Origin of the sequence: Ancylobacter sonchi, from assembly GCF_018390695.1 — a bacterium.
Lineage (GTDB): Bacteria > Pseudomonadota > Alphaproteobacteria > Rhizobiales > Xanthobacteraceae > Ancylobacter > Ancylobacter sonchi.
This window is the reverse complement of sequence record NZ_JAHBGF010000026.1, coordinates 55718-113388: the sequence shown is the minus strand read 5'-3', so window position 1 is coordinate 113388 and position 57671 is coordinate 55718. Positions and strand designations below refer to the sequence as shown.

Annotated in this window: 48 protein-coding genes and 2 tRNA genes (2 of these 50 running past the window's edge); 34 read left to right on the top strand and 16 right to left on the bottom strand. The window is 68.9% G+C overall.

All coding sequences use genetic code 11. From position 1 onward, the window contains the following. Together KHC28_RS15000 and KHC28_RS14995 are read left to right on the top strand one after the other, a co-directional pair. Positions 1–666, top strand: partial view of an HAD family hydrolase gene (locus KHC28_RS15000; RefSeq protein ID WP_214009171.1) — the 3' portion only. It extends 42 nt beyond the left edge of the window; 666 of the gene's 708 nt are visible here — the last part of the coding sequence; the start codon falls outside the window, past its left edge; it ends in the stop codon at positions 664–666. A gap of 7 nt (positions 667–673) precedes the next feature. Next, positions 674–1459 (top strand): DUF1499 domain-containing protein, encoded by a 786-nt coding sequence (locus KHC28_RS14995; RefSeq protein ID WP_214009170.1) that lies wholly within the window; start codon positions 674–676, stop codon positions 1457–1459. 3 nt (positions 1460–1462) lie between these two features. Here KHC28_RS14995 and KHC28_RS14990 read toward each other — a convergent pair whose 3' ends face one another. Continuing rightward, positions 1463–2377: an MBL fold metallo-hydrolase gene (locus tag KHC28_RS14990; protein ID WP_214009169.1), complete on the bottom strand. Its 915-nt coding sequence runs from the start codon at positions 2375–2377 to the stop codon at positions 1463–1465. 217 nt (positions 2378–2594) lie between these two features. Between KHC28_RS14990 and KHC28_RS14985 the strand changes: the two genes are divergently transcribed. After that, positions 2595–3209, top strand: coding sequence for a carbonic anhydrase (locus KHC28_RS14985; protein WP_214009168.1), 615 nt, complete (start codon positions 2595–2597; stop codon positions 3207–3209). A 23-nt stretch (positions 3210–3232) separates the two neighbouring features. Continuing rightward, positions 3233–3859, top strand: coding sequence for an FkbM family methyltransferase (locus tag KHC28_RS14980; protein WP_214009167.1), 627 nt, complete (start codon positions 3233–3235; stop codon positions 3857–3859). Between the two features lie 82 nt (positions 3860–3941). Here KHC28_RS14980 and KHC28_RS14975 read toward each other — a convergent pair whose 3' ends face one another. The 3 genes from KHC28_RS14975 to KHC28_RS14965 all read right to left on the bottom strand — a co-directional run bounded on the left by KHC28_RS14975 (position 3942) and on the right by KHC28_RS14965 (position 10262). Continuing rightward, on the bottom strand, positions 3942–7118 hold the full coding sequence (locus tag KHC28_RS14975; RefSeq protein ID WP_214009166.1) for an efflux RND transporter permease subunit: 3177 nt from the start codon (positions 7116–7118) through the stop codon (positions 3942–3944). A gap of 5 nt (positions 7119–7123) precedes the next feature. Next, on the bottom strand, positions 7124–8395 hold the full coding sequence (locus KHC28_RS14970; protein WP_214009165.1) for an efflux RND transporter periplasmic adaptor subunit: 1272 nt from the start codon (positions 8393–8395) through the stop codon (positions 7124–7126). Between the two features lie 679 nt (positions 8396–9074). Next, entirely contained in the window at positions 9075–10262 is a 1188-nt protein-coding gene (locus KHC28_RS14965) for an SGNH/GDSL hydrolase family protein (protein WP_214009164.1), read from the bottom strand. Positions 10263–11025: 763 nt separating this feature from the next. Between KHC28_RS14965 and KHC28_RS14960 the strand changes: the two genes are divergently transcribed. After that, a complete protein-coding gene (locus tag KHC28_RS14960; protein ID WP_214009163.1) occupies positions 11026–12525 on the top strand; it encodes a hypothetical protein in 1500 nt (499 codons plus the stop codon). 81 nt (positions 12526–12606) lie between these two features. On the opposite strand, the gene KHC28_RS14955 is transcribed toward KHC28_RS14960, so the two are convergent. Together KHC28_RS14955 and KHC28_RS14950 are read right to left on the bottom strand one after the other, a co-directional pair. After that, entirely contained in the window at positions 12607–12921 is a 315-nt protein-coding gene (locus KHC28_RS14955) for a hypothetical protein (RefSeq protein WP_214009162.1), read from the bottom strand. A 388-nt stretch (positions 12922–13309) separates the two neighbouring features. Next, positions 13310–13386: transfer RNA gene (locus KHC28_RS14950), tRNA-Pro, on the bottom strand. A 187-nt stretch (positions 13387–13573) separates the two neighbouring features. Here KHC28_RS14950 and KHC28_RS14945 point away from each other — a divergent pair. Beyond that, positions 13574–13648, top strand: a tRNA-Gln gene (locus KHC28_RS14945). A gap of 113 nt (positions 13649–13761) precedes the next feature. Here the strand turns inward: KHC28_RS14945 and KHC28_RS14940 are convergent. Further along, positions 13762–14442 (bottom strand): GntR family transcriptional regulator, encoded by a 681-nt coding sequence (locus KHC28_RS14940; RefSeq protein WP_214009161.1) that lies wholly within the window; start codon positions 14440–14442, stop codon positions 13762–13764. An 87-nt stretch (positions 14443–14529) separates the two neighbouring features. Between KHC28_RS14940 and KHC28_RS14935 the strand changes: the two genes are divergently transcribed. The 16 genes from KHC28_RS14935 to KHC28_RS14860 all read left to right on the top strand — a co-directional run bounded on the left by KHC28_RS14935 (position 14530) and on the right by KHC28_RS14860 (position 31840). After that, positions 14530–15861, top strand: a complete 1332-nt coding sequence (locus tag KHC28_RS14935) for a glutamine synthetase family protein (RefSeq protein WP_214009160.1) — start codon at positions 14530–14532, stop codon at positions 15859–15861. A gap of 8 nt (positions 15862–15869) precedes the next feature. Further along, positions 15870–17159: an NAD(P)/FAD-dependent oxidoreductase gene (locus KHC28_RS14930; RefSeq protein WP_214009159.1), complete on the top strand. Its 1290-nt coding sequence runs from the start codon at positions 15870–15872 to the stop codon at positions 17157–17159. Between the two features lie 153 nt (positions 17160–17312). Beyond that, positions 17313–18923 (top strand): ABC transporter substrate-binding protein, encoded by a 1611-nt coding sequence (locus KHC28_RS14925; protein WP_214009158.1) that lies wholly within the window; start codon positions 17313–17315, stop codon positions 18921–18923. Next, positions 18923–19870, top strand: a complete 948-nt coding sequence (locus KHC28_RS14920; RefSeq protein ID WP_214009157.1) for an ABC transporter permease — start codon at positions 18923–18925, stop codon at positions 19868–19870. Before KHC28_RS14925 ends, KHC28_RS14920 begins: the two co-directional genes overlap by 1 nt. Next, positions 19867–20709, top strand: coding sequence for an ABC transporter permease (locus KHC28_RS14915; RefSeq protein ID WP_214009156.1), 843 nt, complete (start codon positions 19867–19869; stop codon positions 20707–20709). The genes KHC28_RS14920 and KHC28_RS14915 overlap by 4 nt, the downstream gene beginning before the upstream one ends. Continuing rightward, the gene (locus tag KHC28_RS14910) at positions 20706–22337 is read left to right on the top strand and encodes an ABC transporter ATP-binding protein (protein WP_214009155.1); all 1632 of its coding nucleotides are present in this window, start codon (positions 20706–20708) and stop codon (positions 22335–22337) included. The genes KHC28_RS14915 and KHC28_RS14910 overlap by 4 nt, the downstream gene beginning before the upstream one ends. After that, entirely contained in the window at positions 22334–23278 is a 945-nt protein-coding gene (locus tag KHC28_RS14905; RefSeq protein WP_214009154.1) for a 2-hydroxyacid dehydrogenase, read from the top strand. The genes KHC28_RS14910 and KHC28_RS14905 overlap by 4 nt, the downstream gene beginning before the upstream one ends. Before the next feature lie 21 nt (positions 23279–23299). Next, on the top strand, positions 23300–23653 hold the full coding sequence (locus KHC28_RS14900; RefSeq protein WP_214009153.1) for a cupin domain-containing protein: 354 nt from the start codon (positions 23300–23302) through the stop codon (positions 23651–23653). Positions 23654–23938: 285 nt separating this feature from the next. Beyond that, entirely contained in the window at positions 23939–24229 is a 291-nt protein-coding gene (locus tag KHC28_RS14895; RefSeq protein ID WP_214009152.1) for a hypothetical protein, read from the top strand. Next, positions 24226–25977, top strand: coding sequence for a fatty acyl-AMP ligase (locus KHC28_RS14890; protein WP_214009151.1), 1752 nt, complete (start codon positions 24226–24228; stop codon positions 25975–25977). Before KHC28_RS14895 ends, KHC28_RS14890 begins: the two co-directional genes overlap by 4 nt. A 28-nt stretch (positions 25978–26005) precedes the next feature. After that, positions 26006–26650 carry a class I SAM-dependent methyltransferase gene (locus KHC28_RS14885; RefSeq protein ID WP_214009150.1) on the top strand — a complete coding sequence of 215 codons (645 nt, stop codon included), beginning with the start codon at positions 26006–26008 and terminating at the stop codon, positions 26648–26650. Then, complete coding sequence (locus tag KHC28_RS14880) at positions 26647–27888, top strand: polysaccharide pyruvyl transferase family protein (RefSeq protein WP_214009149.1); 1242 nt, start codon at positions 26647–26649, stop codon at positions 27886–27888. Before KHC28_RS14885 ends, KHC28_RS14880 begins: the two co-directional genes overlap by 4 nt. Then, positions 27885–29510, top strand: coding sequence for a tetratricopeptide repeat protein (locus tag KHC28_RS14875; RefSeq protein WP_214009148.1), 1626 nt, complete (start codon positions 27885–27887; stop codon positions 29508–29510). Before KHC28_RS14880 ends, KHC28_RS14875 begins: the two co-directional genes overlap by 4 nt. Next, on the top strand, positions 29507–29785 hold the full coding sequence (locus KHC28_RS14870) for an acyl carrier protein (protein WP_214009147.1): 279 nt from the start codon (positions 29507–29509) through the stop codon (positions 29783–29785). Before KHC28_RS14875 ends, KHC28_RS14870 begins: the two co-directional genes overlap by 4 nt. A 13-nt stretch (positions 29786–29798) precedes the next feature. Next, positions 29799–30659 (top strand): glycosyltransferase family 2 protein, encoded by an 861-nt coding sequence (locus KHC28_RS14865; RefSeq protein ID WP_214009146.1) that lies wholly within the window; start codon positions 29799–29801, stop codon positions 30657–30659. After that, positions 30656–31840: a cytochrome P450 gene (locus KHC28_RS14860; RefSeq protein ID WP_214009145.1), complete on the top strand. Its 1185-nt coding sequence runs from the start codon at positions 30656–30658 to the stop codon at positions 31838–31840. Before KHC28_RS14865 ends, KHC28_RS14860 begins: the two co-directional genes overlap by 4 nt. Positions 31841–31923: 83 nt before the next feature. Here the strand turns inward: KHC28_RS14860 and KHC28_RS14855 are convergent, their stop codons facing one another. Then, positions 31924–34776 (bottom strand): glycosyltransferase, encoded by a 2853-nt coding sequence (locus KHC28_RS14855; RefSeq protein ID WP_214009144.1) that lies wholly within the window; start codon positions 34774–34776, stop codon positions 31924–31926. A gap of 682 nt (positions 34777–35458) precedes the next feature. Here KHC28_RS14855 and KHC28_RS14850 point away from each other — a divergent pair. Beyond that, positions 35459–36121 carry a class I SAM-dependent methyltransferase gene (locus tag KHC28_RS14850; RefSeq protein ID WP_214009143.1) on the top strand — a complete coding sequence of 221 codons (663 nt, stop codon included), beginning with the start codon at positions 35459–35461 and terminating at the stop codon, positions 36119–36121. A 28-nt stretch (positions 36122–36149) separates the two neighbouring features. On the opposite strand, the gene KHC28_RS14845 is transcribed toward KHC28_RS14850, so the two are convergent. Continuing rightward, positions 36150–37436 carry a BNR-4 repeat-containing protein gene (locus tag KHC28_RS14845; RefSeq protein ID WP_214009142.1) on the bottom strand — a complete coding sequence of 429 codons (1287 nt, stop codon included), beginning with the start codon at positions 37434–37436 and terminating at the stop codon, positions 36150–36152. 70 nt (positions 37437–37506) lie between these two features. After that, on the bottom strand, positions 37507–38844 hold the full coding sequence (locus KHC28_RS14840) for an HdeD family acid-resistance protein (RefSeq protein WP_214009141.1): 1338 nt from the start codon (positions 38842–38844) through the stop codon (positions 37507–37509). Between the two features lie 207 nt (positions 38845–39051). On the opposite strand from KHC28_RS14840, the gene KHC28_RS14835 reads away from it, so the two are divergent. Beyond that, a complete protein-coding gene (locus KHC28_RS14835) occupies positions 39052–39789 on the top strand; it encodes an aspartate/glutamate racemase family protein (protein ID WP_214009140.1) in 738 nt (245 codons plus the stop codon). A 24-nt stretch (positions 39790–39813) separates the two neighbouring features. Here the strand turns inward: KHC28_RS14835 and KHC28_RS14830 are convergent, their stop codons facing one another. The 6 genes from KHC28_RS14830 to KHC28_RS14805 all read right to left on the bottom strand — a co-directional run bounded on the left by KHC28_RS14830 (position 39814) and on the right by KHC28_RS14805 (position 46173). Beyond that, complete coding sequence (locus KHC28_RS14830; RefSeq protein ID WP_214009139.1) at positions 39814–40503, bottom strand: ABC transporter ATP-binding protein; 690 nt, start codon at positions 40501–40503, stop codon at positions 39814–39816. Next, on the bottom strand, positions 40500–41282 hold the full coding sequence (locus tag KHC28_RS14825; RefSeq protein WP_214009138.1) for an ABC transporter ATP-binding protein: 783 nt from the start codon (positions 41280–41282) through the stop codon (positions 40500–40502). Before KHC28_RS14825 ends, KHC28_RS14830 begins: the two co-directional genes overlap by 4 nt. Further along, the gene (locus KHC28_RS14820; RefSeq protein WP_214009137.1) at positions 41279–43141 is read right to left on the bottom strand and encodes an ABC transporter permease; all 1863 of its coding nucleotides are present in this window, start codon (positions 43139–43141) and stop codon (positions 41279–41281) included. Before KHC28_RS14820 ends, KHC28_RS14825 begins: the two co-directional genes overlap by 4 nt. Positions 43142–43181: 40 nt before the next feature. Further along, a complete protein-coding gene (locus KHC28_RS14815) occupies positions 43182–44414 on the bottom strand; it encodes an ABC transporter substrate-binding protein (RefSeq protein ID WP_214009136.1) in 1233 nt (410 codons plus the stop codon). 118 nt (positions 44415–44532) lie between these two features. Continuing rightward, entirely contained in the window at positions 44533–45471 is a 939-nt protein-coding gene (locus KHC28_RS14810; RefSeq protein ID WP_214009135.1) for a DMT family transporter, read from the bottom strand. Between the two features lie 198 nt (positions 45472–45669). Further along, positions 45670–46173, bottom strand: coding sequence for a GNAT family N-acetyltransferase (locus tag KHC28_RS14805; RefSeq protein ID WP_214009134.1), 504 nt, complete (start codon positions 46171–46173; stop codon positions 45670–45672). A gap of 176 nt (positions 46174–46349) precedes the next feature. Here KHC28_RS14805 and KHC28_RS14800 point away from each other — a divergent pair, with 176 nt between their 5' ends. From KHC28_RS14800 to tsaE, 10 genes are all read left to right on the top strand, one after another. Next, complete coding sequence (locus tag KHC28_RS14800; protein ID WP_214009133.1) at positions 46350–46829, top strand: hypothetical protein; 480 nt, start codon at positions 46350–46352, stop codon at positions 46827–46829. Positions 46830–46979: 150 nt separating this feature from the next. Beyond that, complete coding sequence (locus KHC28_RS14795) at positions 46980–47675, top strand: L,D-transpeptidase (RefSeq protein ID WP_312893205.1); 696 nt, start codon at positions 46980–46982, stop codon at positions 47673–47675. A 139-nt stretch (positions 47676–47814) separates the two neighbouring features. Continuing rightward, a complete protein-coding gene (ubiE, locus tag KHC28_RS14790; RefSeq protein ID WP_214009131.1) occupies positions 47815–48645 on the top strand; it encodes a bifunctional demethylmenaquinone methyltransferase/2-methoxy-6-polyprenyl-1,4-benzoquinol methylase UbiE in 831 nt (276 codons plus the stop codon). Between the two features lie 28 nt (positions 48646–48673). Next, positions 48674–50221 (top strand): 2-polyprenylphenol 6-hydroxylase, encoded by a 1548-nt coding sequence (gene ubiB, locus KHC28_RS14785; RefSeq protein WP_214009221.1) that lies wholly within the window; start codon positions 48674–48676, stop codon positions 50219–50221. Between the two features lie 45 nt (positions 50222–50266). Next, the gene (coaBC, locus tag KHC28_RS14780; RefSeq protein WP_214009130.1) at positions 50267–51490 is read left to right on the top strand and encodes a bifunctional phosphopantothenoylcysteine decarboxylase/phosphopantothenate--cysteine ligase CoaBC; all 1224 of its coding nucleotides are present in this window, start codon (positions 50267–50269) and stop codon (positions 51488–51490) included. A 2-nt stretch (positions 51491–51492) separates the two neighbouring features. After that, the gene (gene dut, locus KHC28_RS14775) at positions 51493–51966 is read left to right on the top strand and encodes a dUTP diphosphatase (protein WP_376772701.1); all 474 of its coding nucleotides are present in this window, start codon (positions 51493–51495) and stop codon (positions 51964–51966) included. 10 nt (positions 51967–51976) lie between these two features. Continuing rightward, positions 51977–52420, top strand: coding sequence for an RrF2 family transcriptional regulator (locus KHC28_RS14770; RefSeq protein ID WP_214009129.1), 444 nt, complete (start codon positions 51977–51979; stop codon positions 52418–52420). Between the two features lie 121 nt (positions 52421–52541). Beyond that, entirely contained in the window at positions 52542–53546 is a 1005-nt protein-coding gene (gene cysK, locus KHC28_RS14765; protein ID WP_214009128.1) for a cysteine synthase A, read from the top strand. Between the two features lie 133 nt (positions 53547–53679). Next, complete coding sequence (locus tag KHC28_RS14760; RefSeq protein ID WP_214009127.1) at positions 53680–56220, top strand: sensor histidine kinase; 2541 nt, start codon at positions 53680–53682, stop codon at positions 56218–56220. A 13-nt stretch (positions 56221–56233) separates the two neighbouring features. Beyond that, positions 56234–57671: the 5' portion of a tRNA (adenosine(37)-N6)-threonylcarbamoyltransferase complex ATPase subunit type 1 TsaE gene (gene tsaE / locus KHC28_RS14755; protein WP_214009126.1), read on the top strand. 185 nt of this gene lie beyond the right edge of the window; the window shows 1438 of its 1623 coding nt (coding positions 1–1438); the start codon lies at positions 56234–56236; its stop codon lies off the right edge, out of view.

The window sequence follows — 57671 nt, the reverse complement described above, 5'->3', positions numbered from 1 at the left end:
CTCATCGATTTCGATCGGACCTGGGGACCGGCGGCTGGCGGGGTGATGGCCCGGCTGGCCGGCACGAACGCGGCGGCGCTGTCGCGGCTTCACGAGGTGAGCCACTACATCGCCGAGCGCCGGCAGTTTCTGCAGACCTCGCCCCTGATCGCCGGCTCCTCGCGCCAGTTCGGTCCGCTCTGGGCGCAGGTGCTGGACCGCCCGGCCAGCGAGGCGTTCTTCGCCGAGATTGACGAGCTGTTCATCGACGAGGGCCAGGCGAATCTGGCGCCGCTCGGCCGGCCGCGCGAGGCGCTGGGCCGGCTGGCCCGGCTCGGCCTGCCGCTCGGCATCGCCACCAATGACAGCGAGCGCAATGCCCGCATCCAGGCCGATCTGCTCGGCCTGACCGATCTCCTGGCCGCGATCTACGGCCATGATTCCGGCTATGGCTCCAAGCCGCTGCCGGGCATGGTGCAGGCCTTCGCCGAGCTGACCGGCGTGCCGGCGGCGTCGGTGGCACTGGTGGGCGACACCCATCACGACCTGATGACGGCGCGGGCGGCTGGGGCGCTGTCGATCCTGGTGCGCAGCGGACCGGGACCGATCGACGATTTCGCCGATGAGGCGGATCTCGTCGTCGACGATGTCGAGGCGCTCACCGAACTGTTCCTCGAGCCGGCGTGAGGCGGCGATGATCCGGCGGCGGCTCTATGTCGAGGAGCGCATGTCGCGGCTAGCGGTATGGAGCCTGCGCGTCGCTGTCTTCGCCCTGCCGGTGACGATCATCGGCGTGGCCTGCTACTTCACCGAGATCCTCGACCTGGAAAGCGCGCTCTATACCGTGCTCGCCGGCGTGGTGCTGGCCGGGCTGGCACTCTTGCTGGCGCTCGCCGCCTTCGTGGTGATCTGGAACGAGGGGCTGCGCGGGCTCGGCCGGGTAATCGGGGCGGGCGCGCTGGCGCTGGCGCTCATCGCGCCCACCGCCGGCCTCGCCGCCTTCGGCGCCCGGCTGCCGGTGCTGCACGAGGTGAGCACCGATATCGAGGACCCGCCTTCCTTCGTGACGCTGGCCATGGCGCGCTCGCGCGCCGCCAACCCGCTCGACGGGCCGGACGAGGCGGCGGCGACCGCGCAGGAGGACGCCTATCCCGCCATCCACCCGATCGATTTCGATTCGGCACCGGACGATGTGTTCAACGACCTGATGGTGCTGGTGGCGCGGCGCAAATGGACCATCGTCGACGCGGTGCCGCCGCGCGGCGGCCAGCGCGACGGTCGCATCGAGGCAGTGGCGCGGGGGCTGCCGCTGGGGTTGCGCGACGACATCGTCATAAGGGTGCGGCGGACCGCCGAGGGCACGCGGGTCGACATGCGCTCGGTGACGCGGAATGCCGTGCGCGACTTCGGCTCCAATGCACGGCGGGTCGACGACCTGTTCGCCGAGCTGGCGGAGCGGCAGGGCAAGCGGCGGCGCTGAGCCTCAGGCGCGCCGGCCATAGACGCCGGCCAGCGTCGGCGGGCCGTCGGTCTCGACCTCGCCGCGGGCGACGAGATCCTCCAGATGCGCCAGCGTCGACAGGCCGGCGGCGCCGAACAGCCGCGGGTCGAGGCCGATATAGATCATCCGCACGATATCGGGGATGCCGGCGGCACCGCGCGACAGGGCCCGCAGGATCGCCGTCTCGCGCGCCTCACGATGGCGCAGGTAGCGGGCGACGAAGGCGGGGCCCTGGCGCACCGGGCCGCCATGGCCGGGCAGATAGAGCTCCTCCGGCCGCTGGCCGAGCCGGCGCAGCGATTCCATGTAGTCGCCCATCGCCCCGTCCGGCGGGGCCACCACCGAGGTCGCCCAGGCCATCACATGGTCGCCGACGAAGATCAGGCCGGCCTCGTCCAGCACGAAGGCCATGTGGTTGGCGGTGTGCCCGGGGGTGGCGAGCGCGGTGAGCGAGACGCCGTCGCCGGCAAGGCGCTGCCCATCGGCAATGAGGAGGTCGGGCACGACGTCGCGGTCGCCGGCGGCGTCGAGCACGTTGGTCTCGCCCTCGTGCAGCGGGCGGGCCGGGCGGTGCGGGCCCTCGGCGACCACCGGCGCGCCGGTGGCGGCCTTCAGCGCGGCGAGCGCGCCGGTATGGTCGCGATGGGTGTGGGTGAGCAGGATGTGGCTGACCGGACGGCCGCCGACCGCGTCAAGCACGGCGGCGACATGGGCAGCGCTGTCGGGGCCGGGGTCGAGAATCATCACCTCGCCGGTGCCGATGAGATAGGTGCAGGTACCGGTGAAGGTGAACGCGCCGGGATTGGGCGCCAGCACCCGCACCACGCCGGGCGCCACTTCCTCCGCCACGCCGGGCACGGCGGCGAAGTCGCGGTCGAAGGGGATGTCGTCGGCCATGGGCGTGGGTTTCCGTCGGTTCCGTCGCGCTGTCTGCGTATCGCACCTAACCCGGCTGGCGGCGGGCGTCGAGGGCGGAGCGGCATCGGCCGTTAGGGAAGAGGTGGGGTTTTGTCGCCCATTCGTCATCCGGTGCTTGTCAGCGACGCCAAGGTGGCGGCATTTTCGCCACGCGGCGGCCCGCACCGGATGGCGGGCCGCGAGGGAAGGATCTGGCATGGACGATCTGTTGGACGGCTACCGGCGCTTTCGCGTCACCTCCTGGCCGGAGCGCAAGGCGCTGTTCGAGAAGCTGGCGCTGCGCGGCCAGAGCCCCGAAACGCTGGTGATCGCCTGTTCCGACAGCCGCGTCGACCCGACGATGATCTTCGACGTCGGGCCGGGCGAGCTGTTCGTGGTGCGCAACGTCGCCAATCTGGTGCCGGCCTATTCGACGCCCGACCATGCCCATCACGGCACCAGCGCCGCCATCGAGTTCGCGGTGAAGGTGCTGGAGGTGAAGCAGATCGTCGTGCTCGGCCACGCGCTGTGCGGCGGCGCGCGGGCGCTGCTCGACGGCGCGCCGGAAGCGGCGCAGGACTTCCTGCCGGACTGGATAAAGATCGCCGCCCCCGCCAGCGAGGTGGCGCGGCACCTGACGGACGACGAGGTCGAGCAGCGGCGCCTGGTCGAATATGGCTGCGTGCGGGTGTCGCTGAAGAACCTCGAGAGCTTCCCCTGGATCAGGGAGCGGGTAGAGGACGGCCGGCTGGCGCTGCACGGCTTCTATTTCGCCGTGGCGACCGGGGTGCTGGAGCGGCTGAAGTCCGACGGCACCTTCGGGCCGACGTGAGCGCGGCCGTGGAACGCGACGGCATGTTTGAAGAACTCGACGGTGTTAAGCTGATCACCGAGGAGGACAACGTCCTGGCGGCGCAGAAGAAGCGCGCCAAGGGCTTCGAGCCGATCTCGCGGCAGCTCTGGACGGAGCTGACGCGCCGGGGCGGTACGGTGGTCGATGCCGGCGCCTATAGCGGCTTCTATTCCATCCTCGCCGCCCGTTCCGGAGCGGCACGGGTGCACGCCTTCGAGGCGAGCCCGCTCATCGTGCCGCGCCTGCTCGCCAATCTCGAACTCAACGACATCGGCACGGTGCAGGTGTATCCGCACGCGCTCACCCGCGCCTCCGGGCAGCGCATCGCCATTCGCGGCAAGGACGGGCTGAGCTCGGCAGGCAGCATCGTCGGCGAGGGCGCGGTAATCGGCAGCGCCAGCACGCTGGCTCTCGACGATGTCGGCCTTGCCGAGCTGTCGGTGATGAAGATCGACGTCGAGCGGGCCGAATACGATGTGCTTCAGGGCGGCGCGGAGACGATCCGCCGCTTCCGGCCGCATATCCTCATCGAGCTGCTCGACGAGATCGGCCCGGTGGACGAGCTGCTGCGGGGCTGGGGCTATACGGGCGAGAAGACCGACACCAGCATGTACCACTATCACGCCTGAGCCTGGGAGCCTTGGCGCCTGAGAGCTTTGGCGGTCGGCGGCGCGGGCGAGGCCGTGACCTCGTCCGCGCCGGATTGAGGGCTCAGCCGGCCTGCCCGCCGGGGGCCGTGTCTTGCGCCGGCGTCACGGGCGCGCTGCGGCGCTTGAACACCCGGCGCACCGCGACGAACAGCAGCGGCACGAAGAAGATGCCGAGCACGGTCGCCGCGATCATGCCGCCCATCACGCCGATGCCGATGGCGTTCTGCGCCCCCGAGCCGGCACCGCTGGCGATGGCGAGCGGGGTCACGCCGAGGATGAAGGCGAAGGAGGTCATCAGGATCGGCCGCAGGCGCTGGCGCGCGGCGTCGAGCGTCGCCTCGACCAGCCCCATGCCGTGCGCCTCGCGCTCGATGGCGAACTCCACGATCAGGATGGCGTTCTTCGCCGCGAGGCCGATGGTGGTGAGCAGGCCTACCTTGAAGTAGACGTCGTTGGTCTGGCCGAACAGATGCGCCCCGAGCAGCGCGCCGAAGATGCCGATCGGCACCGACAGCATCACCGCGAACGGGATCGACCAGCTCTCATACAGCGCGGCGAGGCACAGGAAGATCACCAGCACCGAGATGGCGTAGAGCGAGGCCGCCTGGTTGCCGGACAGCTCCTCCTGCTTCGACAGGCCGACCCATTCATGCCCATAGCCGGCGGGCAGCTGGGCGACGAACTCGTTGATCGCCGTCATCGCGTCGCCCGAGCTGACCCCCGCTGCCGCCTCGCCCTGAATCTCGACGGCGGAGGAGCCGTTGAAGCGCTCCAGGCGCGGCGAGCCGAAGGTCCAGCGGGTGGAGGTGAAGGAGGAGAACGGCACCATGTTGCCGTCCGAGTTGCGCACATGCCAGCGGGCGAGATCCTCCGGCTGCATGCGGAAATCGGCCGCCGACTGCACATAGACCTTTTTCACCCGGCCGCGGTCGATGAAGTCGTTGACGTAGTCGCTGCCCCAGGCGGTGGAGAGCGTGTCGTTGATGTCCGACAGGGAGACGCCGAGCGCGCTCGCCTTCTCCTCATCGATGTCGACCACCAGCTGCGGCTCGTCCTCCTGCCCGTTCGGGCGGGTATTGGCGAGGCGCGAATCTCCCGCCGCCTTGGCCAGCAGCTGGTTGCGGGCGGCGACCAGCTTGTCGTGGCCGGCGCCGTTGATGTCCTGCAGGTAGAAGTCGAAGCCGTTCGAATTGCCCATGCCCTGGATCGCCGGCGGGGCGAGGGCGAAGACGCGGGCATCGTGGAACTTGGAGAACGCCGCCATGGCGCGGCCGGCCACCGCGCCGGCCGACAGGGTCGGCGACTTGCGCTCGTCGAAGGGACGCATGCGCAGGAAGGCGATGCCGACATTCTGTCCCTGGCCGCCAAAGCCGAAGCCCTGCACGGTGAATACGCCTTCCACCGCGTCCTTCTCATTGTCGAGATAGTGGCGGGTGACGTCGTCGAGCACCGCGTCGGTGCGGTTGGCGGTGGCGCCCACCGGCAGCTGCACGCTGGTGATCAGGCTGCCCTGATCTTCCTGCGGCAGGAAGGAGGAGGGCAGCCGGGCGAACATCCAGCCCATGGCGAGGGTGATGAGCGCGAAGATCATCAGGAACCGGCCGGAGCGGGAGATGATGCCGGCGGTGCCGGAGCGATAGGCGTGGCTGCCGCGGTCGAAGGCGCGGTTGAAGGCACCGAACAGGCCGCGCTTCGCGCCATGGCCGGACCCCTCGGCACCGGCGTCGCCACGGGGCTTGTGCGGCTTCAGCAGGGTGGCGCACAGCGCCGGGGTGAGGACCAGCGCCACCAGCACCGACAGCACCATGGCCGAGACGATGGTCACGGAGAACTGCCGGTAGATCACGCCCACCGAGCCGCCGAAGAAGGCCATCGGCACGAACACGGCGGAGAGCACGGTGGCGATGCCGATGAGCGCACCGGTGATCTCGTCCATCGACTTGCGGGTGGCCTCGCGCGGCGACAGGCCTTCCTCCTCCATCACCCGCTCGACATTCTCCACCACGACGATGGCATCGTCGACGAGCAGGCCGATGGCCAGCACCATGGCGAACATGGTCAGCGTGTTGATGGAGTAGCCGAACAGCGCCAGCACGCCGAAGGTGCCGAGCAGCACCACCGGCACCGCGATGGTCGGGATGAGGGTGGCGCGGATGTTCTGCAGGAAGACGAACATCACCACGAAGACGAGGACGATGGCCTCGGCCAGCGTCTTCACCACCTCCTCGATGGAGAGCACCACGAAGGGGGTGGTGTCGTAGGGATAGACCACCTCCAGCCCTTCCGGGAAGGTGCCGGACAGGCGCTGGATCGCCGACTTCACGCCATTGGCGGTGCTGATGGCGTTGGCGCCGGTGGCGAGGTTGATGCCGAGGCCGGCCGCCGGCTTGCCGTTGTAGCGCGCCGTGCTGGTGTAGCTTTCGGCGCCGAGCTCGACGGTGGCGACGTCGTTCAGCCGCACCAGCGAGCCGTCGCTGGTGCTCTTGATGATGATGTTGCGGAACTGCTCCGGCGTCTGCAGGCGGCCGCGTGCGGTGACGGTGGCGTTGAGCTGCTGGCCCTTGCGCTGCGGCAGGCCGCCGAGCTGGCCGGCCGAGACCTGGGTGTTCTGCGCCTCGATGGCCGTGGTGATGTCGCTCGGCATCAGCTGGAATTTGGCCAGCTTGTCCGGGTCGAGCCAGATGCGCATCGAATAGGACGAGCCGAACACCTGGGTGGTGCCGACGCCGTCGACGCGTCGCAGCGTGTCGTTGAGGGTGGAATCCACGTAGTCGGCGATGTCGATCGACGACATCGAGTCGTTGGTCGACACGAAGCCGACCACCATCAGGAAGCTGTCGGAAGCCTTGTCGACCTCGATGCCGCTGGTCTGCACGATGGTCGGCAGCTGCGACGTGACCAGCTGCAGTTTGTTCTGCACCTGCATCTGCGCCACGTCCGGATCGGCCGAGCTGGAGAAGGTGATGGAGATCGAAGCCTGGCCGGTCGAGGTCGAGGTGGCCGACATGTAGTCGAGATTGTCGAGACCGGTCATGCCCTGCTCGATGACCTTGGTCACCGAGTTCTCGACCGTCTGCGCGTCGGCTCCCGGATAGGAGGCGGTGATGCGCACCGTGGTGGGCGCGATCTGCGGATATTGCGCGATCGAGAGCGAGTTCAGGGCGAGCAGGCCGCCCAGCATGATCAGGATGGCGATGACCCAGGCGAAGACCGGGCGGTCGATGAAGAAACGTGCCACGCGGCTCACTCCTGCGCCGCGCGCGCCGGGGCGTCGGCGGCGGCATAGTGGCGGTCGGCGGGCAGGGCGGTCTGCTTGCCGCGCTCGACCACCTCGCCGGTGGTCTCGTCGAGGGTGACCTCGACGGGCGAGGCCAGCTGGCCGACGGTGACGAACTGGCTGCCCTCGACCACGACCCGGTCGCCATCGGCGATGCCGCTCTCGACCAGCCAGTTGTTGCCGACGCTGCGGCCGACGGTGAGCACGCGCTGGCCGATCTTGCCGTCGCCATCGACCACCAGCGCCACCGGCTCGCCCTTGGTGTTGCGGGTCACCGCGCGCTGCGGCACCAGGAAGCTGTTCGGCGCCACGCCTTCCTCGACCAGGGCCCGCACATACATGCCGGGCAGCAGCAGCCGGTCCGGATTGGGAAACTGCGCGCGCACGCCGAAGGTGCCGGTGGTCTCGTCGACATAGGCCGAGGAGAATTCCAGCGTACCCTCATGCGAATAGAGGGTGCCGTTGTCGAGCTTGAGGCGCACCTTGACGTCCGAGCCGGCGATCTTGATACGGCCTTCCTTGATCGCCTGGCGCAGGTTCAGGAGATTGGTGCTCGACTGGGTGACGTCGACATTGATCGGGTCGAGGGTGCGGATGGTGGTCAGCGCGGTGTCCTGGCTCGCGGTGACCAGCGCGCCGGGCGTCAGCGAGGACTTCTCGATGCGCCCGCCGATCGGCGCGGTAATGCGGGTGAAGTCGAGATTGATCCGGGCGGTATCGACGCTGGCCTTCGCGGAGGCGACTTCCGCCTTGGCCTGGGCGAGCGAGGCGACGGCGTCGTCATAGTCCTGCTTGCTCACCGCGTTCTGCTTGATCAGTCCCTGATAGCGCTCGAGCTTGGCCTGCGCGCTCGGGACGGCGGCCTCGGCCTTCTGCTGGCTGGCCACCGCGCTGTCAAAGCTCGCCTGATAGGTCGCGGGATCGATCTGGTAGAGCGCGTCCCCGGCCTTTACCTCGCTGCCTTCCTCGAACAGCCGCTCCTTGATGATGCCGCCGACCTGCGGGCGCACCTCGGCGATCAGCGAGGCAGTGGTGCGGCCCGGCAGTTCGGCGGTGATGGCGACCGACTGCGGATGCACGGTCACCACGCCCACTTGCGGGCGCTCTTGTGGGCCGGCTCCTGCCGGAGCGCTGCCCTGGCGGCCGTCGCAGCCGGCGGCGAGGAGCAGGACGAAGAGCGATACCGGCAGCAGCGGAGACCGCCTCGCGTGAATCGACGTCACGGGAAAATCCCCCATTTGGAAACTTGATCGTATCCATATTATCGCGGGCATGTTCCTGTCAATCGCACCGGCGACCGGACGTGTGGCGGTGGATCGGAGGGACGACAGAGGAGGGCGGCCGGAGATGGTCGGCAAAGCCTTGAGGCGGCGATTGCGGGCAATGAAGGGGCTGCCGAGGCGCCGCCCGGCGTCATCGAAAGGGGTGATGAGGCCGCGTGTCGGCGCCCGTGCGCGTGCCGCAGCGATGTCTCAGACCGGGGCGGGGGGAGGGGCGGATGTCCAGTTCCCGGCCGCCGCGGCGGCGTAATGGTGATCGATGTGGGGAAGGATCGGGAGCCAGCCCGGAAAGGCGGGCGTCGGGGTGGTCGCGGTCCCGGCGTCCCGGCCCGCGCCGGATTTTCTCACCGGCGTCGCCATGTCGACGGACCCGACCAGGGCGGTATTCGATTGTCGGGCGTCGACCGGCGGCGTTCCAGGGGCGCGTTCCAGGGCGCGCCAGGGAAGCGTCCGTCCGGGCGCACGGCGCAAAAGCTTGTGCCATGCCGAGGGCATCGGCGGACGCGGAACGCACCCTGTCCGTCGGCGTGGCGGTCAGGGGGGTGGGCTCGTGCGGGACGATAGGCCCCGCGAAAGGGCCTGCGAGCCGCAGGCGACCGGCTCGAACGTGTCGTTTCGGGCGGCGGCCTGAAGCGGCCTATGCCGAAATGGCGGACTGACGGCTGTTCCAGTCGTCGGACCAGGCATTGTCCGTCCCGTCCGATTCCAATCCATCCGCCTCCCGACCATCGGCGTTCTCGCCGCCAGCCACGGCCGTGTAACACAGCACGTTGGACAGATAGACCGTCGTCTCGGCTTCGGGGCTTGCCACCATGCTGTATTCCGGCGTGAACCGCTCGCCCATCGCGACGGCCTCGTCGCAGCCGATGGACGTCAGGCGGATGCGCCGGGGCGTCTCCTTCCAATCATTGGAGATGCGCACGAAATTCTTGATGAGGAAGCGGCCGGGTTCCTTGTTGATGACGTAGCCATGGCAGGTGAAGATGGAGAACGGCTCCATGCCCTCCTCCTCGATCAGCAGCGCTCCGCCGTCGCGGGTCGCCAGATAGGACAGCGAAATCATCGGCCCCGGCAGGTCGAGCGTCACGCTCTCGCCACGCGCCAGCGGGACGCAGAGCCGCTGATAGCGCGAATTGCTGAGCTCACGGACCGGAACGTTGGGGATGTCGGGCAACCGCACCATCGTCGCGGTATCGAAGGGAGTCGGCGACAACGGCTCGGGAAGCGACCGGCTGCCCCGGCGTTCGGCGGGCTGCGCCATGTAGCGGGCAAGGTAGGCGCCGACTCTCTCGGTAGCCTTGGGCCGACCATAGTGGCCGGGGTCGCTGTAGTATGCCAGGAACATGTTCGGGTTGGCTCCGTGCCGCCCCCGCAGATGCGCGTCGAAATCCACCATGGCGATGTTGAAGTCCTGGCCATAGTGCTCGACCAGATCGGTGACGCCCTTGCGCAGCCGCTCCAGACGACCGAGCGTATGGTTTTCGCTCTTTCCAAAAATAAGATTGTATATCTGGGCGTCCGGCGCGTGCAGGAAGAGGTGCCGGATCAAGCCTTCATAGCTGGCGAGCCAGGTTCCGATGCTTCTTTCGCGCGCTAACTTGTAGTCATTGATGATGAATTCGATGACGATCTTGTCGTAGCTGGCGATGTCTTCCTGAAAAAGATGACTGGCTTCGAGGCCGATCAGGCAGTTGTTCGCGCCGATGCTGATGTTCGAGAGCTCGGTGACGGAGATGCCGTATTTCTGCTGCAGCATGTCGATCGTAGCGCTGACATAGCCAGGCTGCATCACGGAATTCGATCCGCCAATAATCAGCACCCTCATTCAAATGTCTCCATCGCAATTTATACGCATGAACTATGCGGAGGGGGTCGTTTGCGGTCATGGTCCCGCCTTGCGCATAGCCGCGCCAAAAAACGGGCGACCATGCGCGCTTACCGAACACCCCTCGGATCTACAGGCATCATCTTCCTCTAGGTGACAGGCGTTGTCCACCATCGGCCAGGGTCGATCGCCTCGTGTCCGTGAGGCTGGGAGGTATCTAATTATACTGGGGGTGCCATGAAGAGGCCGTCGCTGCCGGACGATCGGGCCGCGCGGCCTTGCAGGAGCGGCATCTCGCCGGCAAGTCCGGGCCTGCCCCGATGTTCGCCTCACCCCCTACGGAAGTGGGGGCCATTTCCGGGAGCCCCCGCGGCGGCCGATGCCGCCGGAGGCAGGCAGGCGGCAACCGGTACCATCGGCGCCACCGCGCACGGCTCGCAGCGACGAGGGCGCGGTCTCACGACAATGATGGCGGTGCTGCGGCAAAATCCTGTCGAAAAACAGATGTATGTTCAGGGACTCTGCCGTAATCGTCTACGTATATTCGGCATATATGACGTTAGGTTAATGATATAGCTGACGTTGCGCGATCTATACTTGTTTTGTTGAAGGTGTCATATGCGGATCCGGGCATGATTTACGTCGTGTGATCCGATTTGATCGGGCGATTTATTTCGTTGCCCCGCGAGCCTGTTTGCCGGCTGGCGATCTGTTCATCGAACTGGCTGAAGCGCCAGTGGCTGGGTAATGGACCCGCAGGACCATGCATGTCGCCGGCTCGACGCTGCTGAGGCGTCTGAAGATGTTGCGTCGGCTCGACGCCTTCGATTTCTTCGGCAGCACGAAGGTGCCGACCTCCTTCATGGCGACGGACATCGCCCGACATGACGGCCGGGCCCTCGACATCGCCGCGCTAACGCCGAGCCGGATCGACGGGGCGGTGCTGCAGCAGCCCTGTGCGCACTACAATCTCGTTACGGCGGCCGGGCAGTCGTTTCACCATGGCGAGGCAGCCGGGGCGGCGCTTTCGGTGACGCAGCCCTACGACAACAAGATGGTCGGCCAGTCGATCCACAACGGCACGACCCGCTACGGCTCGGACGCCTGGAAGCCGATCGGCGACACGTTCGCCCTGCAGCCGCTGGTGGCGGCGAATGTCCGTGGTGGCGCCGTCTACAGCAACGCGCAGGTGGCGGCGAACCTCGGCACCTGGCCGGCCTATAAATATCTCGGGGAGGCCGGCGTGGTGGCGGCGGCCAATGCGTGGCGCGGGCGGTACCTCGCCCGGCGCAGCCTGGCGACCGATCCGGACCACCTTTTCGTCAGCAATGGCGTCGGGCGCGGCGGCACCTCGATCACCGCGCTTATCCCCGGCGGTGCCGTGTGGGGGCGCTTCACCAGCTACTGCGCGCAGATGAAGGCGCTCGCCGACCGCGAAGGGAAGACGGTCGGCATGTCGGCCTATCTGTGGGACCAGGGGCAGGCCGACAGTTCCGGTCACATGACGAAGGCCGCCTACAAGGAGCATCTCGCCACGCTGCGGAGCGGCGTCAACGAGGTGGTCGCCTCGACTTTCCGGCAGCCCAACCCGCCGGCGTTCCTGCTGTCGCAGATGGCGGGCGTCTACACGACCAACGACCTCGCCATCTCGCAGGCGCAGCTGGAATTCGCGCGCGAGACGCCGGGCGTCTATCTGATCGGGCCGGACTACCAGTACACGGACGCGATCTCCGGCGGGCATCTGCGCGCCAATGGCTACCGCAACCAGGGCCTTCAATACGGCAAGGTGCTCTATCGGCTGTTCGAGCTCGGGCAGAACTGGCGTCCGCTCGAGCCGCTGGCGATCTATGGGCGCGGCAAGGAAGTGCTGGTGACGCTGCATGTGCCGGCGCCGCCCATCGTCTTCGACCTGCCATATCGGGGGGCGGCGCAGGTGGCGGATCAGGCGGACAAGGGCTTCCTCGTCACCGATGCGGCGGGAGCGAATCCGGTGCTGTCCGTCGCGATCGTCGGGCGGGCCACCCTCCGGCTGGTGCTCGCCCGCGACGTCGTCGGCGGGGCGTCCCTCTGGCATGGGCGGAACGACATCTCCGCCGGCCATGGCTTCGTGCGCGACAGCGACGCCATGCCGGCCAGCGACGCCTATGAATACATTGCCGATAGCGGCATGCCGGCCGAGGACAACATCCCGGCGCTGGTCGGCAAACCCTATTCGCTGGCCAACTGGCTCTGCGGCTTCGTCGAGCCGATCATGCTGGTTTGATCCGCTGCATCCCGCATTCCCCGCCCGCATCTCAGGGGGGGGCGCTCATCGTGTCAGCGGCGGCTATCGCCGGCCCACGTCCTACAGATTGAGCGATGGATAGAGCGTCGGGGTCACGGTCCTGGCGTTCAGCGCATCGGCCAATTGGGTCAGGACGAGATGGAGATGGGCAGAAGATAGCGGCTCGATCAGGAATTCAGACCGGCTGTCGCGGATCTCCTGGGCGATCTGCTGCACGAGGCCGAGGTCCATGTGGCAGTTGGTCGAATACAGGAAATCGACCAGGCCGGACGAATTGCAGGGTATGCGCACCTGCGACTTTGCGACCGAGAGAAAAACGAAGCCGTCCTTGACGATCCATTTGGCGCCGACCCCGATCTGCACTGAAGCGGACATTCATCGCAATCCAAGCTGGAAGTCACTCGCGGAGCGCGCCGCCGCGCACGGCATGTCGCGCGACGATATACACCTTATGCGAGCATAAATGGTAAATGCAACCAACATTCGTCGACTTTATAGGGCGCAGAACGCGGTATCCGATGCAGGAAACTATACTCCGAATTTAGCGGCGTTTCAAAAACTCTGCGCCGTGAGGCGATGTGGCGAGGGGCGGTCGAGGCGCTCAGCGGGGCCTTCCGGAACGGAAGTGCGTCCGGCGAGCGAGCGGGGTCGCGAAGGACCGAGCGCAGGTTCATCGCAATTTCGCAGCGAGATCGGCTTCTCGCAGAACGGTCATCGAATTCTGGCAGGGTTCCTATCGGGAACAGGAAATCAAGGTACCGCTTGGTCGGAGTGGCAGGATTTGAACCTGCGACCCCCTCGTCCCGAACGAGGTGCGCTACCAGGCTGCGCTACACTCCGACGCGGTGGCGAGCCTCTAGCACGGGGATGCGCCGAGCCGCAAGCGTGGCATCGCACTTCTTCGCGACGCCTGTTGATGACGTCCGGTTTTCCCGCGGGCGGAGCTGTGGATGAAGGTTGAAAGCGGCGCGTTCCTGTGGCTATGTCCGCGCCCGCACGGTCCGCGTCTGACGGACGCGTGCCGCGTTGGGGCGTCGCCAAGCGGTAAGGCAGGGGATTTTGATTCCCCCATGCGGAGGTTCGAATCCTCCCGCCCCAGCCAAACACTCCTCCCGCTCTATCTTCGTCTGACGCGACATGTGCCGATTGCGGGGACTTTCCCTCATCCCGGCAAATGCCGATAGCGCCTGGGCTTTGCTGCACGGATCGGCGATCTCAGTTCGCGGGGGCGACGAGTTCGCGTTCGGCCCGCAGGATGTATTCCATGCCCTGGGCGATGTCCGAACGGATCGCGGTCACGAAGCCCTCGCCGTCGCGCGCGGCCAATGCGTCGGTGGCGGCGCGGTGGTAGTCGATCGCGAACGCCGCCGAGCCGTACTGGCTCGATATGTAGCGCATGGACGGGCCGGACTGCAGCCACAGCATCTCGATGATCCGCATCAGCGTCGGAGCGTTGGCGCGCCGGTAGATCAGGAAGTGGAAATCGAAATTGCTCTTCATGTAGAGCCGCCGGTCATCGGTCTCGATGGCGGTGTTGACCCGCATGTCATGTCGGATGAGCTCGTTCAGATCAGCTTGCGTCAGCTGCTCGAAGGCCCGGCGCGCCGCCTCCGGCTCGATCTGCATGCGGGCGAAGACCACGTCGCGGTGATTGGCGAGGCTGAGGCGCGGCACCTCGATGGTACGGCTGTCGGCGAAATGCAGCGCCCCTTCCGCCACCAGACGGCGCACCGCGTCGCGCACCGGGATGACGCTGAGGCCGTGCTCCTGCGCCAGGGCGCGGATCGACACCCGGTCGCCGGGCATGAACTCGCCTTCCCAGATCTGGCTGCGCAGGGCGCGGTGTAGCGCATCGGCCACAGTGTCGGGCTGATACTCGCTGCTGGCGTCATTCATGAGCCGTCTCATCCCTTCGGATCGTTGTTATATGACATGGCTATGTATTATAACACGTCATCGAACGCCACCGGAGACGCCCGCCAAATGCCCGCCGACGCCGTGAGTCCCGCCCCGCCGAGCTTCGTGCTCGCCGCGCATTGCGACCTCAACGGCATCTTCCGCGGCAAGCGGGTGCGCGCCGATGCCGCCGGCAAGCTCGCCAAGGCCGGCATCCGCATGCCGATGTCGTCCATCGGCGTCGACATCTGGGGCACCGACGTTCTGGGCAATTGCCTGTTCGACCGCGGCGATCTCGACGGTATCGTCGAACCGACCGGCCGGGGCCTGCTGCCGCTGACCTGGACCGATACGCCGGCCCGGCTGCTGCCGATGTGGATGCGGCTGGAATCGGGCGAGCCGTTCTTCGGCGACCCGCGCCGCGTGCTCGCCGAAATCGCCGGCCGCTTTGCCGCGCGGGGGCTGACGCCGGTGGTGGCGACCGAACTCGAATTCTACCTCGTCGACCCCAAGGCGGCGCGCGCCCACCCGCTCGTCCCGTTGCCCGAGGCGCATGAAGGGGCCGGCGACACCATCTACTGTCTGCAGGAGCTGGCGAATGTCGGGCCCTTTCTCGACGACGTCTATGCGATGGCGGAAGCCTGCGGCGTCTCGGTGGACGCGGCGATCTCGGAGAGCGGCCCCGGCCAGTACGAGTTCAACCTGGTGCACGGCCCCGACGCGCTGCGCGTCGCCGACGATACCGTGTTCTTCAAGCAGATTGTCAAGAATGTCGCGCGCCGACACGGGCTGGCGGCGAGCTTCATGGCCAAGCCCTATGCGAAGCATTCGGGCAACGGCCTGCATGTGCATTTCAGCCTGACCGACGCCGAGGGACGCAACGTCTTCGACGATGGCGGGCCGCACGGCACGGCGACGATGCGCCATGCCGTGGCGGGCCTGTTGGAGGCGATGCACGACACCACGCTGATCTTCGCGCCGCATCGCAACTCGTCGCGCCGGCTGCGGCCGGGCACGCTCGCCCCCACCATCGCCGCCTGGGGCTATGAGAACCGCACGGCGGCGGTGCGCATTCCCGGCGGGCCGCCGCAGGCACGCCGCATCGAGCACCGTGTCGCCGGGGCGGATGCCAATCCCTATCTGGTGATCGCCGCCATCCTCGCCGCCGCCCTCGACGGCATCGAGGCGGGTACCGAACCTCCGGCGCCGATGCAGGGCAATGTCTACAAGGCCGCCGGCCGTGCCATCCCGCCCGACTGGCGGCAGGCGATCGAGGCCTTCGAGGCGAGCGCGCTGGTCGCCCGGCTGTTCCCGGCCGACTTCATCACCATGTTCGCCACCTGCAAGCGGCAGGAGCTGGCGGTGTTCGAGGCGGAGATCTCCGAGCTCGAATATCGCAGCTACCTGCACAGCGTATGAGGCCGGCGATGGCACTGCCCCACACCGGCTCCTATTACGCCGCCACCGCCCATTCCTACGCAGCCTTTCCGCCGCTTGCCGAGCCTATCGAGGCGGATGTCTGCATCGTCGGCGGCGGCTTCACCGGCATCAACACCGCGCTGGAACTCGCCGAGCGCGGACTGAAGGTGGTGGTGCTGGAGGCCAACCGCATCGGCTGGGGGGCCTCCGGGCGCAATGGCGGCCAGATCACCGGCTCGCTTTCCGGCGACGTCGCCATGGCGCGCGAATTCCGCCGTACGCTCGGTGAGGCGGCCGACGACTATATCTGGAACCTGCGCTGGCGCGGCCATGCCATCATCCGCAAACGCGTGGCGAAATACGCAATTCCCTGCGACCTCAAGGACGGCCATGTGCAGGCGGCGACCAAGCCGGCGCACGTTGCCGAACTGCGGACGATGCATGCCGAGGCGGTGGCGCGCGGCATGGGCGCCGACATCTCCTTCGTCGAGGGCGAGGCGCTCCGCTCCCTGCTCGAGGTGCCGATCTATCTCGCCGGGCTGCACAACCGCCGCAACATGCATGTGCACTCGCTGAACCTCGTCATCGGCGAGGCGCAGGCGGCAGCCTCGCTCGGCGTCCGGCTCTTCGAGGACAGCGAGGTGACGCGCCTCGTTCCCGGCAAGCGGCCGATCGTGGAGACCGCGCGGGGACGTGTGAGCGCCGACACGGTGATGCTGGCCGGCAATGCCTATCACCGGCTCGGCCGCGGACGGATGCGCGGCGTGCTGTTCCCCGCCTCGCTCGGCATCCTCGCCACGGCGCCGCTGGACGAGGCGACGGCGCGGGCGATCAACCCGCGCGACGTCGCGGTCTACGACAACCGCTTCGTGCTGGACTATCACCGCCTGACCGCCGACCGGCGGCTGATCTTCGGCGGTGGCACCAATTATTCCGGCCGCGACAGCGCCGACATCGCCGCCGAGCTGCGCCCGGCGCTGGAGCGCACCTATCCGCGCCTGAAGGGCATCGGCATCGACTTCCAGTGGTCCGGCAAGGCGGGGATCATCGCCAACCGCATTCCGCATCTGGGCCGCGTGGCGCCGAACATCTTCTATGCGGAGGGCTATTCCGGCCACGGCATCGCCACCTCGCACATCGTCGCCGAGATCATGGCGCAGGCGATGACCGGGACCATGGGCGAGTTCGACGTGTTCGACGCGGTGCGGCGCCTGCGCCTGCCGATGGGCGCTGCGCTCGCCCACCAGGCCCTCGCGCTCGGCATGTGGTACTTCCAGCTGCGGGAGAAGCTGCGATGACGCGCCTCTCGCCTCCCCATTGCTTTGCCGGCTTCCTGCCGTCCCGCGCCCTGCGCGCGGCGACCGCCTTCCTGTCTTCCTCCCGGCCGTCCTGCCGGTGCGTGCCTTCCCCACAAGCGTCCGAAACGGACCACCCCTTCCAGAGAGAACCCGATGAGCAACGATATGGGAAAGATCCGCGTCATGCCCGGCGCGGCGAGCGGCGAGCGCTATGGCCTCAGCCGTCGTGACCTGATGAAGTCGGCCGCCGCGCTCGGCCTCGCCGCCGGTTTCGGCGGCGGCCTGCTGCTGCCCGGCGCCGCCCGCGCCGACGAGCCGAAGAAGGGCGGGCAACTGCGCGCCGGCATTCTCGGCGCCACCACCAACACCAACGACCCGGCGCTGCGCCAGGACGAGTTCGGGGTGATGGCCGCCTATACGACCTTCAACCACCTCGTCGAGCTGAACCCCGACAAGACCATCAAGCCCGAGCTCGCCGAGAGCTGGGAGGCCAAGCCCGGCGCGACGGAATGGGTGTTCAACATCCGCAAGGGCGTGGAATTCCACAACGGCAAGACGCTCACCGCCGATGACGTGATCTATTCGATCAATCGCCATCGCGGCGAGAAGTCCCAGTCGGGCGCCAAGAGCCTGATGGCGGCCATCGCCGACATCAAGAAGCTCGACGCCAACCAGATCCTCGTCACGCTGAAGAGCCCGAACGCCGACTTTCCCTATAATTTCACCGGCGACCACATGGCGATCACGCCGGACGGCTTCGAGGACTGGATGAAGCCGGTCGGCACCGGCGGCTACAAGCAGACCTCCTTCGAGCCCGGCGTGCGTGCCACCTGGACCCACAACAAGAACTACTGGAAGCCGGGCCGCGCCCATGTCGAGGAGGTCGAGTTCCTCGTCCTCAACGACACCCAGGCGCGCATCGCCGCCCTCCAGTCCGGCCAGATCGACGCGCTCGGCCTCGTCGACCCGGCGGCGGTGGAGATGCTCAAGGGCAATGCCGGCGTGCAGGTGGTGAACTCGTCGGGCGGGCAGTTCTGGAGCTACGCCATGAACTGCAAGAAGGGGCCGTTCACCGATCCCAATCTGCGGCAGGCGATGAAATACGCCATCGACCGCCAGAAGATCCTCGACATCGTGCTGCGCGGCAACGGCAAGATCGGCAACGATCAGCCGCTCGCCCAGACCGACCCGATGTTCGACCCCTCGCTGGCGCAGAACCCCTATGATCCGGAGAAGGCCAAGTTCTTCCTCAAGAAGGCCGGCATGGACAGCTTCAAGGTCGAGCTGAACACCTCGGACGCCACCTTCGCCAACTCCGCCAATGTCGGCCAGCTCTACCGTCAGGCGGCTCTGCCGGCCGGCATCACCATCGACGTGGTCCGCCAGCCGGCCGACGGCTACTGGGACCAGGTGTGGCTCAACGTCGACAAGCCGATGACCACCGGCGTGTGGATGGGCCGGCCGACCGCCGACATGATCATGTCGATGGTCTATGCCTCGACCGCGCCGTGGAACGAATCCTTCTGGTCCAACGCCAAGTTCGACGAACTGCTGGTACAGGCGCGCGGCGAGCTCGACGCCGGCAAGCGCAAGCAGATGTATGGCGAGCTGCAGGGCCTCATCCATGGCGACAGCGGCCATGTGGTGCCGGTGTTCGCCGACTTCATCGACGCCTACAGCCCGCGCGTGAAGGGGCTGATGCCCACCCCGTCCTGGTACCTGATGGGCGCCCGCTTCACCGAACGCGTCTGGCTGGAAGGCTGATGGCCTCAATACTCGCCAAGCGGCTGGCCATGGGGATCGTCCTGGTCCTCCTGGCCTCCGCCCTCCTGTTCTTCGCCGGTGAACTGCTGCCGGGCGACTTCGCGACGAAGCTGCTCGGCTCATCGGCGACCCCGGAGGCGGTGGAGGCGCTGCGCCGGGCGCGTGGCGTCGACGCGCCCGCGCTCACGCGCTATCTCGACTGGCTCGCCGGGCTGATGCGCGGCGATCTCGGCACCTCGCTGACCAATGGCCGCGAGATCGGCCCGCTGATCGCTACAAGGCTGAAGAACACGCTGGTCCTCGCCGGCGCAGCGGCGCTGATCGCGGTGCCGCTGGCGGTCGGGCTCGGCACGCTGGCGGCGATCTTCCGCGACCGGCTGTTCGACCGCGTCATCCTCGTCTTGTCGATGGTGACGGTGGCGACGCCGGAATTCTTCTTCGCCTATATGGCGATCGCGGTGTTCGCGGTGAACCTGCACTGGGTGCCGTCGATCTCCATCGTCACCGCTGGCATGAGCTTCGAGCGGCTGTGGCCGCTGCTGGTGCTGCCGGTGATGACGCTGGTGATCACCTCCTGCGCCCACATGATCCGCATGACGCGGGCCAGCATCGTCTCGGTGATGGATTCCGACTATGTCGGCACCGCGCTGCTCAAGGGCCTGCCGGAATGGCAGGTGGTGGTGCGCCACGTGCTGCCCAATGTGATGAGCCCGATCGCCGCCGTGGTGGTGCTCAACCTCGCCGACCTCGTGGTGGGACTGATCATCGTCGAGACCATCTTCGCCTATCCCGGCATGGGACAGCTGATGGTCGATTCGGTGTCGAAGCAGGACATCACCGTCGTGCAGGCCTGCGGGCTGATCTTCGCCGCCACCTACATCCTGCTCAACATGATCGCCGACCTCCTGGCGATCGCGCTCAATCCCCGGCTGAGATACGCGCGATGAGCCTCTCCGACGCCACTTCGCGCCCCGCCGCACCCTCGCGCCTTTCCGGCGTGCCGGTGATGCTGGCGGCGCTGTTCTGCCTGGCCTGCCTCGCCTGCGCCATCGGGGCGGATGTCATCGCCCCCTATGGCGAGGCCGACCTCGTCGCCATGCCCTGGCAGGCGCCGGACCTCGCGCACCCGCTCGGCACCGACCAGCTCGGGCGCGACATGCTCTCGCGCATCATCTTCGGCGCCCGCACCTCGATCGGCCTGTCGCTTGCCATCGTCACGCTGGCATTCATGGTCGGCGGGGCGTTCGGTCTTGCCGCTGTGACGCTGGGCGGCTGGGCGGACGCCGTCATCAGCCGCGTCGTCGACCTGTTCATGGCGCTGCCGCCGCTGGTGCTGGCACTCTTGGCGCTCAGCGTGTCCGGCACCTCGCTGATGACGTTGACGCTGGTCGCCGCCTTCATCGCCAGCCTGCGGGTGTTCCGCCTGACGCGGGCGCTCGGCGTCGACATCGCCGCGCGCGACTTCGTCGACGTCGCCCGGCTGCGGCGCGATTCGACGGCGCGCATCATGTGGCGGGAGATCCTGCCCAATGCGGCGATCCCGTTGATCTCCGAGTTCGGCCTGCGCTTCGTCTTCGCCTTCCTGTTCGTCGCCTCGCTGTCCTTCCTCGGGCTCGGCGTGCAGCCGCCCACCGCCGACTGGGGCGGCATGGTGCGCGAGAATGTCGGGGCGCTGAACTATGGCCGGCTCACCCCGCTGGTGCCGGCGGCATTCATCGCGCTGCTCGCCATCAGCGTGAACCTGATCGGCGACTTCCTCGTCGCCCGGCGCGGAGGAGCGCGATGAACGGTTCCGCACCGCTGCTGGAGATCAGCGGCCTGCATGTCGAGGCGGTGCTGCCCAATGGCGGCATCGCGACCATCCTCGAGGACATCTCGCTCACTCTCGGCTGGGGCGAGGTGATGGGACTGATCGGCGAATCCGGCGCCGGCAAGTCGACGCTGGGCCTTACCGCGCTCGGCGCGGTGCGCGGCGGCGCCTATGTACGCTCGGGCGAGGTGAAGCTCGACGGCGTCGACCTGTTGAAGGGTGGGCCTGCGCTGCTGCGCGACATTCGCGGCCGGCGCGTCGCCTATGTCGCGCAGTCGGCGGCTTCCGCCTTCAATCCCGCCTTCCGGCTGATCGACCAGGTGATCGAGACCAGCGTGCAGCGCCGGCTGATGAGCCGCAGCGAGGCGCGCCGGCGGGCGATCGAGCTGTTCGCCCGGCTGGAGCTGCCCTCGCCGGAGACCTTCGGCGAGAAGTTCCCGCACCAGGCTTCCGGCGGCCAGCTCCAGCGCGCCATGACGGCAATGGCGATGTGCGCCCGTCCTGACCTCATCGTGTTCGACGAGCCGACCACGGCGCTCGACGTCACCACCCAGATCGAGGTGATCCTGGCGGTGCGGCAGGCGATCCGCGAGGAGGGCATGGCGGGGCTCTACATCTCGCACGACCTCGCCCTCGTCGCGCAGATGGCCGACGCCATCCTCGTGCTCAGGCACGGCAAGATGGTGGAGAGCGGCCCGACGGCGCAGGTGATCGAGGCGCCCGCCGCCGACTATACCCGTCGGCTGATCGCCGCCCGCAGCCTGCGCCACGCGCCGCAACCCGAGCGTCCGCCGTTGCTGGAGCTCAAGGGCATCGCCGCCGGCTACGGCAATGTCAGCATCATCGAGAATCTCGACCTCGTCGTGCCGGAGGGCCGTACGCTGGCGGTGGTGGGCGAATCGGGCTCGGGCAAGTCGACGCTCGGCAAGGTGATCTGCGGATTGCTGCCGCACCGGGCGGGACGTCTGGCCTTCGCCGGTCGGACGCTGGAGCCGGACATGCACCGGCGTCCGCTCGACGACCTGCGCGCCATCCAGATGGTGCACCAGAACCCCGATCTCGCGCTCAATCCGCGCCAGCGGGTCGACGAGATCATCGGCGCGCCGCTCACCCGCTTCCAGGGCCTGCGCGGCGCGGCGCGGGATGCGGCGGTGGCCTCGCTATTGGAACAGGTGGAGCTGAAGCCGGAACTCGCCGAACGTCGGCCCGGCGCGCTCTCCGGTGGGCAGAAGCAGCGCGTGTGCATCGCCCGCGCGCTCGCCGCCCGACCCCGGCTCATCGTCTGCGACGAGGTGACGAGCGCGCTCGACCCGCTGGTCGCCGACGGCGTGCTCAAGCTGCTGGCGCGGCTCCAGGCCGAGGAAGGGGTGAGCTATCTGTTCATCACCCACGACTTCGGCGCGGTCGAGGCGCTGGCCGACCATGTGGCGGTGATGCGCCACGGCGCCCTCGTCGCCGCCGGGCCCGCCCGGCAGGTGCTGAGCCCGCCCTACCATCCCTATACCGAGGCGTTGATCCGCGCCGTGCCGGAGCTGCGCCTCGGCTGGCTCGATGGCGTGATCGCCGCCCGCGCGACGCAGACCCCAGACCGGAGACCGACATGAACCGTGATACACGGGCGCTTCTCATCGCCGCCACCGGCGAGGACCCCGAGCCCTACCGCGCCGCGCTGACCGCGCAGATGCCCGACCTCGTCGTGCATGCCGAGGGCGAGGGCTACGATCCCGCCACCATCGCCTATTCGCTGGTGTGGAAGCCGACGCGCGGCCTGATGGCGAGCCTGCCCAATCTCGAAGCCATCTTCTCCATGGGTGCCGGCATCGACCATGTGCTGGCCGATCCCGAGCTGCCGCCCGGCCCGCCGATCGTGCGGCTGATGCACGACAAGACGCGCGAGCAGATGCGCGACTACGTGCTGCACGTCGTGCTGCACTACTACCGGATGATGGACGTCGCGGCGGCGCAGCAGGCACGGGGGGAATGGCGCTTCCTTCAGATCCGCGACAAGGCGGCGCTCAAGGTCGGCATACTCGGCCTCGGCGAGATGGGCGGCGCGGCGGCCCGCGCGCTGGCAGGGCTCGGCTTCTCCGTGCTGGGCTGGTCGCGCAGCGCGCGCCGCATCGAGGGCGTGACCAGCTTCTCAGGTGCCGAGGGGCTGAAGGAGATGCTGGCGCAGACGCATTTCCTCGTTTCGATCCTGCCGGCCACCGCCGACACGGTCGGCCTCCTCGACGCCGGGCTGTTCGCCGCGCTGCCCAAGGGGGCGGTGGTGATCAATCTCGGGCGCGGCAACCATCTCGTGCCGGCCGATCTGCTTGCCGCGCTGGATTCCGGCCATCTGGCCGGAGCGACGCTCGACGTGTTCGATCCCGAGCCGGTGCCGGCCGACAGCCCATTCTGGACGCACCCGAAGGTACGCCTTACTCCGCATATCGGCAGTGACGGCAATGCCGAGATTTGCGGCGAGGCGGTCACCGCCAACATCGTCCGCATCGAGAACGGCCTGCCGCCCGAGCCGGTGGGCGAGCGCGCCCGCGGCTACTGACATTCGAACGGAGAACCCATCATGAGCACCCTTCTCGTCATCGACGCGACGAATCCCGGCGAACCGATCCTCGGCGCGCCGCTGCCGGAACGCATCATCGCCGGCAACCCCAGCAACAAGACCTGGGACCTCGAAAAGACCCCGGACGGCAAGGTCGAGAGCGGCGTCTGGGAGGTTGCGCCGGGTTCCTGGAACGTCGTCAAGGACTGCTGGGAATTCATGCAGATCGTCTCCGGCCATTCGGAGCTGACCGAAGACGGCGGCGAGACGGTGGTGCTGAAGCCGGGTGTCAGCTTCGTCATGCGCCCCGGATTCCGCGGTGTCTGGACCGTCATCGAGCCCACGCGCAAAATCTGGATCACCTATACGGCGTAGGGACGTTCACCGGTCAGCCGGCTCGGTCCTGACCCGCGACCATGCCTCGGCTGCCGAAGGCCGAGCGCTCGGGGCCCATCGGGTCGCCATCACGAACGGGCACGGCCGCCGGGACACCACCCGGCGGCCGTGTCGCATCATGTCCCCGGGCGCGCTCCCGGGCGTCGCAGGGCTTCAGCGTCCTGACCCGCGCCGTTTCTCCGGCAATATCTTACCGCGGTCGCGCTGCTTCGCGTTGAGACACATCGCACCCCTCCCGCCGAGGCGCTGCGCCTGGACAGATCGGTGGAACCCCTTCCAGCGGCGGGAAAATTTCTGTACATCGTCCTTCCGCACTCCGGCCCGGCGCAGCGATGCGCCGGGCCGGAGTGCCGGAAACCGGCCGCCAGGCGCGTCGAGGCGGTGACGTTCGACTTCGTGATTGCCGCCCATATCATGCTACCTGTTCGTAAGCCGGACGATGCCTGTCCCGACCGTCGCGCCGGATCGTGGTGCGCATCGGTGGCCTTCGGCCGCGCGCTCGCGGAACGGATGTCCACGGCGGAATCGGGTTCCGTGGCGCAGTCGCAAGCATGACCGTGCTCACCGCCCCGCCCCCCGCCTCGACTGCCGCCGATCTCGTCGCGACGATCGGCCTGCATGCCGAGCAGCGCGGACATGAACTGGCGCTCCGGTTCCTGCGCCGGGGCGAGCATGTCGACGAGGAGGCGAGCTATGCGGAGCTCGACAAGGCCGCGCGGACGATCGCCCGCAATCTCGCCGCCGCCGGCCTCGCCGGCCGACCCGTGCTGGTCGCGCTGCCGCAGGGGATCGACTTCGTTCGCTGTTTCCTCGGCTGTCTCCATGCCGGCGTGATCGCCATACCCACGCCGGCCCTCGGCGACCCGCGTGGTGCCGACCGCCTGCTGCGCATCGCCGCGCATGCGCAGCCGGCCGCCCTCGTCGCCCCGCTCGACCGGCACGACACGGCTCACTGGACCGCCCTGCGGGAGCGGGCGCCGTCCTGCCGTTTTCTCGCGATCGGCGACCTCCTCGCCGGAGAGGCGGGCGAGCGGACAGCGCCCCGCGCGTCCGGCGACGTCGCTTTCCTGCAATACACCTCCGGGTCGACGAGCCAGCCCAAGGCCGTGGTCATCACGCACGGCAACATCGCGGCCAATCTGGCGATGATCCGGACGGCCTTCGCTCAGGATGCCAGCAACAGCACGGTCAGCTGGCTGCCGCTGCATCACGATATGGGCCTGATCGGCTGCGTGCTGGAGCCGTTGGTCATCGGCGCCTCGGCCACCTTGATGTCGCCGCTCGCCTTCCTGCAGCGGCCGCTACGCTGGCTGCGGGCCATGGACCGGTTCGGCGCAACGACGGCGGGAGCGCCGAATTTCGCCTATGGCCTCTGCGCCCGTTCCATCGATGCTGCGGAGGCGAGCACGCTGGACCTTTCCCGGTGGAGCCTCGCCTTTTGCGGCGCCGAGCCGGTGCGGGCCGACACATTGGCGCGCTTCAGCGCCCATTTTGCCGGAAGCGGGTTCTCCGCCAAGGCCTTCTACCCCTGCTACGGCCTGGCGGAGGCGACGCTGTTCGTGACCGGCGGCGTGCCTGGGCAGGGTGTCGCCACCGCCGCCCTGCCGCGCCAAGGCGGAGGGATCGCCGATGTCGTCTCATGCGGCACGCCCCGCCTCGGCACCTCCATCGCTGTCCTCAGGTCTGACGGCGCGGCCCATGTGGCGTGCGGCGAGACCGGTGAGATCGCGGTCTCCGGCGATCAGGTCAGTCCCGGTTTCTGGAACTCCGACGGGCGGGTCGCCCCCGATCCCGAGCGGGAGGTGGTCATCGATGGCCGGCGCTATCTGCGCACGGGGGATCTCGGTGCCCTACGCGACGGCGCGCTCCATGTCCTTGGCCGGCTGAAGAACATGATCATCGTTCGCGGCGTCAACATCTATGCCGAGGATGTCGAGCAGACGGTGCTGACGCATCCCGCCGCGGCGGCGTTCGAGGCGGCGGTGGCGCTCAGCATCCTCGACCGCGCCGACGGGGAGGGTGAGGTGGAAGGCTTCGTCCTGGTGTGCGAATTGTCGCGGAAGGGCGAAACCGTCGCCGCTTCCGCGCTACAGGCGTTGACGCAGGCGGTGGCAGAAGTACACGGTATCATGCTACTGGCTGTTCTTGTCGTTCCCTATGGCGACATCGAAAGAACGGTCAGCGGCAAGCTGCAGCGACCGGCGACCCGGTCCAGCCTGCAGGAGGGGAGATTGACCGCTCTTCAGCACCATACGCCCGGTCGGGGCGGAATCGCCGTCCAGCATGCGAGAGACCGCTCCTGACATGGCCCTGTCGATAGAAACCCGGGACGTGCCGTTCGATTTCCCGCCGGCGCAGGGACTGAACGATAAATCCATGCAGCTGCTGTCCTATCGGCTGCGCGTGTTCGACCTCATTCTCCGGGAGCTCGGCGACCCGGCGGGGCGGCACTATGTGGACCTCGGCGCCGGGCCGCTGATCTTCGCCCAGCGCGCCCTCCGGCACGGCTTTGCCGTGACCGCGGTCGATGCGCGCCCGCCCTGGACCGGCGCCGTCTATGAGGGCATCGCTCATGTTCTCGCGGATGTGCGGGACTTCCCGCTCGACGGTTTCGACGTCATCGGCATCGTCGGCCTGCTCTACCATCTGCGTCTCGACGAGCAGGTCGATCTGCTGCGCCGCTGTGAGGGGCGCCCGACGATCATCGACACGGAAGTCTGGTGCCCGGAACTTGTCGACGCGCTGGGGCTCGGTTCGACTCGCGTCCAGCCGGCTGCCACGACGCTCGGCTATTCGGGAGCCACGCTGCAGGAGACCCGGGACCTCTGGTCTTCCTTCGGCAATCCCGATTCATTCTGGCTCGACGAGCCCGGTATCCTGCGCGTCTTCGAGGAATCCGGCTGGCGATCGGCGACCCTGATGGAACCGCCCTACTTCTCCCGCTTCGGCCGCCGGCGCTGGTACCTGCTGCGATGACACCTTCCGTTTCCCCCCGCGCCCTGCTCTTCGGCACCTTCGATGTCGCCAATTATGGCGACCTCCTGTTTCCGATCGTCGCCGCACACCGCCTGGCCCCGCTGGGCTGGGATGTCGTGCCCGTCTCGCCCTCCATGCAGCGCACCGTGTTCGGCGACGCGATGGCGGTGGAGCCGATGGGCAAGCTGCCCGGCGAGCTGAGAGGCGACGCGGTGCTGGTCGGGGGCGGCGAGCTCGTCCATGCCTGGCCGGCGAGCTTTCTCGACGAATACCGCATCGGCGATCTGCCCACCTGGGCCTATCCCTCGCTCTGGCTCGGAGCCTCGCTGGTCGGGGCGCTGCAGGACGTGCCGGTGATCTGGAATGCTCCCGGCGTTCCCGCTCCCTTCACCGAGCAGATCCGGCGCCTTGCCGTCGAGCCCGTGCTCGCCATGGCCGACTATGTCGCCGTCCGTGACGTGCCGAGCCGGAATTTCCTGGGCTCCACCCACCGCGCAGCGGTGAGCGTGGTGCCGGACAGCATCACCGAGCTGTCGCGCGTCTGGCCGCTGGAAGCCCTGGCGCCGGCCTTCGCCGCGCTGTGCGCGCGCAAGCAGATCGCCGCCGATGCCCAGTTGATGGCCGTTCATCTGCGCGCGGTGGGGCTGGAGGCGGAGGCTATCGCGCAGATCGCCGCGATGCTCGACGCGTTTGCATCGACGCGCGGGCTGACCCCCATATTGATCGCGATCGGTCCCAGTCTTGGCGACGACGACTCGGTACGCCGGCTGGGCGCCGCCATGACCGGCCCCCATGTCGTGCTGGACGATCCGCTCAGCCTGCGCGAGATCGCTGCTGCCATCGCGCATGCCCGGCTCTATACCGGCAACTCGATGCACGGCTATGTGACGGCGCTCAGCTATGGCCGGCCGGGCGTGATGATCGCACGGCCGGCCTTCCGCAAGCTCGCCGGGTTGGCCGAGCATGTGCAGCGGCCGAAGGATGTCGTGGCTGAATGGCCGGACGCGCTGTCGCGCGCCGCCGAGACCCTCGGACAGCCGGCGGGCATCCCGGCTTCGGTGCATGAGGCGCTCGACGGGCATTGGGCGCGCGTGGCGGCGGCCATCGCCGATCCCGCCGCCGGTCGTGGGCGCCGCGCCGACTTCCTGCGCCACTATCTGTCGGGCGGGCTGGGCAAGAGCGGAATGGGATGGCTCTTGCAGCCGCTGTCCGGGCGCGCGACGGGTCGCAACGCATGAGCGCGCCGTCGCCCGCCATTGCCGAGCGCTGCCAGCAGGCGCGGCAGGCCATGGCGGCCGGCAGCCTCGCCGCAGCGAAGGCGCAGGTCGAAAGCCTGCTGGCCGAGCATCCCGACGATCTGCGCAGCCATCTGGTGCGCAACGAACTGCTTCTGGCCTTGGGCGAACACGCGGAGGCGCTGGCCAACGGCCAGAAGCTGCTGGAGCGCTGGCCACGCAATCCCTGGCTGCTTGCCAACCTCGTCAGTGTCCACATGGCGGGGCACGACACGGCGGCCGCGATTTCGCTCTATCGCGAGCAGGTGGAGAGCAGCGAGCTTCCCGAGGCCGACAAGACGCGCATCGCGCGCCGCATCGCCGCCGCCAACCGGCGCAACCGGGAGGCCGGCGAGATCCTGGAGCGGCGCCTCGCGGTAGCGGCCGACGATCCGGCGCTCCTGCGGGAGGTCGCCAGTTCATGCCTTGCCATGGGGCGACTTGAGGAGGCGGCCGAATTTTTCGCGCGCTCGCACGAGCTGTCGCCGCTCCCCGGATGGGCGGCGGCGCTGCGGCTCGACGCGCACCTCCAGTGCCGACGGCTGGCGGGAGCGATGCCCGTCGCCGACGCGACCGGCATCGCCATTCTCGCGGATGCGCTGCGGCGCTTTCCCGGCGACCCCCTCTTCGTCCGAAGCTTCAACCGGATGGCGATCCCGCTCGGGCCGTGGCGGGAGATCTATCGGCTCATCCGCATGAACGAGACATCGGGGCGTTCGTCGAACGGCCTGATGGAGTTCGAACTGGCGAAGGCCTGCTTCCAGGCCGGCGATCCCGCCGCCGCGCGGCGCCTGCTCGACGGGCTCGAGGCGCAATCGCGCTGGGGCACGGCGTCTCGTCCGCTGGCCACCCTTCTGGGCGGGATACCGGACGGGTTCTGGCAACGCGCGCGCCTGCAGGACGACCCGGCTGCTGAGGTGCAGGTCGTCCGTACCCCTGGCGCCTCCATGACGCTCGTGGTCTTCGCGACCTTGACCGGCAATTTCATGATGCTGCCGCTCGCCGGCCTCGATGCCGTGCTGGCCGAGCTCCCGGCCAATGTCATCTATCTGCGGGACACCATGTTCGGCTCCGGGCTGTCCGGCCTGCGTTCTCTCGGTCCCGGCATTGGCGCGACGCTCGATCATCTGCGCCGGCTGATCGACGAACTGGGTGCCGCCGAGACGGTAACGGTGGGCGCGTCCGTCAGCGGCCTGTCGGCGATGCGGTACGGTGCCCGACTGGGTGCCAGCCGCGCCGTGACGTTCGGCGGCTTCACCACCGTCGATCCGGAGTTCGAGGGTACCCCGGTCGGTCTCCAGAGGACGATGCGCAGGGCGCAGCAGCAGCGCGTGAATGTGGCCGACCGCTTCGAGGACGCCGCCACTGAACTGGCGCGGGCGCCGGACATGCGCGTCGACATGCATGTCGGCGGGCAGTTCGAGACGGACCTCCAGCAGGCGGATCGCCTGAGCGAAATTTCCCAGCTCCACGTGCACCGCGAAACGGGTGTGGACCACCATTACGTGGCGTTGACAATGATTTCACGCGGTCGCTTCTGTGCTGCGGTCGCTGGACAGATGCGCGATCAGGAAAGGCTTCCATGACCCCCGCCGCCACGAAATCCGTGCCGTCACGCGCCGAAGCATCCTCGTGGATGAACAGCTACATCCAGTCCGCGCTGGACCTGCGGCCGGAGGATTTCTCCCCCGATGCCAGCTTCGATTCATACGGGCTGGATTCGGCGGAACTGGTGATCATGGCCGGCATCATGGAAGAGCAGCTCAATATCGAGATCGAGCCGGAAATCATGTTCGAGACGCCGTCCGTCACCGGGGTTCTCGACGGCCTTGTGGCCCGCGGTGTCCTGCGCGCCGCTTGAAGGGCCCATCGGCATGCAGCCCGAGATCAGCCTCGTACTCGTCAGCTACAACATGACGGCGCAACTGCGGCGGACCCTTATGTCGCTGGCGCCCGCCTATCAGCGCAACTGCCCCCCGGGGCGCTGCGAGGTCATCGTGGTGGATAATGGCTCCGCCGTGGCTCCCACCTTGGAGGAGATCGCCACGCCGGGGCTGGACATCACGCTCCATGCCTGGCGCGACGCGCCGCATTCGCCGGTGCCGGCGCTCAATTTCGGCATCGCGCAGGCCACGGCGCCGATCATCGCGGTGTGGATCGACGCCGCGCGCCTGGCGACGCCGGGACTGATCGAGGCCTATCTGCGCGCCTGTCGGCTTCATCCCAACCCGGTCGTCGCCAGCTACAATTATCATCTCGGCGCCAAGCCCCAGTATCACAGCGTCGCCGAGGGGTATGACGAGGCGACCGAGGCGGAGCTGCTCGCCTCGATCGACTGGCCGAATGACGGCTATCGGCTGTTCGATATCTCCGTGCTGGAGGTGGGACAGAGCTGGCCCGGCCCGATGCTGGAGAGCAACGCGCTCTGCCTGCCCCGCGCGTCGTGGAAGGCGCTCGGCGGCTATGAGGCGCGCTTCAGCAGCCCCGGCGGCGGCGCCGCCAACCCGGACATGTTCAGCCGGGCCTGCGCGCTGCCCGACGTTCAGCTGATCAAGATCGCCAATGAGGGGACTTTCCACCAGGTGCATGGCGGCATCGCCACCAATGCGACGGACCATGCGATCTTCCGAAAGCTCGCGCTCGAATACATGAAGATCCGCAAGAAGCCGCTGGCGCCGGTGCGCCAGCCCGGCTGGCTGTTCGACCCGCGCACCGACCTCGTCACGCGGCCATGAGCGCGGGTGTCCGCCTTCTGCCCGAGACGCTGGGCCTGCAGGACATTTCCGACAACGGCCCACCCGTGGCCATGGAGGGCGGCGCCGTCTGGCGGATTACCCGCCATGCCGACTGCCTGGCCGCGCTGCGGCATCCGGCGGTGCAGACCATCGACATCGCCGAGGAACTTCAGCAGCTGCAGAGTGCGCGCGCGGTGTCTCTGCCCAGCCTCGCCAACCTGCTGGGCGGCGTGCTCATCGCGCGCCGCGCTCCCTACCACCCCAAGGCGCGCGCCTATCTCATGGCGCTGCAGACCCGTTCCTTCTCCCCGGAGGCGCAGCGGAGGCTGGCGGAGCAGATCCTAAGCGAGGCGCCCCATGGCGAGCCGGTCGACCTCGTGCCGCTGCTCAACCAGCTGTCGCTTCAGCTTCTCGCGCTGAACATCGGCATCGACGCGCCGACCCTGCACCGGCTCGACCAGATGATGAACGCGGTCATGCTGAAATGGGCGAAGGGAACGCGGGTCATTTCCCTGCCCCACCTCGACAAGGAGGCCGCACGCGTGAACGGCGTGCTTCTCGATGCCATCGCGTCGGCGAAGCATTCCGGCGACGGCCCGTTGCACAACGCGCTGCGCCTGGGCACGACCGAGTACGGCATGGACGAGGAGGAGATCTGCGGCCTCATCATGTTCCTCATCCTCGCCAGCGTCGAGACCACGGCCGGCTTCATGTCGAACATGGCGCTGCTGCTGCAGCATTTTCCCGCGGTGGCCTGCGCGGCGCGCGCGGCGGAGCGGCCACGGGCGCGACTGATCGAGGAGGCGCTGCGTCTCGCCGGTCCGGTGCGGCGGCTGGGGCGGCGCATCGCCATGGACGATGTCGAGCTGGGCGGCGGGAAGATCGCCGCCGGCAGCATGCTGCTGCTCGATATCGAGGCGGCCAACCGCGATCCGCTCGTCTATCCCGATCCGTGGTGTTTCGATCCGGCGCGCAACGGGCCGCCATCGCTGGCCTTCAGCACCGGCGCGCACAGCTGCATCGGCGGCAAGACCGCGCGGCAACTCGCCGCGCAGGTCCTCGATGTGCTGATCACCTACGAGATCGTGCCGGCGACCCCTGAGGCGCCGGAGTGGATCGTCCATCCGGGCTTTCGCATTCCCCGCGCGCTTCCCAGCGTGTTGACGCCTCATGCGGGGTGAGCGCGGAGGGCCTTGAGCGGCCCACCTGCGTGGTGGACGCCTTGCCGGGTCCCCGGCGAGCGGATCCGTGCGGGCGCCGGCTCCTATTTCCTCAGCTGCTTGTCGATCAGCCGGAGGATCGCCGACACGCGCTGGTCCCAGGTCAGCCGCCGCGGCAGCGGCATCGGCTTGGGCGGCGGTGACGCCAGCACCTGCTCGATGGCGGCGATGAAGCCATCGGCGTCGGCGGCGAGCGCGATCCGGTCGGCGACGTCGCCGATATTGGCCACCGGCGTCGCCACCACCGGCAGCCCGACCGAGAGATAGACATAGAGCTTCAGCGGGTTCATCGAGCGGCTGAGGGCGTTGTCGAGATGCGGCATGATCGCGACATCGAACATCCGCATGTAGTCGAGCGCTTCCTCATAGGGGCGCACGCCGAGGAAATGCACATTGGGCAATCCGCGCAGCCTCAGGGCTTCCGGCTTGCCGTGCGCGGAGCCGATCAGCACGATCTGCCAGTCGGGCCGCCGTCGCGCCATATCCTCCAGAAGGTCGACATCGATGCGCGCGCGTAGATTGCCGACATAGCCGAGCACCGGTCCCTTGAGCCGTGCCAGGTCGCCGGTGCGTGCCCGGCGTCCGGGCGCGAGCCGCTCGCCGGCATTGGGCACGACATGGATGTCGCCCCGGAACGAGGAAAAGTCCTGCCGCTGGTTCTCGCAATTGGTGATCACGAGGTCGACGCGCTTCAGCGTCTCGGCGTAGATCGCTTCGTAGCTGTCCCGCATCGTCTCGGACGCCATCTGGCGCTGGTCGTCGATGAGATCGGCGATCGACAGCGGAAAGCCTACCTCATCGTGCAGCAGCGGGTAGTCGGCGACCACCGGCGCGACGAAGCCGAGCGCCCGTCCGGCCATCCCGGCCTCGCGCAGCATCAGGCGGACCCAGGCCGGATATTCCTCCGGCGGCGGCAGATCGACACCAAGGAACCGGTGGTTCGGCCGCTCGTGGCGATGGACGAAGACACGCCGCGCGATCTTGCCGTCGTCCCGCGTGCGCAGGAAGCGGCCGACGACATTGGCGACTACCAGATTGGTCTGATCCTCGACGCCGCGCTCGGGATCGCCGCGCGAGCCGATGAAGGGACCGCTGATCGGCGCGTCGAACTGCATGATGCGTCCGACGCGCGGATGATTGGCCAGATGGCGCAGCAGCATATCGTGCCGGCGCCCGTAGATGCCGGTGTCGTTCTGCTTCCAGAAATAGGCGATGTCGATCGGACTTTCCCGCAGCACCGCCGGTACGGCGATCTCGTCCTGCAGCCAGGCGGGAGTGGTCATCGGCAGTTTCACATCGAACCGGGAGACGAGGTCGGCCAGCAGCCGGCTCGCCTCCGACGGCCAGTGGCGGTGACGTGCCTCGGCTGTCGCGATGGCGGCGCCAAGGCGCTGCCGATTGGCCGCATAGCTGTGCTCGCCGAGATAATAGGCCCGCCGGGCCTCCGGGTCGCCGGGGCTGCGTCCTTCGGCAACCTCTGCGAGGAAGGCGACGAGGTCCGCGTCGGTCTCGACGCGGGTGACGACGTCGTCCGGCAGGTCGGCGAAGGGCGGGACCCGATTGACGGCGATGCTGACACCGGCTGCCAGCGCGTCCGACAGCTTGGCCGGGATCTGGTAATGTGACACCGGGGCGTTGGGGGCCTGTATCAGGCAGACCGCATCGGCCATGCCGACCAGTGCCGGCAGGTCGTGGAACGGCTGGGGCGGGAAGATGTCGATCCGTGCCGCCTTCGAGCGGCACAGGTCGGTGACGTCGCGCTCCTTTTCGGTCGCGCCGATGATGCACAGCGCCAGCCGGGTATCGCCTGTCGCCTCCAGCGCTTCGGCAAGCTTCACCACCCCCTTGTGGGCGCGAGGGGTGCCGAGGAACAGCACCACGCGATCATCCGGGCCGTAGCCATAGCGAGCGCGCAGCGCGTCGCGGGCCGCGTCGTCGCGGACGAACTGCGTCTCGTCGCGGGCGTGCCGGACGATGGTGCCGCCGAACCGCTGCTGCAGGGCGATGTTGGAGACGAGGGTGCCGTCAAACAGCGGCACCAGCGTTTCGGACACCCGCGTCCATGTCTCCGCGAAGGGCAGGTCGAGATCGGCGGCCTCCTGCGGAATCGCCGACAGGGGAATCGGCGCGCCATTGCCGACGAAGGCCAGCTCATGATCGTCGATGTCGATGAGCGTCGGGCAGCCCCAGCGATGCTTCAGCAGCAGGCCGAGCAGAATACCGGGCAGGCGCGGCTTGCAGACCACGACGAGGTCCGGTCGCGCGCGCGCCGCCTCCTTGCGCGCCTTGGACAGGAAGTCGGCCGTGGAACTGCTCGGAAAGGCGCGGATCTTCATCTGCGCGGTGCGCAGGGGCTCCCAGACTTCGGTACCGAAACGTGGGAACAGCGCGCCGACGATCTCGACGTCGTAGTCCCTTGCGAGCAGGTCGGCGACCACATAGGCGCGTCCCGCGCAATTGTGGCCGAGGTCCCAGCAGACCACGATGGCCTTCCGGCGCTGGGTGTCCGGGGTCTCGTCGACGCGGAGCTTCCGCGCGGCTCCCGGAAGTGCCTCCAGCGAGAGCCCGGCCAGATGCCCCCGTCGCGCCTCCGGCCGGAACTTGATCACCAGCCGGTATGAGCGGGAAGGATCGAGCTGGCGCAGGCTGCCTTCCGCTGTCAGCGTTTCGCCCTTGAGGTCCGCAGCGAGGGCCAGCGTGGCAAAGTCGCGCGTTTCCAGGCTGGCAGTCGCTTCCTGGATGCCGATCCATTCGATGCTTCGCCCGCCATTGGTGCCGGGCGCAAAGCGCAGACGAAGCCGCAGGCGATAGTCGTCCTCACGTCCGAGCAGCGGGGCGATATGAAGGGGGCAGATGAGGCGGACGCGGCTCGCTCCGCCGCGCCATGACAGCGACACTCCGGTTTCGGGATCGGCATCGAGCCGGGTTGACGCTCCCGCCTCCGGGGCCCAGCACTCGACTATCCAGCCATTGTCGAGAATACGGCTTCGGCCACGGAAACCAACCGAGAAGGATGTCGAAGGAAGCGGATCGATCAGGGACAGACAGATTTCTGGCTGTACGGTCATGCGTAGGCACCTTTGACTCTTTTTCTGTCATGTGTTCCGTAACGGCGCCGCCCAACGCCGATACCGCGCTGAATCTAAAACAAAATTGCCGTCGGGTGGAGACCATTTGTCGTGCCGGAGCAGGGAATTGTAGGCCTTGGCGAGGGGCAGGCCCCTTCAGGCCGAGGGCGCGTAGAGCGAGCATGGAATCGGCCAGGACAGACGCGAGGCGTCGCAACATGCGTTCCGTTCCGGCACCATGCTCCGTCGCGAAGACGTGGCCACAGCTTCTGCTCGCTTCCGTGCAACGTTGCGATCCGTTGTTTTCAGTGCAGACGGCGAGTCGGCGCGTCCTGCTCGGCGGGCGACGCACGACCCCGGCACGTTGTCGCCAGGTACCGGAATATCAGCCTGCACCGAGCGCGCCGAAAGGTCGAGGGTGTAGGTAATATCATACACATATTACCGCATCGGGGTCGACCGATGATAATCCCGGGCCGACGCTCCTCTCCCTCCAGCCCACCGGCCCGCCATGCTTGAGAAAGCCCAGGATCCGCAATACGCCGCCATCGCAACCCCGGCGCGGCATGCAATCGATCTGCTCCGCCAGGTCATGGAGGATCAGCCTCGGCCGGTCATCGCCGAGGTGGGGGTCGGTGTCGGCGCGACATCGGTCGAACTCTGCCGCCAACTCGGCGGCGACGGCGAGATCCACTTCTTCGACTTCGAGGAGCGCATCGCCGAATTACTGGTCGATCTGCGTGGTCTTGGCTTCGAGAATCTTCACGGCCATCCTAACACCCGCCGCTTCATGGACAGCTATGCCTGGACCCTCGGCAAGCTTGTGCTGGAGCGCCGCGCCGCCGGCGAGGCGGCGATGTTCGACTTCATCTTCTTCGACGGCGCGCATGCCTACCACCACGACGCGTCGTCGACGGTGCTGCTGAAGGAATTGCTGCGCCCCGGCGGCGTGCTGCTCATGGACGACTATGACTGGAGCTTTGCCGTCTCACCTACCATGAGCAAGCTGTCCAACCCGCCGCTGGAGAAGCTGTTCACCGAGGAGCAGATCGCGACCTGCCATGTGAAGTTCATCTGCGACCTGTTCCTCGACAACGACCCGGCCTTCCAGCGCCTCGACATCGGCTACAAGGCGAATCACGAGCACCGCCGCGCCTATCGCAAGGCGGTCTAGGCGGCGCGCCGCACGAGCCGCGGGGTATCTACCAGGCGGCGACCTGCGCGGCCGGCCAGCGCATCAGCCGGGCCGGCGCGCCGGCCGGCGCCTGCGGATCGTCGCCGTGCCCTTGGTGGCAGGCCTGCACATAGAGCAGCACGCTGCCGTCGCGACGATAGGTCTCGGCATCGAGGATCGGCTCATAATGCCCGAGATCCTCATCCATCAGCACACGCGGCTCCGCCGGCCGCCGGTCGTAGGGCGGCGCCTGCACGCTCAGCATCAGCCGGTTGCCATATTCGGCGCTGCGGAAAAAGCAGAGCACCGACCCGTCGGCGCGCACCAGCATGTCGGGCCGGCTATGCGGCAGCGGCAGCGTGCCGCGTCCGGCGAGCGTAAAGGGCTGGCGAAAGGTGGAGACCGGCGCGGCGTGCCAGCCCGCTCCCGCGTGCCAGAGCAACTGATATTGCGGAATGCCGGTGGCGTCGTTCCAGTAGCTCAGCGCCATCGGCCACCCGTCCGGCGCGAGGCCGGCGCTGGCCTGATTGATCAGGTTGCGTCCCGGAGGCACCGCCCATGCCCGCGCGCCATGGTACGGCGTTGCCGGCAGGCTGAGCGCGACGCCGTCCTCGGTTGTCAGCCGGGCGAGATCGGCATCGGCGATGAACAGATCGATGCCGACATTGGCGACGTCTCCGGCGGAGGTCAGCTCGGCCGCGAGACGCCAGACGGTGAACAGTGCCGTTCGCCCGTCCGGCAGCCGCACCGGGCGGTTGAGATAGGGGCCGGCACTCGGCCTGCCGGTGGCGCCGGAGATCAGCGCCGTCTCATCAGGAACGAACGCTTGCTGCGCCGGCATCCAGCGACTGACCCGGATCTCGCCGCGCGCGCTGCCGCCGTCGCGATAGAGCAGCATCAGCCCCGCCGGATCGTCGCGCCGCATCAGCATCGGGTAGGTCAGGCGCTGGGCGGTCTGTTCCGCGAGCGCGCGCGGCGGCTGCACGATGCGCGACAGATCGGCGGCAAGGCGCATGTGCCAGGCGGTGGAGGCATGGGCGCCGAACACGACGTGGATCTCGTCGTCCGGGCCGCGCCCAAGGCTGATGCAGGCATGGGCGTCGTGCGGCGCTATCGGCGAGGGCGTCACATGGCGAACCACGGGCCGGAGGGCGTCGTCGACACGGCAGGTCACGACGTCGCCGGCGGCGTCGTAAAAGGCGGTGACCCAGCCGTCCTCCGCGGGCAGCACCGCCTGATGCCGGAACGGCACGCAGTTCACGCTGCTGCTGGCCCATGCCTCGCCGAGGTCGCCGATCTGGGGGCTGCCGGTCATGCTCTGGGCTCGAATCCTCTTATCCGCGTCTTGTCGATCTTCGCGGGCCAGGTCGGGGACAGGCTCGCCTTCACGCGGCGGGCGACTGGGGAGCGGCCGTCGGCGAGCCGGGACGCAGGCGCCGCACGAACCGTCCGAAGCGGCTGCTCCAGCTGGTCTGCTCGGCCTGGGTCAGCCGGACGAGGATGCGCGCATAGTCGAGCACCAGTCCGGGAGTCCAGGTCATGGAGTAAGCGTGGCTGCGGATCAGCGCGGCGGTCCACAGGTCGGGATTGGCGAGCAGCCGCAGCAGCCTCACCCAAGGATATCTGCTGGCGAGCGAGCCTTCCAGCGCGGCGTCGAGCGCTTCGGCGACGACGACGGAGCAGTTGCGGTTGGTCAGGTTATAGGTGTCGTCCTGCCGGTAACCGGCCCAGAACGCCCGGAGACGGCGCGGATCGAAATTATGGAACTCGACATTCTGGTCGGCCGGGCACCATTCCTTCGATTCATAATCGTAGGAGGGCTGGAAGCGCCCCCTGAGGTCGTTCTCCGCCGTGGCGCGCAGCGAGGCGGCGAAATCGCTGCTCGAGCGGTCGATCTCCTGTGCCGGGTAGTGGCTGATATAGAGGTTCGGCTGCATTTCCAGCGCGGCGTGGCCGGTGGAGATCACCCCGTTGCCGTCCACCGCGGCGATGTAGCGGTCGACGAGCAGCCGCCGCTCGGGCTGGTAGGCCGAGCCGACGGGCGTCCACACATGCACGATCATCGGGTGCTCGACCGCTTCCCGACCCGGACCGCCGATCAGCACCGGTGCGTTCTGGTACCAGCCGCGTCCGGCGAAGATCGGCAGGTTCATCGCCGAGGCCTCATCCTCCAGCGAGCGCAGCATCAGGCCGAACCGCACCAGCAGCCAGCCCCACAAGCCGAGCAGCAGCGCGATGCAGAACGGGATGTTCTGGTTGTGCGACAGCGGCCATTCGGTGACGATCAGCAGCGCGAGCAGCAGTTCGACCACCCCGCAGGCCGCCAGTACCTGCCAGCCGGGAAAGCGCAGCACGGTGGCGGTGGCGATGCGCCCGACGCCGTCGACGGCGAAGGCGAAGCCGAACAGCCAGGCGATGGTGATCCGGGTCTCCAGCGGAAAATCGAGGATCAGGCTGCCGAGCACGATCAGCGCGGTCGCCTTCAGGAAGGACAGGTAGCGCGAGCCCTCGCGCGGCAGGGCCACGAACACATAGAGCGCCAGCAGGCCGTTGAGGATGAAGACGGCACCCATGGCTTCCTTGGTCACCAGCGTGACGCCGTCGGACGCATCGAGGGCGAGCAGGCTGGCCAGCACCAGTAGCACGGCTCCCAGGACCGGCAGCACATACCAGCGCGCGCGAAAGGCGTCGGCGCCGACGAAAAGGAAGGCGATCTTGAGCACGAGCCCAACCTGTCAATGAATTCAAGGGGTTCCGTCCGCCAACTTACCGCACGGCCTCGGCGATGGAAAGCCGCGGCTCTCCGGTTCCCTGCGGCGGGCCACGGCATGGGACGTCACGCGCCGTAAGTTTGGAACCGGTGCTGGCGGCAAGGCGGCGAGCGTGACAAGGTCGGCGCATCGCCCCTCCTGCAAGCCGGTAGCCCGAACGTGCGCCTCCATCTCGTCAATCCGAACACCACCCAGTCGATGACCGACAAGATCGCCGCCGCCGCCCGGCTGGTCGCCTCGGAGGCGACGACCATCCTGCCGGCGACCTCGCGGATGGGGCCGGCCTCCATCGAGGGCTATTACGACGACGCCCTTGCCTTGCCCGGCCTGATCGATGCGGTGGCGCGGGCGGAGGCCGAGGCGGTCGACGGCCATATCGTCGCCTGCTTCGACGATACCGGCGTCGACGCCGCCCGTGCGCTGGCGAGGGCGCCGGTGATCGGCATCGGCGAGGCTGGCTTCCACATGGCGAGCCTGATCGCCCATCGCTTCGCCGTGGTGACGACGCTGTCGCGCTCGGTCCCGGTGATCGAGGCCAATCTCGACCGCTACGGGCTGTCGCGGCGCTGCGCGCGGGTGCGCGCCTCCGATGTCGCGGTGCTGGAGCTGGAGGACCCCGCCTCCGATGCCCGCGCCCGCATCTCGGCGGAAATCGGCCGGGCGGTGCGCGAGGACCATGCCGAGGCGGTGGTGCTGGGCTGTGCCGGCATGGCCGATCTCGCCCGCGCGCTCGGCGAGGAGCACGGCGTGCCGGTGATCGACGGCGTCGCCTGCGCGGTGGCGCTGATGGAAGGGCTGGTGCGCGTCGGCCTCACCACCTCCAAGGCCGGCGCCTATGCCCCGCCGCGGGCCAAGCCCTATACCGGGCTGCTCGGCGATTTCGCGCCACGCGGGTGAGGGGCCGGCTCTTCCGCCATCGGCCTACTCCACAATCGAGCTGGCGTCGGCCATCGGCCCGCTCCAGCGCAATTCGCCCTGATCGATATGGTAGGCGCGGTCGCACAGTTCGGCGCAGAGCGCGACGTTCTGCTCCGACAGCAGAATGGACAGCCCGTCCGCCTTCAGCGTGCGGAAGGCCGTCGTCATCTCCTCGACGATGATCGGCGCCACGCCCTCGGAGGGCTCGTCGAGCAGCAAAAGCTCGGGATTGCCGACCAAAGCGCGCGCCACCGCCAGCATCTGCTGCTCGCCGCCGGACATGGCGTCGCCGCGCCGTCGCCGCAGCTCGGCGAGATTGGGGAACAGCGCGAACAGCCGCTCCGTCGGCCAGCGGTCGGAGCCGTCGCGGCCGGGGCGGCGGGCGAGGTCGAGATTTTCCTCGGCCGTCAGCTCGGTGAAGATGCGGCGATCCTCGGGGACGTAGCCGACGCCAAGGCGGGCGATGTGGTGGGTCGGCAGGGCCGAGATGTCGGCGCCATCCAACGCGAGGCGGCCGGCGCGGCGGCGCACCAGCCCCATCACCGCCTTGAGCGTCGTGCTCTTGCCCGCACCGTTGCGGCCGATCAGCGCTACCGCCTCACCGCGCCCGACGGCGAGCGAGAGGCCGAACAGCGCCTGGGCCGGGCCGTACCAGGCCTCCAGCCCCTGGATCTCCAGCAGCTGCGCCGTCATGCCCCCGCCTCCGTGCCGGCATGGCCGAGATAGATCGCCCGCACCCGTGGATCGGCACGCACCGCCTCGACGCTGCCATCGGCGATCACCCGGCCGCGGGCCAGCACCACGACGCGGCTGGCATGGCCGAACACCACATCCATGGAATGCTCGGTGAACAGCACGGCCAGCCCATGCGCGGCGGCAAGCCTACGCACCAGGCCGATCAAGGCGAGGCGCTCATGCGCGCCCATGCCGGCGGTCGGCTCGTCCATCAGCAGCAGGCGCGGCGAACCGGCGAGCGCGATGGCGAGCTCCAGCCGCTTGACGTCACCATAGGCGAGCCCGGCCGCCGGCCGGCCCGCCAGGGCGGCGATCCCGGTCTGGTCGAGGAGGTCGAGCGCCTGCGCACGCGCCATGCCGGCCTGCGGGCGCCACAGGCCGAAGCTCTTCCCGCGCGCCGCGGCGAGGGCGGTCTCGACATTGGCGAGCACAGTGAGCGAGCCGAAGACGGCGGCGATCTGGAAGGTACGCCCGACGCCGAGCCGGGCAATGGCGCGCGGCGGCATGCCGGTGATGTCGCGCCCGGCCAGCCGCACCGTGCCGGCATCGGGACGGATCTGGCCGTTCACCACGTTGAAGCAGGTCGACTTGCCGGCGCCGTTGGGGCCGATCAGCGCCAGCAGCTCGCCGGCCCGCACCTCGAAGCTCACCCCACCCAGCGCCTGCACGCCGCCATAGGCCTTGGCGATGTTGTCGACACTGAGCACGGGCACTCCGCTCACGGGCACTTCGCTCATCGGCGCAGCCTCCCGCCGGCGATGCCGCCGGGAAACAGCAGCACCAGCGCGAGGATCAGCACGCCGAGCAAAGCGCGCCAGTAATCGGTCTCGCGCATCACCGTGTCCTGCAGCAGGGTGAAGGCGCCGGCGCCCAGTACCGGTCCGGCCGGGCTGCCGAGCCCGCCCAGCAGCACCATCACCAGCGCGTCGATGGAGCGCCCGACCGTCAGCGTCTCCGGCGAGATCGAGCCCTTGGCGAAGGCGTAGAGCCCGCCCGCCGCGCCGGCGACGAGGCCGGAGACGAGGAAGCCGAGCCAGCGGATGCGGGCGACGTCGATGCCGGAGGCTTCCGCCCGCAGGCGCGCGTCGCGCCCGGCGCGCAGCGCATGGCCGAAGGGAGCGAAGATCAGCCGGCGAATGAGACAGAGCACGACCACGGCGACGGCGAGCGCGGCGAGATAGAGCCCGGTCCGGCTGTCGAACGGCCAGTCCGGCCAGATGCCGATCAGCCCGTTGGAGCCGCCTGTGACCTCCTCCCACTGGAACGCCACGGACCAGACGATCTGTGCGAAGGCCAGCGTCAGCATGGCGAGATAGACGCCTTCCAGCCGCACGCAGAACCAGCCGAAGACCAGCGCGCCGGCCCCGGCGGCGAGGATGCCGATGCCGAAGGCCGGCAGCGTCGGCAGGCCGAGCCCGGTCGCCGCCAGCGCGGTGCCGTAGGCGCCGAGACCGAAATAGGCGGCGTGGCCGAAGGAGGCCATGCCGCCCGGTCCCATCAACAGGTGCAGCGAGGCAGCGAAGATGACGGCGATCAGCATGTCGAGCGCGAGCACCGGGGCATAGGCCCAGGCGGTGGCGACGAGTGGCACGGCGAGGGCGGCGACCAAAGCGGCGCCGGCGAGGGCGAGGCCGGTGCCGCCCATCGGGCGCAACGGCGCCTCGCTCGCCAGTCCCCGCGCCGGGGCGCCATGCGGGCGGCCGAACAGTCCCTGCGGGCGCAGCACCAGCACCAGCGCCATCACCAGGAACTCGGCGACCAGCGTCAGCTTGGTCATGTTGAACGCCCAGCCGGCGATCTCGACGGTGCCGAGCGCGATGCACAGCGCCTTGACCAGTGCCACCAGCACGGCGGCGACATAGGCGCCGGGGATCGAGCCCATGCCGCCGATCACCACCACCACGAAGGCGTCGCCGAGCACGGCGAGGTCGAGATTGAGGTTGGCCGGCTCGCGCGCGGTCTGCAGCGCGCCGCCGAGCCCGGCGAGGAAGGCGCCGAGCGCGAAGACGGCGGTGAACAGCAGCGCCTGATTGATGCCGAGCGCCGCCACCATCTCGCGGTCCTGCGTCGCCGCGCGCACGGTTCGGCCGAAGCGGGTGCGCTTCATCAAGAGGTGCAGCGCCAGCAGCACCGCCGGGCCGGCAAGGGCGAGGAAGACGTCATAGTCCGGCAGCCGCCGGCCGAGCAGTTCGATCGAGCCCTTCAGCCCCGGCGCGCGCGGGCCGAGCAGGTCTTCCGGCCCCCAGATCCACAGCGCGGCGTCATTGAGGATAAGGGCAAGGGCGAAGGTGGCGACCAGCTGGTAGAGCTCCGGCACGTGGTAGATGCGCCGGAGCAGCAGCACCTCCACCGCGGCGCCGAGCAGGCCGACGGCGAGGGCGGCGAGGAGGAGCCCGCCCCAATAGCCGAAGGGCCCGGGCAGCCGGTCGGCCAGCGTCACCGCGAGATACAGGCCCAGCATGTAGAAGGCGCCATGCGCCATGTTCACGATGCGGGTGACGCCGAAGATGATCGACAGGCCGGCGGCGACGAAGAACAGGCCGGAGGCCGAGGCCAGCCCGTTGATCATCTGGAACGCCAGCGAATCGAGGGTCAACGGAGCGTGCCTTTCCCGACCTCGGCCGGCCTGAGCGGGATCAGTCGCGGTTGGGCCGCAGCTTCTCCACCTCGGCGTCGGAGGGCAGCACGCTCGCCCCGTCGACATAGACGGGATCGAGCATCACGCCCTTGCCGTCCTTCTGCCCGAGCGTGCCGACGAAGGCGCCCATGGTGGCCTGATGGTCGCTGGCGCGGTAGGTGAACGGGCCGAACGGGCCGGAGACGGCCAGCCCCTTGAAGGCCTCGACCAGCTTCTCGGTGTCCGGGCCGCCGGCCTTCTTCAATCCCTCGGCGAGCGAGATGATGGAGGTGTAGCCGACGATCGAGCCGAGGCGCGGCGGCTCGCCATACTTCTTCTGGTAGGCGTCGAGGAAGGCTTTGTGCTCGGGCGTGTCGATGGCGTACCAGGGATAGCCGGTGACGACCCAGCCCTGCGGCGCCTCGTCCTTCATCGGGTCGAGATATTCCGGCTCGCCGGACAGCAGGCTGACGACGAAGGTGCCGTCCAGCGTGCCGCGGCTGTTGGCCTCGCGCACGAATTTGGCAAGGTCGGCGGCGAACAGCACGTTGAATACCGCGTCGGGCTTGGCGTCGGCCAGCGCCTGCGCCACCGCGCCGGCGTCGAGCTTGCCGAGCGGGGTCGCCTGCTCGGCGACGAACTCGACGTCGGGCTGCGCCGCCTTCAGCAGGGTCTTGAAGGTGGCGGCGGCCGACTGGCCGTACTCGTAGTTGGGGTAGACCAGCGCCCAGCGCTTCTTGTTCGCCTTCACCGCATGCGGCATCAGCATCGCCACCTGCATGTAGGTGGAGGCGCGCAGGCGGAAGGTGTAGCGATTGCCGTCCGCCCAGGTGATCTTGTCGGTGAGCGGCTCGGAGGCGAGGAAGAACACCTTGCGCTTGTCGGCGAAGCCGGCGACGGCGAGGCCGACATTCGACAGGAAGGTGCCGGTGAGCACGTCGACCTTTTCGCGGGTGACGAGGTCCTCGGCGACACGCACCGCGTCGCCGGGATTGCCGCCATCGTCGCGGGTGATCAGTTCGAGCGGACGCCCGTTGATGCCGCCGGCGGCGTTGACCTGCTCGACGGCGAGTTCCATCGCCTTGCGATAGGGCTCGAGGAAGGCCGGCTGCGCCTTGTAGCTGTTGAGCTCGCCGATGCGGATCGGCTCGGCGGCGCCGGCCGGCACCGTGGCGGCGACGCTCGCCAGCAGCAGGGCTGCGCCGGCGGCGAGTCGGGCGAGCAAGGGCGAGCGGTGGGCGGCGGATCGCATGCGAAGTCTCCGGGTCGGAGGGTGGGTCCGGCTGCCCGACAAATTAGTCGGTGGCGCCCGGCCGTCCACCCCATTGTCCGCCACGGCTTCCGTAAAGTGCTGCCGGAACGGAAAAATGTCAGGGGCCGACATCGACCTCCGGCTCCGGCAGCCGGCGCCGCCGCGAGACCAGCAGCGCGCCGCCGATGATCAGCCCGGCGCCGACCAGCGTGCCGAAGCCCGGCACTTCCCCGAAGGCGAAGAAGCCGATGGCGATGGCCCAGATGAAGGCGGTGTATTCGTACACGCCGAGCCGGCTGGCCTCCTCGCTGCGATAGGCGGAGGCGAGGCAGAGATGCCCACCGGTGCCGAGCGCGCCGATGGCCAGCATCAGCACCAGTTCGGTCCAGTCGGTCGTCGTCCAGGCCAGCAGGCCGAGCGGGGCGACCAGCAGCGCCGGAAACACGTTTTGCAACAGCACGATGGTGGCGAGCGGGTCACGCGAGGCCCGGCTCTTCAGCACCACCATGGAGAGCGCGTAGGTGACGGCGGAGATCAGCGCGGCGGCGACGCCGAGATGGCTGGTCGTGCTCGCATCGGCGGCGGTGATCTGATGCGACAGCACCACCAGAACGCCGATGAAGCCCAGCCCGATGGCGAGCAGCACCGAGCGGCCGGGCCGCTCGCCGAGAATCAGCCCGGCGAACAGCGCGATGAAGATCGGCGAGGTGAAGGACAGCGCCAGCACCACCGCCAGCGGCAGGGTGGCGAGCGCGTAGAAGAAGGTGAGGGCGGTGGCGATCACCACCACCGAGCGCCAGGCATGCGGGCGCAGCGTCGCGCGGTCGGGCCTCGGCGTGCGCAGCGCCGCGAACACCAGGAACGCCATGGCGCCGCCGGCGAGGTAGCGCATCAGCGCCACCTGCGGCGTCGAATGGGTTTCGGCGACGAACTTGATCACCCCGTCCATGACGGACAGCAGGAAGATGCCGGCGATCGCCAGCACGGCGGGGCCGGGAGAGGCGAGGGCGGGGCGGTGGGCGCGTCCGGCGGCCGGACCGCTGACGGGGCGGGTCATGTCGAGGCTCACGCGGCGGGACGCTCCGCCGAGGCGCGCCGGCACGGAAACGCGCTCCGGTCGGCGAAGGATCGTCGCATGCCGGCGGGACGAATCGGGCCGGCGCGGGCCGCGCGCGGCCTCGCCGCGGTGATTTAGAGTATTCGCGGGGAAAGGTGAACGGCTTCGTTGTCGGCGGGCCCGTCAGCGATTGGTCGGTCACACGCCGGCGAAAGGCAGGCGGTAGGGATATTCCGAGGTATCCGAGAGGTCGCCGAGGGCCCGCGCACCGGGCAGGCGCTCGAAGCCGAGGCTCTCATAGAAGCGGTGGGCGTCGAGGAAGCGCGTGTCGGTCCACAGGCGCAGTTCTTGAGCGTCCTGCGCGCCGGCAAAGGCGATGGCGTGGTTCATCAGCGCGCGGGCGACGCCGCGGCGGCGGGCGGCGCGGGCGACATAGACCTTGGTGATCTCCAGCGTGCCGGCGGGCACGCCCTCCACCCGCATCGGCGCGACGGCGAGCGAGCCGATGATCGCCGCGCCGTCGGCCGCCACCCAGATGATGCCGCCGCGCGCCTCGAAATGGCTGGCGATGGCGTCGAGCTCGGGAAATTCGGCGGCGCGGTCGAAGACGCACCCCTCATATTCGGCGAAGGCGCCGGCGATCAGCGCGGCGATGGCGTCGCCATCACTGTCGAGCGCCGGGCGAATCAAGGGGGGATTCAATGGAATTCTCTCGCAGTGTGGCTCAGGTAACGTCGACGAGGCGAAGCGGGCGCACTATTGTGTTCTCCTGCTCCCTGCGTAAAGCCCATAGGCAGGGAAGATACCCCTTAATCTTGCGGCCGGGTTTGCCTGGTCGCTGGTCGTCCGACCGGCATCTGCCTGTCCCGGAGTGCTCGATGAAGCTGTCCCGTCGTTTCGTGCGTCTGTCCCTCATCGCCGCGGTGGCCGCTCTGGTCGCCGCCTGTGCCAGCAGCCCGCAGGCGCCGTCGCCGATCGAGCCGGCCATGCCGCGCTACACCTCGCCGATCACCGCCCAGCAGCTGGTCGGCAAGTGGGGCCTCGCCGCCTTCCATCGGCCGGAGGACGCCGCCCGCACCGAAGCGCAGGCCCGGCAGGGCTGCCGGCAGCCCTACGTGATCAGCGCCGGCTCGAATGGCGGCTTCATGATGTATCTCGCCGACCAGTCGACGCCGTCGGAGCTGGTGTCCAAGCAGGTGGCGCCGGGCCCGATCTATATCGGTCTGCCCGATGAGCCGCCGGGCTCGCAGGCCGACCGCGAAGTGGTGCGTTTCGACGGGCAGATGCTGGTGCTGAAGTGGCTCGACCCGGAAGTGCAGGGCCGCTACGGCACCATGGTCTATGTCCGCTGCCCCTGATCCGAATGTTCCGCGACTAACCGCGCATTAACCATGCGCGGTGAAAGCTGGGGGCCTGTGGAACGGTAGCGCCGGAGCCTTGGCATGCGATTGCAGACGTGTGTGGGGCGTCGGCCTCGGCGTAAAGAGCGGCGCGCCGCCGGGTTCCCGGTGGCGCTCGCGGTGGCCTCGGGGGCGGTTCTCGCCATCCTGGTCGCCGTGCTGACGACCCTGCTGGCGGCGGTGCCGGCGGCGGCGCAGGGCGCCGGCGGCTTCGGCGGCGGTCTCTACGGCATCGACGACGGCAATTACGCGGTGTTCTCCTCCCGCCCCGGGGTGGGCAGCGGCGACGCGGGCGGCATTCATTACGACGGCAGCGGCTCCTCGCCGGTCTACCAGAACGGCGGCGGCGGCCGGGGCGTCGATGCCGAGTACAACCGGCAGATCGTGCCCTATGTCTCGGCCGATCCGCCCGGCACAGTGATCGTCGATACCGGCGCGCGCTTCCTCTATCTCCTGCAGGGCGGCGGCCGCGCGGTCCGCTACGGCATCGGGGTGGGGCGCGAGGGCTTCGCCTGGAACGGCGCCGAGCGCATCAGCCGCAAGGCCGAGTGGCCGGCCTGGATCCCGCCGGCGGAGATGCACGCCCGTCGTCCCGGCCTGCCGGAGCGCATGGAAGGCGGCCCGGACAATCCGCTCGGCGCCCGCGCGCTCTATCTCGGCAACACGCTGTACCGCATCCACGGCACCAACGAGGCCGACAGCATCGGCCAGGCGGTCTCCTCCGGCTGCATCCGCATGCGCAACGACGATGTGATCGACCTCTACAACCGCGTGCGCATCGGCACGCTGGTGCGGGTGATCTGATCCCCGTACGATCCCGCCGGCACTTGTGCATGCGACACTTGCATGGCTCGCCGTCTGGTCGGGCGGGAACGGCTCGTTTATGGTCCCGCCGCGTTCCGGGTCGCACAGGGTTCGAGCCGGACGGAATCGCGAGGGCAGGATGACGGCAGGCAGCAGCGCGCAGGACGGGATTCCGCAGGACGCCGCCGAGCCGGTGCCGGGCGCTGGCCGTACCGATTCCGGCGCCGACACCCATTTCGGTTTCCGCACCGTGCCGCTTGGCGACAAGCAGCGCATGGTTGACGAGGTGTTCCATTCCGTCGCCCGCCGCTACGACGTGATGAACGACCTGATGTCCATGGGTCTGCACCGGGTCTGGAAGGATCTCCTGGTCTCGCGCATCCGCCCGCCGAAGAACGACCGGCCGTTCCGCCTTCTGGATGTCGCCGGCGGTACCGGCGACGTGTCGTTCCGCACCGTGGAGGCCGGCGGCGCCGGCACGCGCGCGGTGGTGGCCGACATCAATGGCGGCATGCTCGGCGTCGGCCGCGAGCGCGCCGCCAGCCTCGGGCACGCGGACAAGGTCGAGTTCGTCGAGGCCAATGCCGAGGAACTGCCCTTCCCGGACAAGTCGTTCGACGCCACCTCCATTGCCTTCGGCATCCGCAACGTGCCGCGCATGGACAAGGCGCTGTCCGAGATGCGCCGGGTGCTGAAGCCGGGCGGGCATTGCTTCGTGCTGGAGTTCTCCCGCGTCGACGTGCCCGGGCTCGACGCCATCTACGATACCTATTCCTTCAAGGCGATCCCGCCCATGGGGCGCCTGGTGACCGGCGATTCCGAGTCCTACCAGTATCTCGTCGAATCGATCCGCCGCTTCCCGGCGCCGGAGCTGTTCGCGCAGATGATGCGCGAGGCCGGGCTGAAGCGCGTCGGCTGGACCCCGCTGACGGGCGGCATCGTCTGCCTGCACAGCGGCGCGCGGATCTGAGCGCGCCGTGGCCACTTTCTTCGGAGACATGCTGCGGCTCGCCCGCGCCGGTTATGTGATGGCGCGCGAGGGCGTGCTTGCCCGCGTCGATCCCGACATATTGCCGCCCGGCACCGAGCCGCTGTTCCGCCTTGCCCGGCTGATCGAGCGCCGCGACGGCCGTTCCAGTGCCGCCGCGCTCGGCGCCGCGCTGTCGCGGCTCGGGCCTTCCTATGTGAAGCTCGGCCAGTTCCTGGCGACGCGGCCGGACGTGGTCGGGCCGGAGATGGCGCGCGACCTCGAAGTGCTGCAGGACCGCATGCCGGCCTTCCCGCAGGCGGTGGCGGAGGCGGCGATCGCCCGCACCCTCGACCGTCCGGTCGCGGCGCTCTACACGACGCTGGGGCCGCCCATCGCCGCCGCCTCCATCGCGCAGGTGCACCAGGGCGACACGCGCGAGGCCGAAGGCGCGTCGCGCCGGGTCGCGGTGAAGGTGCTGCGGCCGGACGTGCAGGCGCGCTTCCGCGCCGACCTCTCCTCCTTCTACCGGGCGGCGCGGATCGGCGAGAAGGCCTCGCCCGAAGGCCAGCGGCTGCGCCTCGTCGCCATCGTCGATACGCTCGCCCGTTCGGTGGCGATGGAGATGGACCTGCGGCTCGAGGCCGCCGCGCTCTCCGAGCTGGCGCAGAATACCGAGGCCGAGACCGATTTCCGCGTGCCGGCGGTCGACTGGGACCGCACCGGGCGGGAGGTGCTGACCACCGAGTGGATCGACGGCATCAAGCTGAACGACATGGAGGCGCTGCGCGCTGCCGGCCACGACCTGCCGGAGCTCGGGCGCATCCTGATGCAGTCCTTCCTGCGCCACGCGCTGCGCGACGGCTTCTTCCATGCCGACATGCATCCCGGCAACCTGTTCATCGATGCCGAGGGCCGGCTGGTGGCGGTGGATTGCGGCATCATGGGCCGACTCGGGGTGAAGGAGCGGCGTTTCCTCGCCGAGATCCTCTACGGCTTCATCACCCGCAACTGGATCCGCACCGCCGAGGTGCATTTCGAGGCCGGCTATGTGCCGATGCATCATTCGGTGGAGGATTTCGCGCAGGCGATCCGCGCCATCGGCGAGCCGATCCATTCGCGCAGCGCCAGCGAGATCTCCATGGCGAAGCTGCTGACCCTGCTGTTCGAGGTCACCGCGCTGTTCGACATGAAGACGCGGCCCGAACTGCTGCTGCTCCAGAAGACCATGGTGGTGGTGGAGGGGGTGGCGCGCACCCTCGATCCGCAGCTCAACATGTGGCGGACCGCCGAGCCGGTGGTGCGCACATGGATCGAGCGCAATCTCGGCCCGGCCGGCAAGCTGGAGGAGGCGGCGCATGGCCTTCAGGCGGTAGGGCGCGGGCTGCAGGCGCTGCCGGACCTGATCGCCCAGGGCCAGCGCATCGCCAGCCAGCTCGACCGCGCGACGCGCGACGGGCTCGCGCTGGCGCCGGAGACCGTGGAGGCGATCGGCCGGGCGGAAGGGCGCGGCAATCGCGGGCTTACCTGGGCGCTGTGGGTGATCGTCGCGCTGTTGGCGGCGCATCTGATTTTCTGAGGCGCCCGGCTCTGTTACGACTGCCGCCGGGAAACGGTGAAGCGCATGCTCGCAGGCAAGACGGTCCTTCTCATCATCGGCGGTGGCATCGCCGCCTATAAGAGCCTCGATCTCATCCGCCGGCTGAAGGAGCGCGGCGCGCGGGTGCGCGTCGTGATGACCGAGGCGGCGCAGAAATTCGTCACCCCGCTCGCCGCCGGGGCGCTGTCGCACGAGCCGGTGTTCACCGAGCTGTTCGACCGCGCCGCCGAGCAGGATATCGGCCATATCCGCCTCGCCCGCGAGGCCGATCTCGTCATCGTCGCGCCGGCCACCGCCGACCGCATGGCCAGGATGGTCGCCGGCATTGCCGACGACCTCGCCGGTGCGGTGCTGTTGGCTGCGCGGGTGCCGGTGCTCGTCGCCCCAGCGATGAACCCGGCCATGTGGACGCATCCGGCGACCGCCCGCAACGTCGCGGTGCTGACCGGCGACGGCGTCGCCTTCGTCGGTCCGAAGGCGGGGGCGATGGCGGAGCGCGGCGAGGAAGGCATCGGCCGCATGGCCGAGCCGACGGAGATCGCCGCCGCTGCCGAAGCCCTGCTGGCGGCCGGTAGCGCGCTGGCCGGGCGGCATGTGCTCGTTACCTCCGGGCCGACGCATGAGCCGATCGATCCGGTGCGCTACATCGCCAATCGCTCCTCCGGCAAGCAGGGCCATGCCATTGCCGCCGCCGCCGCTGCCGCCGGGGCACGGGTGACGCTGGTCTGCGGGCCGGTGAACCTGCCGGACCCGGCGGGCGTCGCGGTGCGACGCGTCGAGACCGCGCGCGAAATGCTGGCAGCGGTGGAAGCCGCGCTTCCTGCCGATGCGGCGATCTTCGCCGCCGCGGTGGCCGACTGGCGGGTGGCGAGCCAGGCCGGGCAAAAGCTGAAGAAGGACGGCAACGCCATCCCGCCGCTGATGCTGACGGAGAATCCCGACATCCTCGCCGGCATCGCCCGGCGCGGCGCCGGGCGTCCGCGTCTGGTCATCGGCTTCGCGGCGGAGACGCAGAACGTCATCGAGCACGCCACGGCCAAGCTCGCCCGCAAGGGCTGCGACTGGATCGTCGCCAACGATGTGTCGCAGGAGAGCGGCATTGCCGGCGGCGTGATGGGTGGCGACCGCAACGAGGTGCATCTCGTCAGCGCCGCCGGTGTCGAACACTGGCCAGCCGCGTCCAAGGCGGAGGTCGGCCACCGCCTGATCGCCCGCATCGCCGAGGCGCTGGCCCCGCAGGAGAACTGATCGTGAGTCTTGCCGTTCCCGTCCAGCGCCTGCCGCATGGCGAGGGCCTTCCGCTGCCGAGCTATGCGACCGAAGGCGCCGCCGGGCTGGATCTCATCGCCGCCGTGCCGGCCGGTGAGCCGCTGGTGCTCGCCCCGCTGGCCCGTGCCGCGGTGCCGACCGGCCTCTGCCTTGCCTTGCCGGTGGGGCACGAGGCGCAGGTGCGCCCGCGCTCCGGCCTGGCGCTGAAGAACGGCGTGACCGTGCTCAACGCGCCCGGCACCGTCGATTCGGATTATCGCGGCGAGGTGAAGGTGCTGCTGGTCAATCTCGGGGCGGAGCCGTTCACCATCGAGCGCGGCATGCGCATCGCCCAGATGGTCGTCGCCCCGGTCGCGCGCGTGACTCTCGAAGAATCTCGTGATTTAGAAAAAACAACGCGAGGGAATGGTGGATTTGGCTCCACGGGGCTCGACGCCGGGCAAATATCGCGCTAGCCAATGAGCCATGCCGCGTCTGTCCGATAAAAGCCTGCTGGCCATCGCCGCCGTTGTCGACGTCGCCCTCTATGCGCGGGGCACGCCGGTGGCGGCCAAGGCGCTGGCAGCGCGCCACGAATTGCCGCCGCGCCATCTGGAGCCGGTGCTGCAGTCGCTGGTGCATGCGGGGGTGCTGAAGGGCGTACGCGGTCCGCGCGGCGGCTATGAACTCGCGCGCGAGCGGCGGCGCATCACCGTCGCCGAGATCGTGCGGGTGGTGGAGGCCGAGGCCGGCGACGCGCTCGACAGCCTGCCCACCATCGTGCGCGATGTCATCCAGCCGGCGGTCGGCGAAGCCGAGCGCACCTTCGAGGCGGCGCTGGACGCGGTGACGGTCGAGGATCTGTGTCGCAGCTCGGCACAGAAGGAAGACCGCCGCTCGATGCCGGAAGGCATAGATTTCACGATTTAGTTTCGTGATATTTCACTTTCTCGACAGTATTACGTGAATATGCTAGGCCTCGGGTAACGCTGGCGGACAAGGCATCCGCCGCGACCACGCTCTATGCGACCACGTCCTATCGGAGGCATCCATGGCCGAGCCCGCCCTCGCTCCCGCCAACCCGCCGGCCGTCGCCGGTTCTTCCGCCGCGAAGCCCGGCCGCGGCCGCGTCTATTCCTCGATCACCGAGACGGTCGGCGACACGCCGCTGGTCGAGCTGCGTCGCCTGCCGGCGCAGCGGGGCGTGAAGGCGCGCATCCTCGCCAAGCTCGAATTCTTCAACCCGCTCGCCAGCGTCAAGGACCGCATCGGCCTTTCGATGATCGAGGCGATGGAAGAGGCCGGCGTGCTGAAGCCCGGCACCGTGCTGGTGGAGCCGACCTCCGGCAATACCGGCATCGCGCTCGCCTTCGTGGCGGCGTCGCATGGCTACAAGCTGATGCTGGTGATGCCGGAATCGATGTCGGTGGAGCGGCGCAAGATGCTGGCCCTGCTCGGCGCCGAACTGGTGCTGACCCCGGCGGCGCAGGGCATGCGCGGCGCGGTGGCCAAGGCCGAGGAACTGGTGAAGGACCTGCCGGACGCCATCATCCCGCAGCAGTTCCGCAATCCGGCCAATCCGGAGGCGCACCGGCGCTACACCGCCGAGGAAATCTGGAACGACACCGATGGCGCGGTGGACGTGGTGGTGTCGGGTGTCGGCACCGGCGGCACCATCACCGGCATCGGCCAGGTGCTGAAGCCCCGCAAGCCGAGCCTGCGCATGGTGGCGGTGGAGCCGGAGGATTCTCCGGTGTTGTCCGGCGGCCAGCCCGGTCCGCACAAGATCCAGGGCATCGGCGCCGGCTTCATTCCCGAAGTGCTCGACCGCTCGGTGATCGACGAGGTGGTGACGGTCGGCAACCAGACCGCCTTCGAGACCGCGCGTGCGGTGGCGCGGCTGGACGGCATCCCGGTCGGCATCTCCTCCGGCGCGGCGATCGCGGCGGCGCTGGAGATCGGCGCCCGGCCGGACATGGCGGGAAAGACCATCGTGGTCATCATCCCGTCCTTCGCGGAACGCTACCTTTCCACCGCCCTGTTCGAAGGGCTGTGAACCGTCCTCTCCTCGGCCATTCCAGAGCGAGTCCGGCTTCGCTACAGTCGCACTGATTCGGCATGTTCGGCGTGGTCTGATCCACGCCGAACCGATACGGGGCTGAGCGGCGGGACAAGGGGGACGGGCGCGGATGGCGCAACCGGCCGGCAACGGCGGTGCAGACGGATGGGCGCGGACCTTCACGGGGCGCGCCGCCGCCGGTATTCGCTCCCGTAGACGGCTCGGCCTGCTCCGCACCACTGCGCTGGTCGCGTCCATGGTCGGCACGGCGCCGGCCCGTGCCGCGGACGTTCTGGGCGGCGCGGCGCGCAGCATCGCCGCGCTCGATCCGGGCACGCTGGTCGGCCTGTCTCTGGCGCTCGGCCTGCTCGCTTTCGCCACTACCACCGCCATCGTGCATGTGCGCTTCCGCCGCGCCGCCCGCGCGCGCGAGGAGCATGCCTTCGCCGAGATTTCGCGGCTGGAAGCGCAGATCGAGGAAGGCCGCGCGCTGCTGATGGCCGAGCCGCAGATCGTCGTGGTCTGGCGCGATCCCACCGGCGATCCCGAAATCATCGGCAACACGCCGGCCTTTACCGGGGTCGCCGCGCCGGGGCGGATCCTCGCCTTCGGCAGCTGGCTCTCCGCTCCCTCGGCGCGCGAGATCGACGCGGCGGTGGACCTGTTGCGGGCCCGCGGCACGCCGCTCGCCCTCTCGCTGGTCAGCCAGGACGGGCGCTATGTCGAGGCCGACGGCCGGCCGGTCGGCTCGGCCGTGGTGCTGCGGCTGCGCGACATCACCGGGGTGCGGCGCGACCATGCCCGGCTCGCCGAGGCACACGCGCTGCTGGAAAACCAGACCCGGGCGCTGCGCAATCTCGTCGACGCCATTCCCGCCCCCACCTGGCTCGCCGATGGCGGGGGGCGGCTCGCCTATGCCAATGCCGCCTATGTGCATGCCGTCGAGGCGCGCGACCTCAAGGACGCGCTCGGCCGCGACCTCGCTCTGCTCGACGCCGCCGGCCGGCGGCAGGCGCTGGTCGCGCTCGCCGAGGCCGGCGCCTTCCGAGCCCGGCTGCCGGTGGTGATGGCCGGCAGCCGTCGCCTCGTCGACGTCCGGGAGAGCTCGGTGGCCGATGGCACCGCCGGCATCGCCCTCGACGCCACCGAGGAGGAGCGGCTGCGCGCCGAGCTCGCCCACGCGCTGGGCGCGCATCGGCGCACCCTCGACCAGCTGTCTACCGCCGTCGCCATTTTCGGCGAGGACCAGCGGCTGATCTTCCACAATGCCGCCTATGCGACGCTGTTCGACCTCGCGCCTGCCTTCCTCGACGACCGGCCGAGCGACGTCGCGGTGCTGGACCGGCTGCGCGCCGCGCGCCGCCTGCCGGAGCAGGCGGATTTCCGTGCCTGGCGCGCCGAATTGCACGAGGCCTATCGCAGCATAGAGCCGCGTGAGCATTGGTGGCACCTGCCGGGCGGGCGCACGCTGCGCGTGGTCACCGCGCCCAATCCCGAGGGCGGTGTCACCTATCTGTTCGACGAGGTGACCGAACGCCTCGCTCTGGAAAGCCGCTTCAACGCGCTCACCCGCATCCAGAGCGAGACGCTCGACGCGCTCGCCGAGGCGGTGGCGGTGTTCGGCAGCGACGGGCGTCTCGGCCTTTCCAACAGCGCCTTCCGCCACATGTGGCGGCTGGAGGCCGGGCAGCTCGCCGGCCGGCCGCATATCGACGCGGTGGTCGACGCCTGCCGTGGGCTCTTTGCCGATGAGGCGGCATGGGGGCGGCTGCGCGCGACAGTCACCGGCATCGAAGCGCGGATTCCCGCCGCCTTCCGCATGGAGCGGGCCGACGGCCTGATCCTCGACGGCTCGACCCAGCCGCTGCCGGATGGCGGCACGCTGGTGACGCTGCGCGACGTCACCGACAGCGTGCATGTCGAGCGGGCGCTGGTCGACCGCAACGATGCGCTGGTTGCCGCCGACCACCTCAAGAGCACCTTCGTCAGCCATGTCTCCTATGAGCTGCGCTCGCCGCTGACCACCATCATCGGCTTCGCGCAGCTGCTGGACGACACCGGCATCGGGCCGCTCAACGACCGCCAGCGCGCCTATGTGAACCACATCACCGAGAGCAGCGCGGCGCTGCTCGCCATCATCAACGACATTCTCGACCTCGCCACCATCGACGCCGGGGCGATGACGCTCGACCTCGCCGAGGTCGATGTGCGCGCGGCGATGGAGGCCGCCGCCGAGGGCGTGCGCGACCGGCTGGTCGAGGGCAGCCTCACCCTTGCCATCGAGGCGCCGGCGAGTGCCGGCAGCTTCCGCGCCGATGCCAAGCGGGTGCGGCAGGTGCTGTATAATCTGTTGTCCAACGCGGTCGGGTTCGCGCCGGCCGGCTCGACGGTGCGGCTGTCGGCCGATCGGCGCGGCGGCGAGGTGATCTTCCAGGTGCGCGACCAGGGGCCGGGCATCCCGCCGGAGATCGGCGCCCGGCTGTTCGACCGCTTCGAGAGCCACACCTCCGGCTCGCGCCATCGCGGGGTCGGGCTCGGCCTGTCCATCGTCCGCTCGCTGATCGCCCTGCATGGCGGCTCGATCCAGATCGGCCCGGCGCCGGGCGGCGGCACGCTGGTCACCTGCCGCTTCCCGCTCGACAGCGGCACGGCGCAGGTGGCGGCGGAATAGGACGGAAAGGGCGATGAAGGAGGGGCAGATCGGAGTGGGTCAGGCCGTGGGAACGCAAGCTGCCGGGACTCCCGTGCATTGGAGCGTGGTGCTGCCGGACGAGCACGCGACCGGCCGGCTCGCCATGGACCTCGCCTTCGCGCTGGTGCCGGGCGATCTCGTCGCCCTTGAAGGCGATCTGGGCGCGGGCAAGTCGACGCTGGCGCGGGCGCTGATCCGCGCGCTCGCCGACGATCTCGACCTCGAAGTGCCGAGCCCCACCTTCAATCTCGTGCAGACCTACGACCTGCCGCGCCACCGCGTGGTGCATGCCGATTTCTACCGGCTGGGCGACCCGTCCGAGCTCGAGGAGATCGGCTGGGACGAAATGGCCGACGGTGCCATCGCGCTGGTCGAGTGGCCGGAGCAGGCGCCCGCGGTATTGGCGGTGCCGAACCGGCTCGACGTGCACATCGCCATGGCGCCGGAGGCGGGCGATACCACCCGCCGCGTCCGGCTGATGGCCTATGGCCGGGTCGCCGACGCGCTGCGCCGCATGAAGTCGATCCGCTCGCTGATCGATCTCGCCGGCTTCGGTCCTGCCCGCCGCAAGCATCTGCAGGGCGATGCCTCCAGCCGCTCCTATGAGCGGCTGGTCGGCAAGGCGCGCGGCGCCGTCCTGATGAACGCGCCGCGCCGGCCGGACGGTCCGCCGGTGCAGGGCGGTAAGCCCTACAGCCAGATCGCCCATCTCGCCGAGGACGTGAAGCCCTTCGTCGCCATGGCGCGCGGCCTTTCGGCGCGCGGCTTCTCGGCGCCGACCATCTATGCCGCCGATCTCGCCAGCGGCCTTCTGGTCATCGAGGATCTCGGCGATGCCGGCGTGGTGGCGGGGATTCCGCCGGCGCCGGTCGCCGAGCGCTACGAGGCGGCGACCGACGTGCTCGCCGCGCTGCACGGCATGGAACTGCCCTCGACGCTGACGGTGTCGCCCGACCACGACCATGCATTGCCGGCTTACGACCTGCCGGCGCTGCTGATCGAGGTCGAGCTGCTGCTCGACTGGTATATCCCCCATCGCGGCGGCGCCAAGGTGAGCGACGCGCTGCGCGCCGAGTTCCGCGGCCTGTGGACGGCGGCGCTGGCCTCGTCGCTGGCGCAGAAGCCGACCTGGGTGCTGCGCGACTATCATTCGCCGAACCTGATCTGGCTGCCCGAGCGGCAGGGACTGGCCCGCGTCGGGCTGATCGATTTCCAGGACGCGGTGATGGGGCCGCCGGCCTATGATCTCGTCTCGCTGGCGCAGGATGCCCGCGTCGACGTGTCGGAGGAGCTGGAGCTGCAGCTGCTCGGCCGCTACATCCGCGACCGGCGGGTGGAGGAGGATTTCGATATCCGCGCCTTCGCCGCCTCCTATGCGGTGATGGGCGCGCAGCGGGCGACCAAGATTCTCGGCATCTTCGCCCGGCTCG

What these genes read in the sequence shown, in the direction of transcription:
- KHC28_RS14995 (WP_214009170.1), top strand. Translation starts at nt 674, where the DNA reads ATGATCCGGCGGCGGCTCTATGTCGAGGAGCGCATGTCGCGGCTAGCG.
- KHC28_RS14990 (WP_214009169.1), bottom strand. Translation starts at nt 2,377, where the DNA reads ATGGCCGACGACATCCCCTTCGACCGCGACTTCGCCGCCGTGCCCGGC.
- KHC28_RS14985 (WP_214009168.1), top strand. Translation starts at nt 2,595, where the DNA reads ATGGACGATCTGTTGGACGGCTACCGGCGCTTTCGCGTCACCTCCTGG.
- KHC28_RS14980 (WP_214009167.1), top strand. Translation starts at nt 3,233, where the DNA reads ATGTTTGAAGAACTCGACGGTGTTAAGCTGATCACCGAGGAGGACAAC.
- KHC28_RS14970 (WP_214009165.1), bottom strand. Translation starts at nt 8,395, where the DNA reads ATGGGGGATTTTCCCGTGACGTCGATTCACGCGAGGCGGTCTCCGCTG.
- KHC28_RS14965 (WP_214009164.1), bottom strand. Translation starts at nt 10,262, where the DNA reads ATGAGGGTGCTGATTATTGGCGGATCGAATTCCGTGATGCAGCCTGGC.
- KHC28_RS14960 (WP_214009163.1), top strand. Translation starts at nt 11,026, where the DNA reads ATGCATGTCGCCGGCTCGACGCTGCTGAGGCGTCTGAAGATGTTGCGT.
- KHC28_RS14955 (WP_214009162.1), bottom strand. Translation starts at nt 12,921, where the DNA reads ATGTCCGCTTCAGTGCAGATCGGGGTCGGCGCCAAATGGATCGTCAAG.
- KHC28_RS14940 (WP_214009161.1), bottom strand. Translation starts at nt 14,442, where the DNA reads ATGAATGACGCCAGCAGCGAGTATCAGCCCGACACTGTGGCCGATGCG.
- KHC28_RS14935 (WP_214009160.1), top strand. Translation starts at nt 14,530, where the DNA reads ATGCCCGCCGACGCCGTGAGTCCCGCCCCGCCGAGCTTCGTGCTCGCC.
- KHC28_RS14930 (WP_214009159.1), top strand. Translation starts at nt 15,870, where the DNA reads ATGGCACTGCCCCACACCGGCTCCTATTACGCCGCCACCGCCCATTCC.
- KHC28_RS14925 (WP_214009158.1), top strand. Translation starts at nt 17,313, where the DNA reads ATGAGCAACGATATGGGAAAGATCCGCGTCATGCCCGGCGCGGCGAGC.
- KHC28_RS14920 (WP_214009157.1), top strand. Translation starts at nt 18,923, where the DNA reads ATGGCCTCAATACTCGCCAAGCGGCTGGCCATGGGGATCGTCCTGGTC.
- KHC28_RS14915 (WP_214009156.1), top strand. Translation starts at nt 19,867, where the DNA reads ATGAGCCTCTCCGACGCCACTTCGCGCCCCGCCGCACCCTCGCGCCTT.
- KHC28_RS14910 (WP_214009155.1), top strand. Translation starts at nt 20,706, where the DNA reads ATGAACGGTTCCGCACCGCTGCTGGAGATCAGCGGCCTGCATGTCGAG.
- KHC28_RS14905 (WP_214009154.1), top strand. Translation starts at nt 22,334, where the DNA reads ATGAACCGTGATACACGGGCGCTTCTCATCGCCGCCACCGGCGAGGAC.
- KHC28_RS14900 (WP_214009153.1), top strand. Translation starts at nt 23,300, where the DNA reads ATGAGCACCCTTCTCGTCATCGACGCGACGAATCCCGGCGAACCGATC.
- KHC28_RS14890 (WP_214009151.1), top strand. Translation starts at nt 24,226, where the DNA reads ATGACCGTGCTCACCGCCCCGCCCCCCGCCTCGACTGCCGCCGATCTC.
- KHC28_RS14880 (WP_214009149.1), top strand. Translation starts at nt 26,647, where the DNA reads ATGACACCTTCCGTTTCCCCCCGCGCCCTGCTCTTCGGCACCTTCGAT.
- KHC28_RS14875 (WP_214009148.1), top strand. Translation starts at nt 27,885, where the DNA reads ATGAGCGCGCCGTCGCCCGCCATTGCCGAGCGCTGCCAGCAGGCGCGG.
- KHC28_RS14870 (WP_214009147.1), top strand. Translation starts at nt 29,507, where the DNA reads ATGACCCCCGCCGCCACGAAATCCGTGCCGTCACGCGCCGAAGCATCC.
- KHC28_RS14865 (WP_214009146.1), top strand. Translation starts at nt 29,799, where the DNA reads ATGCAGCCCGAGATCAGCCTCGTACTCGTCAGCTACAACATGACGGCG.
- KHC28_RS14860 (WP_214009145.1), top strand. Translation starts at nt 30,656, where the DNA reads ATGAGCGCGGGTGTCCGCCTTCTGCCCGAGACGCTGGGCCTGCAGGAC.
- KHC28_RS14850 (WP_214009143.1), top strand. Translation starts at nt 35,459, where the DNA reads ATGCTTGAGAAAGCCCAGGATCCGCAATACGCCGCCATCGCAACCCCG.
- KHC28_RS14845 (WP_214009142.1), bottom strand. Translation starts at nt 37,436, where the DNA reads ATGACCGGCAGCCCCCAGATCGGCGACCTCGGCGAGGCATGGGCCAGC.
- KHC28_RS14830 (WP_214009139.1), bottom strand. Translation starts at nt 40,503, where the DNA reads ATGACGGCGCAGCTGCTGGAGATCCAGGGGCTGGAGGCCTGGTACGGC.
- KHC28_RS14825 (WP_214009138.1), bottom strand. Translation starts at nt 41,282, where the DNA reads ATGAGCGAAGTGCCCGTGAGCGGAGTGCCCGTGCTCAGTGTCGACAAC.
- KHC28_RS14815 (WP_214009136.1), bottom strand. Translation starts at nt 44,414, where the DNA reads ATGCGATCCGCCGCCCACCGCTCGCCCTTGCTCGCCCGACTCGCCGCC.
- KHC28_RS14810 (WP_214009135.1), bottom strand. Translation starts at nt 45,471, where the DNA reads ATGACCCGCCCCGTCAGCGGTCCGGCCGCCGGACGCGCCCACCGCCCC.
- KHC28_RS14800 (WP_214009133.1), top strand. Translation starts at nt 46,350, where the DNA reads ATGAAGCTGTCCCGTCGTTTCGTGCGTCTGTCCCTCATCGCCGCGGTG.
- ubiE (WP_214009131.1), top strand. Translation starts at nt 47,815, where the DNA reads ATGACGGCAGGCAGCAGCGCGCAGGACGGGATTCCGCAGGACGCCGCC.
- ubiB (WP_214009221.1), top strand. Translation starts at nt 48,674, where the DNA reads ATGCTGCGGCTCGCCCGCGCCGGTTATGTGATGGCGCGCGAGGGCGTG.
- coaBC (WP_214009130.1), top strand. Translation starts at nt 50,267, where the DNA reads ATGCTCGCAGGCAAGACGGTCCTTCTCATCATCGGCGGTGGCATCGCC.
- KHC28_RS14770 (WP_214009129.1), top strand. Translation starts at nt 51,977, where the DNA reads ATGCCGCGTCTGTCCGATAAAAGCCTGCTGGCCATCGCCGCCGTTGTC.
- cysK (WP_214009128.1), top strand. Translation starts at nt 52,542, where the DNA reads ATGGCCGAGCCCGCCCTCGCTCCCGCCAACCCGCCGGCCGTCGCCGGT.
- KHC28_RS14760 (WP_214009127.1), top strand. Translation starts at nt 53,680, where the DNA reads ATGGCGCAACCGGCCGGCAACGGCGGTGCAGACGGATGGGCGCGGACC.